Origin of the sequence: Bradyrhizobium tropiciagri (assembly GCF_001189845.1) — a bacterium.
GTDB lineage: Bacteria > Pseudomonadota > Alphaproteobacteria > Rhizobiales > Xanthobacteraceae > Bradyrhizobium > Bradyrhizobium tropiciagri.
In genome coordinates this window covers 1-55055 of the sequence record NZ_LFLZ01000035.1, presented here as the reverse complement: position 1 = coordinate 55055, position 55055 = coordinate 1, and the positions used below count along the sequence as shown (strand labels likewise).

Genomic DNA, 55055 nt, shown 5'->3' with positions numbered 1-55055 from the left:
TTCTTGCGGTGATTGATGATCGGAAACACGCCGTAGTGGGCGACCGGGCTTTCCTCGGCGATCAGATCCGCTCCCGGCACCCGGTCAACCGCGCGCTCGGCTAGCTTGAAGTTCAGCCAGAGGTCGTTGGTGATGTGCATCACCAGGGTGCGGGCCTGGATGCGGCCGAGATAGGGATTAATATTGTAGGTTTCACCGACGCGGTTGCGCCAGACCAGATCGACGGCATCATAGAGCTTGGCGCGATTGGTGACGTTCAACCCTGCTTTCTCGTTCGGCGGGTCCCAGTAGAATACTTCCGGCTGGACTGACGCGAAGCTCTGCGTCGTGCGGTACGCGAAATCGTAGCCGGTCAAGCCGAGCACCGACCAGCCGAACGCAAGCCCCGGCACCGGGTGCTTCTCCTTGGGGAGACTGTAGTAGTCACCCTTGGTTGATTGCCACACCGGATCGGCCTGGATGGCCGCCGTCATCAACTGGAACGTCCAGTTGCCAACCGGATCCTCGGCGTCCGACTGCGTCGTGCCGCCGATCGGCATGAGGGCACCGATGTATTCTGGGTGCATGACGCCCCAGACATAGGTCTGCGTGCCGCCCATCGAGACGCCGGTGACGAGTGCCACGCGGGCGACCTTCAGGTTGTCGCGCAGCATGCGGTAGTTCGCCTGCACCATGTCAAAATAGCTGTATTGCGGAAACTTGATCCCGAGGCCATCGGATGGCTTGCTGGCGCCCCAGGTGCCGAGCGGATCGACCATGATCACTTAATAGCGGTCGGTGTCGATCGGTCGCCCCGGGCCAATGATCGGGACACTGCCGGACAGGGCAGCACCCTTGACCCATTGCTCATACATGTCGGTAGAGTCGCCGGAGTAGTAGGAATTGATGACGACCGCATTGATGATCTCGCCTGCGGCGTTGCGCCGCGGATTGCCGATCGCGATATAGGCTGTGTGCAATTTGCCGGCGCCGAGCGATTCAAGAGTGACGCCGCCCTCGCCGCCATTCTCCCATTTCGAGGGATCAGAGAGATCATACTTGCCGCCAATGCGGAAGTTCGCGATCTCAACGGTCTTCTTCAGCCCATCATGCTGCATCTGCGACGAGCGGCGCGTGAACGGTTGTGCGACGGCGAGGCTGGTACCAACCAGCAGGACGATCAGGCTGACGACGCAATGCTCGATGGCGTTTTTGCCGATCATGGCGGTTTCCCTCCTGCTGGTATTGCCGGAAGGCTAGGCAGGCCAACTCGAGGGACTTTGATCTAGCTCAAGGTGTTCGGGTTGCGGACGTCGAGGATCGCGGCAGCTCAACCGTTCGCCCGCCGGGTTGCCGCAATGCCCTTCCTCGCTCACGGCTCATATCGGATCCGCTATGAGCTCGACGGGCCCGCCGACGCTCCCGCCTATGTGCTCGTCAACGGATTGACGCAATATGCCGAGCTGTGGAGCGTCTACCGGGACACACTGACTGCGCGACGCTTTCGTGTCGCTACATTCGACCTGCTTGGCCAGGGCGCTTCGGACAAGCCCGCGCTCTTCATCAGCCAGGACGACCAGGTCGCGGCGCTGGGCCTGCTCATCGACAAGCTCGGCGATGGACCGATCTTCCTGAGCGGGATCAGCTTCGGTGGCTTGATCGCGCTACGCTACGCGATCGCCCACAGCGGGCGGCTCGCTGGCCTCGTACCGATTAGCTGCTTTGCCGAGCTCTCTCCCCAGCTTCTTCTGCTCGGCAACGCCATGCGAACGGGCCTGGTCCTGGGCGGTACCAGCTATCTGCAGGATTTGCTCCTGCCCATGAACCTTTCCGATGCGTGGCTCGAGCCGCTGCTCGAAAAGCTCGACCAGGTGAAACGGCAGGGATGGCTCGTCAACGACCTCTATGCCCTGCAGAACCTGATGGAATCCTTCCTCGACTTTCGCCCGCTGACACCACATCTGGGCGCGATCAAGGTTCCGACGATGATCCTGAACGGCGAGTTCGACTTCTTGACGCCGCGCGCCCTGCACGAAACGCTCCGCGTCCAGATCCCGAATAGTTCGCTGGTCATCATTCCCAGGGGCTATCACGCGTTCACCCTTGAGAAATCCGCCCTCACGGCGGACCTGCTCGCGTGTTTTGCGGAGGACGTGCTGGCAGGCCGTTGGCACGGCAACCAGTCAGTCTGGATCGCGCCCGAAGAACCGGGCGGCGCGCTGACGGCGTTTCCTCACGGATACGATCATTTGCGTGCCATCCCCACCCCGAGAGTGGCACCATGAGCGAATTCCTCGGACCACTTACGTCCGACGGCCGCGTGCCGCCGCAGCAGCAGACGCGCGTGGCCGCATTCCTGATCTCGGCCCATGGAGCCCTGGCACGGCAGTATGCGCTGGCATTGCCGATCAGGCTGGAGGCCGCCTGGCAAACCGAGCTGAACGCGCAGCTTTATCGGGAGGCCGAATTCGTATCGCTGCTGCAGCGCACCACGTCATGGGTACCGGATGCCGCGCTGGGTTACCTGACCGCGCTTTGGGAAATGGCCTGGCTCCCGGCGGCTGTCGACGGGATCACGGATCGGTCGCTGGCACTGCCGGCAGACCTTGCCACTCTCGCACATGCCGTGCACGCCGGCGTGCGGCCCGCGGCCCTGCTTCCAGTCGAGGCAAACGCTCATGATGCCTTCGTCACGGCCCTTCGCCGCGTCGAATTTGAAAGCGGCCGGCTTCTGCAGGCCCAAATCGTCTTTCTGAAGGGACCGCAACTGGCACCGTTCCGTCCGGCAATCAGCTCGGCTCTCGAGAGGCGCCACGCCGATGTTCGCAGACTGTGGGCTGAAACACTCGAAGGCATAGGCATCGCCAGCCCGCACGCGGGATGACCGGACGCTTTGACGCAGATCAAGAGTCGGCGGCAAACCGGAGTCAATGGTTGATCGGCCTGCACTACGTCGTTCGGAGTGTCCATCATGAATCCAGTTTCCGTCGAGGAAGCCGTTGCGATGATCCCGTCCGGGGCCAGCATCATGGTCGGCGGCTTCATGGGCGTAGGCACCCCGGAACGTCTGCTCGACGAAGTGGTCCGCCAGCAGAAGACCGGCCTGACATTGATCAGCAATGACGCGGCCACGCCGGGCAAGGGAGTCGGCAAGTTGTTCGACGCTGCGCTTGTCTCGCGCCTGACCGCCACGCATATCGGCCTCAATCCGAAAGCTCAGCAGCAAATGCTGGCCAACCAGATCACCGTCGATCTCATTCCGCAGGGCACCTTCGTCGAGCGCATACGCGCCGGCGGTTGCGGTCTGGGCGGCGTGCTCACGCCGACCGGCGTCGGCACACTGGTCGCAGACGGCAAACGGTTGATCGAAGTGGATGGAAAATCATTCCTGCTGGAAACCGCACTGCGGGCGCAATTCGCACTGGTCCATGCCTTCCTCGCCGACTATCTCGGCAATCTGACCTACGCGCTGACCGCCCGCAATTTCAACCCGGTCATGGCCATGGCGGCCGAGACGGTCATTGTGACAGCCGAGCATATCGTGCCTGTCGGAGTCATCGCACCCGACCACGTCGTGACGCCGGCGCCCCTTGTCGACTACCTCATTGCGAACGGGTGAACCATGGATCCGCAGATCATCATCGCCCGGCGCGTCGCGCGAGAGCTTCACAGCGGCGACCTTGTCAATCTGGGTATCGGCATTCCGACGCTGGTCGCCAACTATGTTCCGGCCGATCTCAAGGTGTTCTTTCAGTCGGAGAATGGATTGATCGGCACCGGCCCGATCCCCGAGCAAGGCATGGCGCATCCCCTGCTGACCGATGCTGGCGGACGTCCGATCAGTGCGCTGCCGGGCGCCGCGACCTTCGACAGCGCAATGTCATTTGGGCTGATCCGCGGCGGCCATGTCGATGTGACGGTGCTCGGTGGCCTGCAGGTCGATGCGGACGGACATCTCGCCAACTGGATGATCCCTGGCAAGATGGTGCCCGGCATGGGCGGAGCGATGGACCTCGTGAGCGGCGCCAGGCGGGTCATCGTCGCCATGCAGCATGCCGCCAAGGGCAAATCGAAGATCGTCGCCAAATGCTCGCTGCCACTGACGTCGACGCGTCCGGTCGACCTCGTCGTAACTGATTTGGCGGTGATTGGCTTCGCCGGCGGCAAGGCGACCCTGATGGAGACCGCTCCGGGCGTCAGCGTTGCCGAAGTCATGGCGGTCACCGAGGCAGATCTGACAATTCCGGGTACCGTCCCCGAAATGAAGCTTTGATCAGGACAGAGCCATGCGGATATTCAGCGACTTCGATGACATCAAATCTGCTATCGGGACTGAGATCGGCGTCAGCGACTGGATCGAGGTGACGCAAGATCGCATCAACCGGTTTGCCGACGCGACATGCGACGAACAGTGGATCCACGTCGATCAGGAGCGCGCCAAGGCAGAGCTTCCCGGAGGAAGAACCATCGCGCATGGCCTGCTCTCCCTCAGCCTCGCGCCGATGTTCATCCGATCCGTGATCGGGCTCAAGGGCCTACGAAACACCCTCAATTACGGCGCCGACCGAATTCGGTACTTGGCGCCGGTGCCGGCCGGATCAAGGCTCCGCGGGCGCGTCACCGTCGCGGAAGCAGAGGATATGCCGCCGGACGGCCTGCGCGTGAACTACCATCTCGTCATCGAGATCGAAGGCGGCACGCGCCCCGCCTGCGTGGCGGAGTTGATTGCGCTGCACTACCGCTGACGCCGGCCGGTCGCCACGACCGTCAATCGATGATGTGATAGCCGCCGTCGATATACAAGACGCTCCCCGTGATCAGCTTGGCGCCATCCAGCGCCAGGAACGCCGTCGCGTTCCCAACGTCATCGATGCTGACAAGGCTGCGCACCGGCGCCTTGGACTGGGCCCTGTCCATGAGCTCATCGAATTCGGGGATGCCCGACGCCGCCCGCGTTGCGAGCGGTCCCGGCGAGATCGCGTGAACGCGGATGCCTTTCGGTCCCAGTTCCGCGGCGATATAGCGGACGGCGCCCTCAAGCGCAGCTTTGGCCACCCCCATCACATTGTAATTCTCGACCACCATCTGGCTGCCGTAGTAAGTCATGGTGAACATCGTTCCGCCGTTCTTCATCAGCGGCTCGGCCAGATGCGCCATGCGCATGAACGACCAGCACGAGACCTCCATCGTCTTCAAAAAGCCCTCGCGGCCGACGTCGACGACACGTCCGTGCAAGGCCTCCTTCGGCGCGAACGCGATCGAATGGAGGAGGAAGTCGAGCTGACCCCACTCCTTCGAGATCCGCTCGAAAACCTGTTCCATCTGCCCTTCCACCATGACGTCCAGCGGCATGAAGATCGGGGCCTCCAGCGCCTGCGCGAGTGGCTCGACATGCTTTCTGGCGCGGTCGTTCAGATAGGTCACGGCCAGATCCGCGCCGAGCGCGCGAAACGCCCTCGCGCAGCCCCAGGCAATCGACTGATCATTGGCGATGCCCACGATCAGGCCCTTCTTGCCCTTCAATGCGACCTTGGTTTCCGGAAACTGGGGGATCATGATGCCCTCTCGCGGTTTGGACTGGACGGTTGACCATTCATCAGCAGCACCACGGTGTGCTGAGCAATCATCAATTCCTCGTCGGTCGGCACGACAAAGACGGGAATGCGGCTGCCAGGGCGCGATATCAATCTGGCATGGCGAGCGTTCTCGGCTGCATCGAGCTCAACGCCGAGCCACGACAGCTTCTCCCCGATCCGCGCACGAATGCCGGCCGAGTTCTCGCCAATGCCGGCTGTGAACACGAAGGCGTCAATGCCCTGAAGCGCCGCCGCGAGCATGCCGGCGTGCAGGCCGATCCGATGGACGAAATATTCGATCGCCAGGATCGCATGCGGATCCTCGCTCGCCAGCAACTCCCGCATGTCATTGCTGATGCCGGACATCCCCTTCAGTCCGCAATCGCGATAGAGAAAAGTCTGCACGTCAGCGGCCGACATACCCTTTCCCGCGATGAGGTACAGCACAACGCCTGGATCGATCTGTCCGGGCCGCGTGCCCATCGGAAGGCCGTCGAGCGCCGTAAACCCCATCGTGCTTTCGACGCTGCGCCCGTCCTTTATCGCACACATCGAGGCGCCGTTGCCGAGATGTGCAACGATGACGCGGCCATTCGCAACCTCGGGGGCCACCTGCCTCAAGGTTTTGGCAATGTACTCATACGAGAGCCCGTGAAATCCGTAACGCCGCACGCCCTCGGCATAGAGCTGGAACGGGACCGCGTAGTGGTCCGCCAACGCACCGTGCGTACGGTGGAATGCGGTATCGAAGCAGGCCACTTGCGGAAGATCCGGACGATTTGCCAACAGTGATCGGATCGGAGCCAGATTGTAGGGCTGGTGGAGCGGCGCCAATGGCACAAATTTCTCGAGGCGCGCCACGATGCCATGATCGATCCGCACCGGGCGGTCGTACTCGGGACCGCCATGAACGACGCGATGTCCGACCGCGATCGGATTGATGCGAAGCTCGTCCTTCAGCCAGATACCCGCAACTTCGAGAGCTGCCGTCACGTCCGGAACGCGCTCGATCGGATAGGCTCGGTCCGCCAGCGGATCCCCATTGGTCGCGGCGGCTCGCAGCCGCGGACGGCTGCCGATCCCATCCATCTGGCCCTTGATCTGGCGTTGCAGCCTGGCCTCCCCGTCGACTGCAAAGATTTGAAATTTTACGCTCGATGAACCAGCATTGACGACGAGGATCGTGTCCATGGCGATCACGCGACGGCTGGAGCACGCCGGCGGCGCGCGTCGGCATAGAGCGCCGCGACCGCGCACGACGCCATCCTGGCCCTCGGTGAATCGGCGCGCGACGTCAGCACGATCGGAACCCGGGCCCCGAGCACGATGCCGGCGCTATCGGCCTTGGCGAAGTAAGCCAGATTCTTCGCCAGCATATTGCCGGCCTCGAGGTCGGGAACGACCAGGATCTGCGCCCTTCCCGCGACCTCGGACTTTATGCCCTTGATCCGCGCCGCTTCCACGTCGATGGCATTGTCGAACGCGAGCGGACCATCGAGCACACCGCCGGTGATCTGACCGCGGTCGGCCATTTTGCAGAGAGCGGCCGCCTCGATGGTCGATGGAATCTTGGACGTCACGGTCTCAACCGCGGACAGGATTGCGACCCGTGGCAGCGTTCCAAAACCGGCTTGGGTGTAGAGATCGATGGCGTTCTGGATGATGTCGCGCTTGCCATCCAGATCGGGGAAAATGTTGATGGCGGCATCTGTGATGAACAGGGTATCGGCATAGGCCGGCACGTCCATCACGAAAACGTGGCTGATGCGTCGATCGGTTCGAAGCCCAACCGATTTTGCCGTGACGCTCCGCATCAGTTCGTCGGTGTGCAGACTGCCCTTCATCAACATCTCGCCCCGGGCGGCATGGATCAACTCGACACCCTTGGCAGCCGCGGCCTCGCTGTGCGGCTCGTCGACGATCTCAAAGCCGGCGATGTCGAGGCCATGCTTGCTCGCGGTCGCCTTGATCTTCGCTTCAGGCCCGACCAAGAGCGGCTTGATGATATCGGCCTGCGCACTATCCACGACGCCGCGCAACGACGTCTCGTCGCAGGGGTGAACCACAATGGTAGGCACCGGGGGAACAGCCTTGGCTGCGGCGATCAGTCGGTCGTACTTGGTGTGAGCCGTACCGCTCGACTCGGATGACATGACATTCATAGTGCCACCACTCCGGATACTCTCAGATCGGGTCACGACGCCTTTGCCTTGGGGTCGAAAGGGGCGACATTCGACGCTTTCTCCACGGCCTCTCTCTCATCCAGACCGAACAGCTCGGCGATCCGGTTCAATCGGCTAGCCACCTCACCCGAAATCGCGGCGCTGGCTGACAGCACATCGCGTATCGCGGCGAAGGCCGTCCGCCGGTCGTTCATATTGTCTGGAAGCAGTGTCGGGATCGCGGCCAGCGCGGCTTCGCGATCCAGGAGAAGCATGAAGAATTGCTCGCGAACCAGCATTTTGAATTCGGCAAGCGTCAGAGGCTTGCCGGGTACGTTGCGACGGACCTGGCGCAACGCTTCCAGGCTGCGCTCGTCCACCATGCCGCGCGCCGAACCGACATAGAGAAGCGCGCGGATCGCCGCCTCGCGAAGCCCCCCTCACCGACCCGCGACGTCAGCTCCGCGGTCCTCGCCTGCAGCCGTCCTCGATGTTCGGCTGACATCTCCTGTCTTCGCGACGGCGTCGATTGCGGATCGACACCGACCGCGGCCTGCAAGGTAGGCGAGCCATAGACGGCAAGGAAGACCGCCTCGCTGAGCGCTTCCTGAGAATCGCGCCAGCTGTCGAGCGCGTGGACGATCTGCTTCGAGATGCTCTCCTGGAACGCAAGGAACGGATTGTCCGAACTGACGGGCTTGCGCTGTTCCTTTACGTGCTCGGCGGCCGCCTTGACCGCAGTCATGAACGGATTCTGGCTGCTGAATGCCTCGTACTGCGCCCGTAGCGGATGGACATTCCGCATCCAGTCAGCCAGTTCAGGCGTCACCATGCGCTTGATCAGGGGCTGCACGAACTTGCGGTAGGCGGCAAGATTGATCTCGGAGACCCGCTTTGCAGCTTCGAACCGCCGCTCATCGTCCGGCGAGTTGCCTCCCATCGCCCTGATGTCATCAAGGGTGCGTGCCTCGCAGCGCATCACCCATTGCCCCGAAGCGAGGTCTGCATTTGCCGTCCCGGCGTCCTTGGCCTCAAACGTCGCTTCATAGAGGCCGGGTGGCAGCACGTCGATCAGGTCGATATTGCTGGAAAATTCGGCATGTTCCTTCCTGGCCACGCCGCCAGACACGAAGATGCCGAGGTGGCCGACAGTTTCGTGAACCGTATAGACGATCGTCTGTCCGTAGGCTCTGATCTCGTCGACATCGGCATAGAGGTCGAGGATCCAGTCCAGCGCCTGCTGCGGCGGAGTGATGTTGTCGCCCTTGGAACAGAAGACACGATTGGCGATCTGATGTTGCGCAGATCAACCGTTTCACCGTCCGACATCTTGATGCGACCGGCGGCGAGATTGTTACCGATGAACAGCTCGTCGACGATGAACTGGATCTCCTCCGCGTTGAGGTTGACGTGGCCTCCCCACCAACGCTCGAACTCGAGGTACCGGCTCGCTTCCGTATCGACCTTGGAGAAGACATTGTATTGCTTGGACCATAGCGTATTGGACGGATTCTGACTCTCGAAGTTCTGCACGAGCCAGGCTCCATCGAATTTGCCACCGCCGAGATCGCTGGCGAGCGCCGTCAGCCAGCTCCCACCCAGCAGACCGCCCGAATATCGCATCGGGTATTTGCCGTGCACGCCAGCCCAATAGGCCAGCGGCGCTCCCGCCACAATCACGGGACCAAACAGCTCGGGCCGCAATGACGCGAGGATCATCACCGCCCAACCGGCCTGACAGTTTCCGATGACACAGGGTTTGCCATTTGCATCCGGATGAAGGCCAATGACCTTTTCGAGGAATAGCGCTTCTGCCCGTGCAATGCGCTCGATGGTCTGGCCCGCCACTGGCTCCGGCAAGAAGCCGATGAAGTAGCAGGGATGACCGGCCTTCATGGCGACGCCGATCTCACTATCCGCCTTGAAGCCGCCGATACCGGGACCGTGGCCGGCGCGCGGATCGACGACGACGAACGGTCGTCGCTTCAGATCGATCTCGACGCCCTTGGGAGGGATAATCCGCACCAGCGCGTAGTTGACGGGATCATCGAGCTTGCGGCCGTCCATGATCAGTTCGGCAGCATAACTCAGGACGTGCGGAGCAGTTTGCGCCACATGCTCACGATATTGGTCGCCGCGCTGGCGTAGAATGTCGAGAAACAGCACGCTCCGCTGGCCGGCATCCGTCATGTATTCCACGGCGGACGCCACCAGTCCCGATACCGGATCGCCCGACAGCGTTGTCCTGTCCATCGCCATGCTCCGATTTCCGCGTCGGGAGCCATTGAATGTGCACCGCGAGAACGGGCTTTGATCTAAGTCAAGCGCTGATGATCAATGGCAACGCGACATGACGCTGATCAGCCAACACGAGAAACGCTGCGCATGCCAAATGCCGCCCACTACGCTGAAACGGAACCGCTCCGCGACGGTACAGTCGTGAACATCCGGGCGCTTCGGCCAGAAGATGAGGCCGACATGCTGGCCGCGGTCGAGCGCACCAGCCTGGAGTCGCGGTATCGACGATTTTTTGTGGCAAAGCGGGACTTTTCCGAGAAAGAGCGCACGTTCTTCATGAACGTCGACTTCAAGCAACATGTCGCGCTTGTCGCGGTAGTGACGGAGCATAGTCGCCCCGTGATCGTCGGCGGCGGGCGCTATGTCGTCTTTGAAGCGGGACGCGCCGAAATGGCATTCGTCGTGGTTGATGCATGGCAAGGTCGCGGCATCGGCTCTTTATTGATGGGCCACCTGGCCAGGATCGCACGGCAGGCCGGCCTCGAGGAACTCGTTGCGGACGTTCTGCCGGAGAACGCGGCGATGCTGAAGGTCTTCAGCAAGGCCGGCTTCGTGCCCATCACGCGGCACGACCCGCAAACCGTTCGTTTGGCGCTAAAGTTGGCGAGACCAAACGCCTAGCTCCCTTTCGCGCGGCTCAACAACGTGGTCGGTTCCGCTGACGCGGCTTGACCTATGTCAAGGGCTTGCGCAAAGGCAAGGCGACTGTTTGACTGGTTGAGCGCCAATCCCCCGCTCTCCGAAGGCATTCCCGGCGACAATCGATTTCGCAACCGCTGTCGCTTCGCTTTCGATGTGGATCGGCCATGGTCTTCCTGCTGTTCGCCGTAGCCATTGCCGCCCTGTTTTTCGTCGGCGCGCTCCTTGCGCTCCGGTTAGGACGACACCTCGGCTCGCGCTATCGCAAGCAAAACGGCGTTGACGACGTGGGAGGATTGGCAACCGTAGAAGGCGCGATATTCGGCCTGATGGGTTTGCTGTTGGCTTTCACCATCTCCGGAGCGTTACAGCGGTTCGACGACCGGCGACAACTGGTCATTCAGGAAGCGACGGCGGCCACCACGGCATATGACAGGCTTGCCCTTTTCGGCGGCGACGATGCGCGCAACCTGCAGAGCCTTCTCAAGGAGTATCTTCGTGCCCGCATCGATCTCTATCGAATGCCGCATGATTTCCTGCTGCTGCAACGAGCCGAGGATTTTTCCGACCAGCAGGAAAGCAGGCTCGTCGAACTCAAGAACCAGCTATGGAACGCGGCGGTGGCGGCCTGCCCGCAACCGAACTACCGTCCCGCATGCGGGTTGTCGCTTCCCGCGCTGAACAGCCTCTTCGAGGTCGCCCGTCAGCGCGCCGGCGCAGCGGAAAAGCATCCGCCGCAGATCATCTTCTTCATGTTGTTTGGGCTTGGTCTGGCCTGTTCCCTCCTCGCAGGTTTTGGGATGGCAGCGGGCGCGGGGCGCAGCTGGATTCACATGACGATTTTCGCCGGCACGCTGGCCGTCGCACTCTACACTGTCACCGATATGGAATATCCCCGGCTGGGTCTCATCCGAATCGAGAGTTTCGACCACTTTCTCGGCGACGCCTACGAGCAAATGCGCCCGGTTCCGGCCGAGAGCACGGGCGATCAATAATTGCGCGTCGTTGGTTTGACCGAGCAAACCGACGAGGCCGAGGACCGATCGCCTATGGCCATGCGGGCTCCGAGGATAGACGCGCTCCGCTAGTGGACCCACAGCGCCACGAGGGCGCCGGCGAGGCCCACCGCAAGCACGGCCTCGGCTGTCACCGTGACCAAGTCAATCGTCCACAGGTGGCTGCTTCCGCCGCTAAGATCGAAATGTCTGGAGTGGCTTTTGTCCCGATAGGTGTGGCCCACACCGAGAAAGAGCGGCGGATCGGAGAGCGGGCGACTGTAACGACGGTCCACCGGTCCGCTCGCCGCCCGCGTCAATACGGATACTGCTGCGGGCAGACCCGATAGCCGTTGGCGTCTCGATAGCAGCCGCTGTTGTAGTAGCCGCCATAGTAGCCGTAGGCTCCGGCTGCCGCCGCGCCATAGGCTGCTCCGCGGTAAACCCCTCTGCGGACTGCCGCACGCGCTACCGGGCGACCCGGTATGGGACGATATCCATAACCGCGGCCAGCGACGCCATATCGGCCTCCGGCAACGCGATATCCGCCACCGTGCACGTGGGCGGCGCGCATGCCGCCGCCGTGGAAACCTCCGGCGCGCATGCCCCCGCCGTGAAATCCGCCGCCGCCACGGAATCCTCCACCACCGCCGCGGCGAGCGAAGGCGTCATCGGGAATGAAGCTCACAGTGATAAGAACGAGCGCTGCCAGAGCAGCGAGAACGCATCGAAGCATGGCGTTCCTCCTGAGTTAGGGTGTCCGTGCATTGGTTAGGCGATGCCGCACCAATAGACGGGCCACCCGACCGAAGCCTTGGCCTCTGCGCGAGTTCGGATTTGACCTAAATCAAAGGTTCATGACTGCGGCTGGTCTAACGACGCATCGCCTGTCTCCAGCCACGCCAGCGCCTCGTTCCTCTGATCGGAGGGAAACTGCCGAATCTGTGGTGACACGAAGCCCTTCGACACCTCCGTCATGGCTTTCAGCGCCTCGCTATCGGTCACCGCAGCAATGCGGTCAATCTTGCGGTGATGATCCCGGATGAACTCAACATGCGATATCATTGCGCGGAAGCTGTCCCAACCGGGAAAGCCTTCCACGCAGACCATCAGGCCGGTCAGTTTTCCATTCGAGGCAATGAACGGATCGACCTCTTGAGCGAGCTTCGCAAAGCCGGCTTCCGCAAGCGGCCCATTGGGGGACACAATGAGGATGGCTCGGTCCCGCAGCAATTCAAGCTCGATCAGATTGCCTCCAAGCGACGTGGGTCATTACCTTCGACCCAGTTCCATCAGGGAATGCCCGGTGGGACACCTGATGCCTCACCGTGTGCCGGAAGTGAGGATGAAGCGCCGATCGAGCTTTTGAACCGGACGAGCATTCATCGGGTAGAGCTTGGCGAAGCGGGCAATATCAGCCTCCGCCGCCTCGACACAGTTCCACTTCCATCAACCAAGCGAACACCGGCACGGCAATGATGTGTACAGTCTGGGGCGGCCGGATTGGGCAATCGCTGGCCGCTGCATATAACCGCGCTCGGTATGCGACCGAGATGCGCGAGGCACTTCAACGCTGGGTACGGCACGTTGAGGCCCTGCCGGCCCAAAAGCTGGGAAAGGTTGCAGCGTGATAGCGGGCTCCCGCCTTTCTCTTACTGGGGTCCTCGCGGGCTGTCGGGGTCCACTCCTAGTTCAAGGAGCTAGCCTGCAAGCGGCGGGGGTTCGTGTCAGGAGACCGCTACAGCGCGAAACCCACTTTCGATAGTAGTGGGTCACGCTTGCTAGCGGGGGAGCGAATCGAACCCCCGAAAATGTTTTTTGTCGTCACTATAGTCCGCAGAATTTTTCGCCGTAGGCTGGCCCCGAGCGCTACTCCTACGTGCACAAATTGATCCTCTGCCAGGCGCTTATCGACGCTATCGCGCAAAATCGTAGTCTGGCGCACAAAAGCGTAGTTTTGGTGCCCAGGGAGGGAAACATACGCAACCACCGACACGAGGAACCGCTGTTTGTCCTTAGTATGGTAGCGTGATTGCGTGGCATGGTGGTGGAGGTACGCTACACCGTTGTTGCAGGAGCCCTGTTTTCCTACCGGAGAGGGCAGCCTAACTGGCGAGGCCGAGCCGGGCTTTTGGCCGACTATCACGCAAACGACGTTTAAGCGGCCCCTTTGGGACAGGCGTTTCGCTTCCGGACTGTGTGGTTGGCCGAAAGATTATTTCGCGGCTGGCCGCATGGGATGACTGTTGCCCTCCGAAGGCAAAGGTCACACGTTCGAATCGTGTCGGGTGCGCCATCTCTCTTTGTGTCGCAAGGCGATGGCCGCATCCAGACGAGACCACCAGTCCGTTTGGTTTGCGCGAGTAAGCAATCTGGATCAAAAACCTGTCACCGCGCACTGATGCCTTGGCGGCGAACCGCATTGGAGTGAGAGCATAGTTGGCCTGCCAACCGAGGCACAAAGTTGGAGGCGTCTGGTTTGGATCCCTCGATCCTGATCAAGCATCGTGACGCTGCAATTTTTGCATCCGCTTTGACATGTTGGTTCGCTTGGCGGTCGTTCGTCGCCTTCATTTTGGCTGAGTCACAGCGCTCAACTTGTCCGACGAGTGGGTCCAACCAGGCGTTTCAAGTTCAGTCGAACGGAGGCCACGATGACATGTCAGGACCCGGTGCGACGCACCCTGTTGCTGACGGCTCTGGTCGCTGGAACAAGTCTGGTTGCCAAGTCCGTTGACGCTCAGGAAGATCAACCGGGCAGTGACGAGCGACCACAAAAGGGTGATTTTCTCGTCCACTCCGAAGGAGAACATGCGGACGAAATCATCAAACCGAGTGATCTCACGCTCGGCGGGCGACCCGTGCACGCGTGGCCGAAGGACCCGAAATCGTCGGTGATCCGCAAGGGCTCGCGGCTCAATGAGATCGTCCTGTTAAAACTTGATCCGGGCGAGCTTGACGAAGGGACTCGAACGCGTTCGGCCGACGGCATTGTCGCGTATTCGCTGGTTTGCACTCACGCCGGATGTCCCGTCTCCGAGTGGGTGAAGGCAGCAGAAGGCGACAAGAACATTCTGAAATGTCCATGTCACAACTCCGAATTCAATCCCCGAGAAAGCGCGCAGGTCGTGTTCGGACCGGCACCCCGCCGCTTGGCGGCGCTTCCGCTCGCGATCATCGATGGTTCGCTTACAGTGGCCGGCACGTTCGTCGGAAAGGTAGGCGGTCAGCAGGCAGGATGACGATCACCTCTCGGTTTGTTTCGCCAAGGTGGTTCGTGCCAACAACCTCGTTTTCAGCTCCGCGCGAGCTACTATTTCCTTCGCGTCGTCCCACGCAGGGAGCTGAAGCACGAAGCTCGCAAGCATGCCCGGATGAGAGAAAGTAACCCTTACCCCGGCGGATCAGAGGCAATCCGATCCAAGCGCAACCGGTGCCGATGATCGGTAAGCAGTCGCCCGCCTCCCATGACGGCGGCCAACGTGCCCAATCCCGTTCCGCCCGCGATCAGGAACATGATCAAGAGCTGATATTTCACGGCGTCGATCGGTTCGACGCCGGCAAGGATTTGGCCGGTCATCATTCCTGGCAAAGAAACGAGACCAATCGCCGCCATGCCATTAATCGTCGGCATGAACCCGCTTCGCAACGCATCTCGCAGGACCGGTAGTAGCGCCTGATACCGAGTACCTCCCAACGCAAGGCAGGCCTCCACCGCGGCCCGCTCCCGCACCAGACCGTTGGTGAGCACGTCCAGGCCCAGGCTTATCCCTGTCATGGTGTTGCCCAGGATCATACCCAACAGGGGCAGCGCATAGCGCGGATGATACCATGGCTCGGGGTGCAGCTGCGTTAGAAGCGAAAACATGGTGACGGTACCAGCAGCCAGCAAGGTGCATCCCGCGCCCAAGCCGTAAGTCCAAAGGCCCCGCAGCCGCCGCTTCTGACGGACCATGATTTCCCGCGATGCGAAGATCACCATGATGAAGGCTGCGAGGGCCGTCCAGAACGGCGAAACGGCAGCAAACAGAAATGTCAGCACGTATCCGACCAACACCAGCTGAACCACCATTCGCACCGTCGCGATGGCGAGTTGTCGCTCAAGCTTGAGGTGAAGCACGAGCGACAGAGCACCATCCATGACAACAAGGCACGCAGGCAGGATAAGGTCGCTGTAAGCCAGTTGGATGTAGGTCAAAGCTGATGTTCCTCGATGCAACCGCCGGCGTCCATCACAAACAGCCGCGATCCGACGCGCTGAGCCTGGGCGCTATCGTGAGTACTCCATATGACGCCTGTCCCGTTCGAGATGCGCTCCGCGACGATCGACTCGACGATCGCGGTAGACGTCGCGTCCAGCGCCGCCGTTGGCTCGTCCAGCAAAAGCACACGCGACTGGAGCATCAGCGCCCGCGCAAGGCCGAGCCGTTGCTTCTCCCCGGTGGAGAGTCTTTGGATCTGCCAGGTTCCGCAGTCGGGCGACAATCCCAATCGCGCCACTAGCGGGATGGCATCATTCCAGCCGGCAAAATGCTCCTGGACCGTGTCAGCCCACCAACCCGGTTCAGCGGCAACGTAGGTCACCTGCTTCCGCCAAAGCGGCGCCGGCACGGCCTCCCTGAGTGTTCCATCCAGTTTGATTGCTCCCTCGTTCGGGTCGAGATCAGCGATCGCGCGAAGTAGCAGGCTTTTGCCCGCACCGGACGGTCCCTGCAGGGCGATGCATTCGCCGTCGTTCAGTTCGAACGAAACGGAAATGTGCAAGCGTGTCAGCGCGCCGACCGTAAGCATGACCGGGTGCAACCTTTCAGAACAGGCGCCGCCTTGCGGTAGAGAAGGCCGCGCACTAGCTTAACCGCACGGGGGCGCGCCGTCTCCCCGTCAGACGGGTGTTCCGTCCAAGCACTGGCCACTCCTCGATCTATCGGGATGGTTGCGCATGGACAGCACCAAGCTTTCCCCCGTCTTTGAACCCATTCGACGATCATGGCCGGCCGCCACCCGTCAGATCGCATCCGATCCGCCGACAATCACTGCGGTTGCCGTCTATTTCTCCCGGGCAGGCGCGCCGATGTATGCCCACGAGAAGGTCACGCTGTCCGCGGTCGCCGAAAGCATCGCTCGGCTTAGCGGCTATCGATATGCCGGCATCTTCGATGCTAACAAACATTCGACCGGAGATATCTTCTTCGTCCCGGACGACACGCTCCTGCTCGATGAGGCACGGAGCCTCGGCATCCAGTCTCCCTGCCAGCTATACGGCGCGGTGGTGCCTTATCCATTCGCGAAAACGAAAGCCATCACGCACTGGCTGATAAGCGCGCACGCAGCACAACCGCGCGGCTGGTCAGCGACGTTCGCGGAAAACGTGAGCAACGCGGTCCTGCCGGGCTACACCACATTCAGTGCTGATGACGCACTGACGGCTGCCACGCGCTTGCTGTCATATGGGGCAATCCGCGTAAAGGAGCCGCTCGGAGATGGCGGCCATGGGCAAACTGTTGTGAGCACGATTGCTGAGCTCAGCGCTTTTCTCGAGACTTGTCCGAGCGAGAAGATCGTGTGCCATGGCCTGGTGCTCGAAGCGAACTTGCGCCCTGTGACGACGCGAAGCGTTGGTTGCACAATGGTTGGCGATCGAGCAATCGCCTACCACGGCACGCAACGGTCGGTTACGAACAATCACGGACTTTCGGTCTATGGCGGCTCGCATTTGGTTTGCGTGCGCGGCGGCTGGGCAGAACTGGAAGATCTGCCGATGGATCCGCAGACACGTCTCGCCGTGGCGCAGGCTCGCACTTATGACCGCAGTAGCGTACATTTTCCCGGCTTCCTCGCGTCACGCCGCAACTATGACGTAGGCCAAGGGCTCGATACGCGCGGGCAATGGCGGTCAGGGGTATTAGAGGCTTCCTGGCGCTCGGGCGGTGCAAGCACTGCCGAACTGGCGGCACTGACTGCCTTCGCCCAGGATTCCGCCTTGCAAGTTGTCGAAGCCACTTCCGTGAAACGCTTTGGCAGGCTGTGCAAACCGCCGCCCGGCGCGGTGATCCATTTCGAAGGTGATGATCCGGAGGAAGGGCCATTGCTCAGATACACGATGGTCACGCGCGCGCTGCGCCACGTCGCATAAGTGTGGACAGCTCGCGCTTGCCTGGGACCAATGCCCGCCTGCAACACCCCGCAGGTTACGGGGACCCGCATTTTCCCGGCCGGACGAGCTTTCGTCCAAGCGCGGATACCGCGGATACTTTCCTGGCGAACCATGAAAGACGCGGACTGAGGGCCTCCAAAAATGTACCCGGACTACTTCGGCGATCTGCTCGGGCCAGGCGTGACCCCCTACCCTGAATTATCTTACTCTCCTCTCCCGTCATCGACTTCGTCAGCCTCTGAGAGGCGAAATCGTGAATTCGACCACTCTTCTAGTTGAGCCGTTCCGAAGCAGTCGAAAACCTCTTTCCTTGCAGCAGAACGATCGTGGCTTCCGGACGGTCATCTTTCAGCTCTGGCATGGCGCTTACGACAACCACGTCCCCAGCCTCTCCCTTCGCCTGCCCTTTCGCCCTGGTCGCAGCATCCGCCAGCTTGGCCTTTGCCCTGTCCATCGCCGCATTTTGCGATTTGGCGTGGGTGAGATCTTCGCCCTCGGTGATCGGCTCGACCTTGGTGATATTTCCGGTCATGTGATCGACGATGACTTCGAAGAACTTTCCTTCTTTGGTCGTGTAAATTGAAAGCTGGAGTTTGCCCTCATCCATTTCGAATTTTCCGGAAATCGGTTGGCCTTCCTGCTCGCTGGCCGTAAAGCCCTGCTGCAGACTGACCTTCACGCCACTCAACGCGTTCGCGAGGTCGGCCTGTTCCTGGTCCGGGCCAGTCGCAAGAGCCGATCGATGACCCACAAAGGATGCTGCCAAAGCAATGAGTACGAAGCTGCGGGCCGACGTCAGCAACATTTGTCGTCTGGTCATGACTTACGTTCCCATTGATCGAGCTGCCAAGCCGTCAAGGCTTCTCTTGCGCTGCCACCAAGCCACTCGCGGCATTGCGGCCTGAACTCAATTTGATCGTCTTTCAGCACTGCCACCACTGAAGAGTTCCTGAAATCCCTGTCAGGAACGCTGCGGCAGGCAGGAACCGGCCTATAATGTTGGCGCGAGAGCCGCTCTCAAGGTGGAACACATCGTGCGCATTTTGATCATTGAGGACGAAAAGAAGGTCGCGAACGCCCTCCGCGAGGGCCTTGAATCAGAACACTACGAGGTCACGATCGCTGCGACCGGGGAAGAGGGCTTTTTCCTCGCAAGCCAACGTTCTTTCGATCTTCTTCTGCTCGATCTCATGCTGCCGCGCCGGGACGGTATCGATGTCCTCGCGACGCTGCGCAAATGTGGCAATCAGACACCGATATTGGTCGTCACGGCGAAGGACACGGTCGAGGACAGGGTGATTGGCCTCGACCAAGGCGCCGACGACTACCTCACAAAACCGTTTGCATTTTCCGAGCTGCTCGCGCGCATCCGGGCACTGCTCCGTCGCGGACGCATGGACCAGATCCTCAAGCTACAGCACGAAGATCTTGAGATGGATCTCGTCACGCACAAGGTGTCCAGGGGAGCGCATGCTCTCGAGCTGACCGCGAAGGAATTCGAATTGCTGGAATACCTCCTGCGCCACAGCGGCAGTGTGGTGTCACGAGAGATGCTGGCGCGCGATGTATGGCACGCAACGGCAAGAGCTACGCCACTCGACAACGTCATCGACGTTACAATCGCGCGGCTGCGTCGCAAGATCGACGAGCCCTACGAAAGAAAGCTCCTGCACACAGTGCGCGGCCTTGGATACCTTCTAAGCGGGAGGCAAGAATGAAATTTCACCCGCCGACCGTGCGCGCGCGACTTGCGCTCTGGCACGCAGCTGTGCTGACGCTGATCGTGTGTATATTTTCGGCAGGCATCCTGCTTTTTGTCGAGGCCCGCCTCTACGCCGCGTTGGACGCGCAACTCGGCCTGCAGATCGCGACCATTGGTAAGGTCTATCGCGAGGAGCCGGACGAACTGAAGGATTTGGCCTCCGAGTGGGGCATTACATTGTTCCGGGTGGACGATGCCGGCGGCATCCGTGAGCAAACTGAAGCATGGGAGCGAGAAGGACTATCACGTGCGCTGCAATCAGGCGACCCAGCATCGCCGCTGTCTTGGACAGCTTCGAACGGCCGTCGCTATCGCGTCCATAGCTTTACTGGATCCTCCTACCGCGTGGCCGCCGCGCTTGACGAAAGCTCCCTGCGCGAAACCCTTTGGACGCTCGCCGTCATACTCGCGTTGGGTATTCCCTTTGCTGCCGGGCTGGCGGTGGCGGGAGGTTACTTCCTTGCCGGCCGCGTACTCTCCCCGGTCGGCGCCATGGCGCAAAGGGCACGAGAGATTACGGCGGAATCGCTCGCTAAACGGCTGCCGGTCGATAATGCCCAGGACGAGTTCGGGCGGCTTGCGACGGTGTTCAACGACACGCTATCCCGCCTGCAAGACGCGTTCGAACGACTGCGCCGTTTCACCGCCGATGCTTCGCACGAGCTGCGCACCCCACTCACCGCGATGCGCAGCGTTGGGGAGGTGGCGCTGCAGAATACACTCGATACCGTTGCGTACCGCGACGTCATCGGCAGCATGCTGGAGGAGGTCGACAGGCTCACGCGCCTTGTCGAGAGCCTCCTGATCCTCACGCGCGCCGACTCGGGAAAAGTCCACTTGGTGGCGGAGGATCTGGACCTTGGGGTGTTGGCAGGAACTGTCATCGATCAGCTTCATGTGCTCGCCGACGAAAAGCAGCAGGAACTCATGCTCCAGGCTCCGATCCGGGTCCCCGTCACGGGAGACGCCGCGCTTATCCGGCATGCGCTCATGAATCTGATACACAATGCAATAAAATACACCCCAACTGGCGGCAAGATTACCGTCGAAGTGAGTGCGACGGGCGGGCGGGCCATGATCGAGGTCCGAGACAACGGCCCGGGGATTCCCGCCGCGCACCGGGATCGCATTTTCGATCGTTTCTATCGCGTCGACACCAGCCGTTCCAGGGAAGAGGGCGGGGTCGGACTGGGGCTCGCAATCGCTCGCTGGGCGGTAGAGGCGAACGACGGACACATCGAACTTGCAAACGATGAGACCGAGGGAAGCTTGTTCCGGGTTATTCTACCGGCTCGGGATGATTTGTCCGCAGGCGGTGGGGATCAACGGTCGTCCTATGAACTGCGCAGGCGAGAAGCTGCGTCATCATCGTGAAACACGTTGCGATGGCCTGCGCTGCACTCAAGACCAGCAGACAAATTGGAACGGTTGGGAGGCTCCCGCCCTCTAAAGCGACCGGATGGAGCCCCTGACTATCGGTGCCACCCGGGTCGCTACGGCCAGCGCCGCTAGTTCATCTGCCTCCAAGGCAATCTTCTGCGCAAGCATGATGTCGCCTGGGACGAGATAGCCCTCGGGGGCAAAGCACAAGATACTTCCGGATTTTCCTTCGAAATCGATTTCCTGCACGTTCGCAACGGACCCGTATTGCACTCGGTACCGCCTGCGAGTCGCGCCACCGACGACATCGAAGAAACCCTGCTCCACGAACTGTCTCCTCTGTGCTGGCGTCAACCATTCCCGTAGAAGCGCTCGCCCTTTCGCTTCGGCTGAATTTTCTCTGACAAAGCTGTGATACAGCCGCCGCAGCGCACGAAATCGCGAAATTTGAGCTGCACATCTGCCGATGATCGACATGAACGAAACGCCTTCTATCCACCTCTTAGGCGCCGGAAGAACAGCGTTTCCTTTGCGGTTGGATCAAACGCAAACACTCGCGATGATTCACCCTCCACAGTTCGTACTGCTGCCACATACCCTTCGCTAGTCAACTCTCTGAAACGTCTCTCCGCCTCGGCGAGCGCTTCAATATCGTGGGCGTCGAATTCATGGCGGGAGTGGCCGGTATGATCCATTACATTCTGGATAACCATCGACCGCGCCTGGATTGCAAGTGCGACACTTCGCATTGTCATGGGGTACTCCTCACATTGGCCTGGCGCCCCAAGTTCTATTTTGACGAACCCACAATTTCACCAACACCCACGGCGCCTGCGGCAGCGGATAGTCGGCCCTGCGTCTGCTGTTGCCGCGATCAGCGCCGGGTGTGCTTACTTCCAGCGAAACGGACATAGCCAATGCGCAGCGCGCGCGCTGTCATGCTGTTGTGCTTGAGCTTTATCGTCGTTGTCACATCGAACTCCTTGAAGAGTCAGCCTGAACCGGTCGCTGGCAAAACGGCTTGGCTGATGCTGGTCGGAAGCGGTCGTGGACGTTCGATCCTTGCCACAAGCGGCAGAACCAGGAAGAAATGGACGAAATAGTACACAGCTCCGATCCGGCTCATGATCAACCAGGTGCCTTCAGGCGGCTCTCCACCGGCGTAGGTCAGTAACACGCAATCTGCGACCAGCAGCCAATAGAACACCTTGAACATGGGTCTGAATCGCCCTGAGCGAACCGGGCTGGTGTCAAGCCATGGCAACGCGAATAGGACAAGGATCGAGGTTAGCATGGCGGTAACGCCGGCGAGCTTGTTCGGGATGGCCCGCAGGATGGCGTAGTACGGGAGCAGGTACCACTCGGGCACAATGTGGGCCGGTGTAACCGCCGGATTTGCGCGGATGTAATTGTCCGGATTGAGAAGTGCATTGGGCTCGTAGAACAGGAACCAGCTGAAGAACAGGAAAAGGACGGCCAACCCGAACAGATCCTTCACCGTGTAATAGGGATGGAATGGGATTGTGTCGCCCACGTCCTTCGTGTCGACGCCGGTCGGATTGTTGGAGCCAAAACGATGCAGCGCGACGAGATGCAGGCCGACCACTGCAACGATTACGAACGGCAAGAGGTGGTGCAAGGAATGGAACCGATTGAGCGTCTGATCCCCCACCGTGAATCCACCCCACAACCAGGTCACGATGCTGTCACCAACTCCAGGAATAGCGGAGAACAAATTCGTAATGACGGTGGCGCCCCAGAAACTCATCTGCCCCCATGGCAAGGTGTAGCCGAAGAAGGCGGTCGCCATCATCAATAAAAGTATGACAATGCCGAGCCATCAAAGCAGCTCGCGCGGCGGCTTATAGGATCCGTAATAAAGACCGCGAAAAATGTGGATGTAGACCACGGCAAAGAAGATCGATGCGCCCGTCGTGTGGACGTATCGGATCAGCCACCCGTAGTTCACATCGCGCATGATGTGCTCGACTGACCGGAATGCCCCGTCACCCGCCGGAACGTAGTGCATTGCCAGCACGATCCCGGTCACCATCATGATTACAAGCACGATGCCTGCCAGCGACCCGAAATTCCAGAGATAGTTCAGGTTTCGCGGCGTTGGATACGAGTTCAGCTCGTGATCTAGGAACGTGAAGACAGGAAGCCGATAGTCGATCCAGCGAACGACAGGGTTTGAGAACTGCGACTTCGATTGGGATCCTCTTTCGATGCTCTGCGATGACATCTTTCGCCTCCTACTTCGAATCAGGAGCTATGCCAGTGCACAATGCTTTCTGCTCGGCGCGAGTACCTGCAGGAGTGCGGCAAATCGGCCAATGATGGTTGCCGGCCGTCCTTTCCAGGAATGCCTTGCGCGATTCAAGTCGGTCATTTGACCATCACCCATGCAGGCTGCAGCCACGGGTAGGCGATGAGGCCGACGACCGCCGTTGCGGCGATGAGCATGGGATTGCTAACCTTCCAGCGGAACAGAACCGCCAGCGACACGACCGCGACAGCAATCGTGAGCCAGTCACCGATGGCGATCTTCCCAAGAAGAATGCAGGCACCCAAGATCGTGCCGATCGCCGCGGCGTAGGCCCCCTTGACGAACCCCTGAACGTTCGGATTTCCGCGGTGCCGCGCCAACAGCGGTGCCACGATCAGCACCAGCAAGAACGACGGCAGGAAAATTCCGACGGTTGAGACAAGCGAACCCCAGAAGCCAGCGACCAGATAGCCAACAAAGGTCGCGGTGATCACGACTGGCCCCGGACTGATCATGCCGATCGCAACGGCGATCAGGAACTCCCTCTGATTGAGCCAGCCGTATTGCTGGACCAGCCCCTGCTCCAGGAACGGGACGATCACGAGCCGCTGCCGAAGGTCATCGAGCCGGCCTTGAGGAAGAACAGCATGAGCTTGCCGAGCGTGGAGCCCGTCGCGGCCGGAGCGACGGCCGGCGCGGCCGCGGGAATGAGGGCGATCTGCATCGCCGTCGACGAGCGCTTGAAGATGCTTCCGTAGTAGAGGATTCCGACAATGCCGGCGCCGATGAACAGCAGCGCCACTTCGGCTTGCAAGACCACGGTAATGACGAGGCAAACGCCGGCAATGGCCCATTGCAGCCAATCCTCCATGCCGAGCTTCGCCAGGCGATAACAGGAGTGCAGGATGAGCGCGATCACCGCTGGGCTGACGCCATAGAAGATTGCCGTCACTGGCTGCAGGTCGCCGAGGTAGACATACAGCGCTCCGAGCGCTGCCACGATGACGAAATTGGGCAGGATGAAGCACCAACCGCCGATCCAGGCACCCCAGAAGCCGCAGCGAAGCCAGGCCACATAGATGCCGACCTGAATGGCGAGCGGCCCCGGGAGGGATTGGCAGATCGCAATCGATTCCCGCATCTGCTCCTTGGTCAGCCATTTCTTGTCGTTGACCAGTTCCCGCTCCATTTGACCCACGAGGGCCACGGGGCCGCCGAAGCCGAGAAAGCCGAGACGCAGGAAATAGCGCGCCAGTTCGGTCTTGCCGTGGCGTTCAGCTTGGGTCGTGGTCATCTGACAAGCTTCCTTTCAATTGCCGGCAATCCTGGATAACAATCCAGAAAGCGGCCATCATTCCTCATGCGTGCCTGATTTCACGTCGACGATCAGCAAGTCGTCCGCATTCGCCGACATCGCGTCCAGCGCGATTCGAAAGCCGTCACTGACGATCTGTGCATCGCCAATGAAGACAAGGGTGGAGCTCGCACCTGCCTTGGTGACAGGGGACGATCGATCTTTCGTCATCGAGTCTTTTCGTTTCTTCATGACCATTCTCCTCCGGTCATCACGTTTCGATCAGCAGGACGTCAACGAGCTATTTGGGATCGGATATCGGCTCGATGACGCCCTCGATGACCAAGCCATTGCCCATAGGCGTCATCACGACCCGCCGCCCCGAAGCAGTTACTTCGAAACAGCCATCGTCTGGCGCCGGCAGTACCAGACAAAGTTCATCGCCGCGGATGGACCACTTCCCGGTGCTCTTGCGGCCCATCGAATAGCCCCTGAACCTGCCGTCGCGCTCGTAGACGTCGCGCCAATGAACCTCGTCGGTGAATTGCTTTCCCGCGAGTTTAGCCCGGATCTGCGCGCCCGAAAGCCTTTGAAGATTGTCGGCAAAGGCGGGCCGGCCGTCGACCGCCAGCAACACCGCGATGCTGGCGGCGATCGTCCCGACCGAGAGGATCTGGCGCGGCACGCTCCTGCCAGCTCCTACTTCTTTGCTTTGCACGACTTCAGGCACATCTGATACTCGGTCTTGCAGGCAGGCCCGGCGTAGTTCTTCATGCAGGCCTGACGTTGCTCGCTGCAAACCTTGCACGAGGTTTGCGCTTCCGCCGCCCGATCGACGGCAAGGAGCCCCGCTAACATCGACAGTCCGAGGATAAGCTTCCTCATCGATAGTCCCCCTCTGTTTGCATTGCCTCAATCCATCTTGGATTTGCTAACTCTTGGTGCTGGCGGTCTTGTCGAGCGCCGCGCGGAGTCCTTTCGCCAGCTTAATGGCGTCGTCATTGGCCCAGAAATGCATGAAGAACAGGCGCGGCTGCTCATCCAGCATGTGGCTGTGCAGCGCGGTAACATCGATGCCGTTCTCTTTCAGGGCCTTGATCACGGGATTGACCTCGTCGCCCGTCAGCACGAAGTCGCCGGTGATCGCCGCCTTGCCGCCACCCGTCGGCTGGAAGTTGATGGCCTGCGCCACACCCATTGGGCCAACCGGTGCGAGTTGCATCCCACCTTGGTTGACCGGATCGCGCCGCGGAACCGCGAAGGCGTAGACGCCGCCATTGTTCTGCCCCTTGACGCCTATGATCTGGTCAAGCTGCGCGGTGTCGAGGTCGATAGCCGGCGGTGCCGCCGCAGCCAATGGCGTCAGCGGTGTCTTGCTCGTTGCCAGTGCGTCGCGGATGGTGGATGCCATTTTCACGGGATCGCCGTGACCGCCGACATGCATGTAGAACGTCGCAGGGCTTGCCCGCAGCAGGTGGTTGTGAACCGCGGTGATCTCGAGCCCGCCCGCGACGAGCTTCGCCATCACCGGATTGATCTCGGTTTCCAGCAAAACGAGATCTCCCATTACCATCGCCTCGCCATGCATCGGCATGAACGCAATCCAGCCGCCGAGCGCCAACGACGGCTTGATGGTCACGCCATCCAGCGTGACGGTCAGGTCGCTGCGCGGAAACCCATAACGATGCACCTCGCCGGAGACCGCCGGTTTTCGGCCGAAGACCTCATCGATCTTTTGCCACTCGATTGCCTGTGCGTGGGCACTGGAGATGAATGGCTCGGTGAAGATACTCCAGTCGATGGGCTGCGCATTCGCGCTCGAAGCGGACGCCGCCGCCACGATTGAAGCAGCCAGCCAGTTTTTCAGACGCATTGTGAACCTCCTTGATTGGGTCAAACAGGCCCCCACCTTTCGATCCCGCTTCCGAATTCGCTCAGTTGCCGTGATGTCTGGCAATAATCGCGTCAAACGTCTCCTGATCCTTGTTGACGCGCATTCTGACGTTCGTTTCGGACATCCACACCTCGTTACATTCGAGCTCCGTACTGCTGGGCAACGACAAACAAAGCTTGTTGCCCTGGATCTTCCAGCGTCCGGTCCACGAACTTCCGGACTCAGCGCTGATCAGCTTGCCGTCCTGCCGGAAATACATTGACCAGTGGGGACCATCGGTGATGTCGTTGCCGACGATGCGGGCCCGGATCTGGCTGGCGTCGAGGATTTTGAACTGCTCTGCAGCGTATCCTGTAGAATCCGATGCCAAGACGATCGCGCCGGCGGTCCACACGATGCGGTGCAGCAGCGACAGCATCATTTTGAGAGCCCCGCGTAAGACCGGTCGACAGCCGGCCAATTGATTGCCGACATGAAGACGCCGACATAGTCGGCAGCCTTGGCGCCGTAGTCGATGTGATAGGAATGCTCGTACATGTCCAGCGCCAGGATCGGCGTGGCGCCTGCCAGCGTGTGGCAGTGATCGGATGCCCATTGATTGACGAGCTTGCGGTCACGCGGCGACCACGTCAACAGCACCCAGCCGGAACCGCCGCCGAGCGCCTTGCCCATGGCGATGAATTCGGCGCCAGCGATCATAGGACCCGAAGTCACGTGCAAGCGCCTCTTTCAGGGCGGCGCCGGGCTCGCTCTCGTCACCGAGCCCGTCGAAGAACACTTCGTGCAGGATCATCGAATTGCTGGCGATCAGCTGTTCGCGCTTCAAGCCGTTGAGCAGGAAGTTCGGCGCCGTCGCGTAGTCGAGCTCGGCGAGCTTCTCCTCGATCAGATTCAGCCGCTTCACCGCGCCGCCGTAGTTGTTCTCGTAGTGACTGATGATCATGCGCTCGGACATGCCGCGCACGCGGGCTGGATCGCAGGAAAGAGGTTTGATGGCGTAGCTCATGGCAGCCTCCTGACAGATGGCCCGGCAAGCCACCGGGCGCTGGGAACGCCGGCAGCTAAAGGCACAATCTGATCAGAGAGCTTGCGGGATAGAACCCGGGTAACGGCAGACATGGTGCGCCCTTGGTGAAAACCGGACGCGATTCTTGGGCATGTCGCCTCGCGGGGAGATCGCTTCCCCGTACCTGCAAGTAAGGCGCGAGCGACGAACTTGTCAATGCCGTCGACGCTTCCAATCCCTGTGAACGCTGCGATCTCGTGCTGAGAGCCAGGCCCACAGATATCGCGCGCCAACGAAGCGTTGCTCCGCGGCTCCTCGCCCGCCTAGACTTGGCTCGTCTAGTTCAAGCCGAACATCTATTCTCTACTCAATCATCGTCATCATCATCGGCGGCGCGCAACCGACCGGTCTGTGCGTCGACCGCAACCTTGGCGGTCTGCCCGTTCTTCGAACCCATCGCTTCGAAATACCGTCCATCACGAACGATCTGGACATTCGACCAGCCGTCGGACTGCAGTTTTTGCCGCACCTGATCCTCGGAGACCGGCTGATCACCGGCTATGAAGGCCGGGCCCTTGCTCGGCTCGGCCGTGACCACGGCGACGCCGGTTATCGCCAACAGCAGCAGGCCACCACCTGCCAAGATCCACCTTCGATCCATCGCAGTTCTCCCGTCGTGAGGGCATCAGCAAGACCGAGTCTCACAACTCTCAATCGATTGTTCGGTGAGCACGCTCCGCGACGTCACCCGCGTTTGCACCGCGCGGCTCAATCGCGCTGATCTTGCGCCTTTCGCAGAGCGCCACCACTGAAGAGTTTCTGAAATTATTGTCAGGAAGCTGCAGCAGCAAAGGACCGGGCTATGATTGAGAGCGTGTCAGCGGAACGCTGTCACCCCTGCAACTGGCCCCAGCTTCACATCGAACTGGGGCCCATTTTGCGACCGTTCAATCTTTGCGACCAAGGGTCGGGCAGAGCCAACGCCCCCACCCTCTCAGTTGCCGGTGCTGACCGTGTAGTCGGAGAAGTACATGTGACTGTCGGCTTTCGACCACAGGCCTATCCGCCCCGAAATCGGCTGGGCGAGCGTGTGCTGCATGTAGAGCTTGCCGTCGAGATAGCCCTCGACCTTCGTCCCGCTGACCCGCACTTTCAGGTCGTGCCACCGGTGCGTCGCGGTCGGCGTGTTGCGGACCCAGTTGACCGAGGACCGCTTACCTTTCTCGACTTTCCAGAGCACGAGATTGTTCTCCAGACAATTGGCGCGAACGGTCAGGTAATCACCATTCGGCTTGAGATCGAACAGGATGCCGGCGCCCTGGTCGATGCGACCAGACAATCCCTGGAATCGAACGGTAATTTCGCCGTCCGTGAAGTTCTCAACGTTAGGCGCGACCACATAGGGAAAGTAGGCGTAGGCCTGAACGCGATCGAGGAACTCGGCATAACGTTCGCCGTAGAGCGCGCGAGCCTTGTCAGCAATGCCGGCCGAGGATTGCCCCTCCTTCCACTGGCGGCCATCGACCACGAGCACCTTCTTTCCGTTGGCGTCTTCGACCCGCCAAAAGCCAACGACCGGCACGAACGCTTTCGGTTCGGCGCCGACGGTTTCACCGGCCAGATCGATGGTCGCTGGCGGGGCGGCAAGACCGGGGAGAGCCAGCCCCGCAAAGCCGATCGCGCACACAACGCTCACCTTAATTGTTTTACTGATGCTCATGGTTGGCCTCCTTCAAATGCGAGGGATTTGACGGTGGGTGGTTTTCGGCTCCGCCACCAGGCAAGTGCTATCAGGAGCGGCAGGCAGCAGAAAAACCAGAGCAGGGTCGCGTCCGCGTTCGCAACCAGCGGATAGCCGGGATACTCTGCACCCGGCATAGCCGCCGGCGGCTGCGCGCCCGCCAATGCATACAGCAACGGCAGCACTTCGCGTGGACTGGTCGAGCGACTCATATCGGATCGGCCGCCGTAGACATATTCAATCTGGCCGTAGGTGTCCGAAGCGCCTCCAACATCCTGCCGGCTGCCGGCCAGGACAATCGACACATTCGGCATCGCACGCTCGAGCTTGCCGAGCACATTGCGCCGCAGGTCGATGTATCGGGGGTCCTCGGGTGCGAGGTTCACAGTAATGACCAGCGGCAAGCGAAGCGTTGCGAGCAGTTCCTGATCTGCAGGAGCGAAGGAGTTCCGGCGATCTTCGGTGACATCCAGCGACGTCCTGACCTGCGTCGCAAGGCCGAGCGCCGCGAATGTCAGCAGCGCACAGAGAAGGGAGCGCGCGAACTTGGCCCGCATTGGGATGCCCGGCGGCAGCCATACGCTGGAAAGCGCGGCAAAACCGCCAACTACGGCCAAGATGCCGAGCACGAGCCCGGCGGAGAGCAAGCCCTGCTCAAAGCTGCGCAAGGTCTGGGTCAGCGACAATTGTGCGATCCACGCCGACAGACCTGAACGGCCGGCCAGCGTGAAATCGAGCACCCACGATCCAATGGTTGCCGCGAGCGCGACGATGGCGGCGGTCGCTGAGCTGTCGGAGATCGTCGCTGCAAACAGCGCAATCGACCCGACCAGGAGACCGTAAAGCGAATGACCTAACAAGAGATTGGCGGTCTCCGGCGCCGCGAGATGGCCGCCCAAGATGACCCAGACCGCAAGTGCGGAAAGCGCCGGTATGCTTGCCACCGCCCAGGCCGCAAGCACAGCTGCCAGCTTAACCAGGATCAGTGTGGACGACCGATACGGTAATTGAAGCAGAAGCCGCAACGCGCCGGATTCCTTTTCCTGGCCAAGCACGCGAATGGCCACGAAGGGAAATAACAGCGTGACCGCAACGTAAAACGAACCGAATGTCGGGACCAGAATGCCGTCGAGTGGCGACAGGGTCGCCGCTGCCGCGGGCGACTGCAGTGCCGCGACACTGGCCTCGCTGTAGAGCGATACCGCCTGAACGAAGCTATATCCGATCAAGGGACAGACCAGCAGCAACATGGTCCACAGCGCCCGGCCGCTCGCAATCTCCGCCAGTTCTTTTGCGAGTAGCGGACGCAGGGAGGTTGTAGACGCGAAGCCTGATTTAGGTGAGCGCAAGGAAGATCTCCTCCAGCGATCCTTGGGGGATACCCGTCTGTTTACGGAGTTCGCGTAGTGAGCCGATTCCTCGGATCTGTCCGCCCGCTAAAAGAAGGAAGCGATCGCAAACGCGCTCCGCGTCGGTGAGCTGATGAACGGCCAGAATGAAGGTGCGCCCGTCTCCGGCTGATTTGCGCAATACTTCGATGATGCTTCGGGTCTGGCGAAGATCGAAGCCGTCGAATGGCTCGTCCATCAGCAACACAGGCTGAGGCGCCAGCAGGCCGATCGCCAATAGCAGCCGACGATTGTAGCCTTTGGAAAGCGCACTCACACGCTTTCGTAGCACCGGCTGTAGTTCGAGAGCGGCGACGGCTCTTGCGATCTCCGCAGTCGACCGTCTGTAAACGTTCGCAAAGAACTTCAAAACCTGGATGGTGAAGCGATCCTGATAAGGTCTGATCCCATCCGGGAGGTAAAACATCGCTGCTTTTCTGCGCGACGGCGGCAAAGCAACGCCAAGCCAGAAAACACCGCCCGAATCCGCCGCAATCAAACCGGCCAGGGTCTCCAGCAATGTGGTCTTGCCAGCCCCGTTTGGACCGACGATACCGAGCACTTCTCCCGCCGCTGCCTCGAATGTGACGCCCGCTATAGCGGCGTCCTCCCCATAACGCTTTGTGAGATCGGCGGCCCGTAGAAGCTCCATCGAGATCCCACTAGGCATCGAATTGGTAGCCGTCATGGTTTACCCCGCGTGTTCGCGATTGCGCGGCCTAAGAAGCGTAAGACTGACATTCTCCGGCCTGCGGTCATTGTCACTCGGATGCCTTCAGCCCCCTGGCCGACCTTGAGGGTCAAAACGCGAATAGTCGGCCGTAATCGAGGAAATCTCGACTTGATTGAACCGCGTGAGATCGTCTCGCTCGGTCCAGATTCCAAACTGACCGGCAACCAACTTGCTGTCGTCAAACACGGTCAATACCCATGCACCGTCCAGGCTAATTGTGAATGCATTGTCATTGGCAGTGACCTCCAGGGTCTGCCAATGGTTCCGCGCGATGTCGGCATCCACACCCGCGATTTCCTCGGATACCCCGCGAGCAACGCGCAGTAGCGAAATGCGCTGGTTATCCTCACCGACGCGCACAAGATAGTAATCGTCCGGACCAGTGACCCGTAAAGCAATGCCGGCGCTCGGCGTCGATCCATTGATCAGCTTGAAGTGCGTCCGTACTCTTGCATTGGTCATCGACACCGGGGCGTAGATTGCAAGTGCGGCTTGATCGGTGCGATCCGGGTCGGATCGTTGGATGGCCGTACCGCCGGAAGCCCCCGAATCGTCGACGATCGCCCAATGGCCGACATCGACTTGTCTCCCGCGCCAAAACTCAAATTGCTCGGGCGGCGCACCAACATTCTGTTGGGAGAGATCGATGGCGCTCGATTCCGCAGGGGAGACAGGCCCGATGCTCATCCCCATGATCACGGCCAGGAAGGCGATTGCAGCGCGAAGTGCGACCTCGGTGGCCGGTAAGTTAAGCGCAGGTCGCCCCCACCCGCAGATCAAGCGAGCGCGTTCAATAGCCGACGGTGGGATCAGAGCAAACATGCAGCGTCCTTTCAAAAAACGGACGCGATTCTTGGGCATGTCGCCTCACGGGGAGATCGCTTCCCCGAACGCGCAAATAATGTGCGACTGACAGATTTGTCAACGGCGTCCATGTCACCGATACTTCACAATAAAGGAGGCTCATCGACTCAATCGTCGTCATCGTCGTCGACAGCCCTGAGCCGACCGGTTTGCGAATTAACGGCGACTTTAGCGGTCTGCCCATCCTTCGACCCAATAGTCTCAAAATACTGCCCATCGCGCACGATCTGCACATTCGACCAGCCATCCGACTGGAGCTTTTGGCGTACCTGATCCTCGGTGACCGGTTGATCTCCCGCTATGAAGGCTGGGCCCTTGCCTGGCTCCGCGGTCACCACGGCTACGCTGGCTAGGCCCAACAACAACAGGCCACCACCGGCCAGTATCCATCTTCGATCCATCGCAATTCTCCTCTTCGCGGTTTCGATTGCTCGAGCTCCCCGCCGACGATGATCAGTCGTGGCGCCGGTGGCTCTTCCCGGAACCTCTTGCGAATTTCTGAATCGCCTTGACTAAGTTGATCTTGCCCCTCTCTCAGCGCCTCACCACTGAAGAGTTGCTGAAATTCCTGTCAGGAAGCTGGTGCAGCAACGAACAGCGCCATGGCGCAAGATCGCCTTTTTTGCAGCGCCGTCGGCGCTCGCAGGTCGCATCAAACCCTCTCGAACGGAGTGATCTCAACGTTTCTCCTCGGGATGCGCTCGCCAATCACGGCCGACCGTCTGATGGTCCTCGTCCACCTTGTCCGCGCGCCCTGTGCGATTGGTATCGTTCTCCTGGGCCTTCCAGTCACGGCCTATTTTTACGTCCTCGCCGCGCGCGCGCTCTTGGGCGCGCGATTGCTCCGCTTGTTGAGGGGTCTGGTCCGGTTGCACTGGAACAGCTTGGGCTTGGTTGGTTTTTCCCGACTCCTCAGCGTTGGCGGGACCGAGACCACAGGACAGCAGTATTGCCGTAATGATTGCGAGACTACGCATGCGTTCCTCCTCCATTGGGACAAACGCTAACGATTTGCTTCAGCTTCGGTTCGGAGATGTCGCGTTCCTTGCGGGTATGTAGTCAGCGACCACAAGCGGGCTTGTCATCCTTCCGACGGGCGGCACGACCCGATCTGAAAAGAAGAGCCATCGGGCAACTGACGAAACACTGCGTAGGTGTCCCTATCGATGGTGCGCAAAACGCCGTCTTCGTGCCACCTGAGGGAGTGGCTAGTCACTTCCGCGGATACCACCCTCTTCCAGAGTTGATGGTTCTGTTCGTCAAGTCTACTTCGAAAGGCACGGATGCCTCTTGCCCTCCAATCGAGCACTTGAGCACGAGCGTCTCAGCATTTGCATCCGCGACCGCCAGCGCCTCGGCGCACAGCGCTGCCGCGGCAGCAATCGTCACAGTCCATGCATCCATCGGTTACTCCGTCTTAAGCACCCAAAACCGGGCCAGCCGCTCAAACCAGGAGCGCGCTCAGCTACCCAGTTCACGTCGTATCCCGTTATTTTCAGTCAGACGGCTTCCCGCCTGAGCGGGCGCCCCCTCGATCGGTCTGAGCGGCCGGCGTGGGCCGGCTTCCGATCACCGGGCTGAGACGCAGCTTTTTGAGCTGCCGCAAATCTGTCGCCGCTTCCGCCAGCAGCCAATCCCGAAACGTCGCAATCTTCGGCAGCGTCGCAGTCGCCTTCGGGCAGACGATCCAGTACGTCTTTGATACGGGAAGGGATTCCGGGAAGGCCATCACGAGCCGGCCATTGATCAGATCCCAAGCCGCCAATGTGGTGCGCGCAAGCGCAATGCCCTGCCCATTGATCGCGGCGTCGATCACCATGCTGGCCCGATTGAGCACCGGACCGTGTGTGACGCCGGCGTCATCTATGCCAACGCCGCGCAGCCACTTCTCCCAGTCGGAACGGCTATCGAGATGGATCAGGGGAAACTTCAAAATATCCGCTGCTCCGCCAAGGCGCCGACGACCGGACAAGAGTTTTGGGCTGCACACGGCAAAGAGCCGTTCTGCGCCAAGCCTGACAGCATCGAGACCCGGCCAATTGCCGTCGCCATGACGCACAGCGAGATCAACTTCCTCGCGCGCGAAATCGACGTGATGCAGGGTTGCGGAGACGCGAAGGTCAATTCCGGCATGAGCTTCCGCAAAATGGCCCAGCCGATGGACCAGCCATTTTGCTGCAAAATCCGGAGAGGTACTGACCGTGAGAACGCCTGCGCTTTGCCGCTGCAGCAGCCGCTCCGTACCTGCGGCAATCCGATCGAACGCATCGCGCACGACGGCGAGATAGTCGCGCCCTGCCTCAGTGATGATCAGCCTTTGGCGTTCGCGGTTGAACAGCTTGACCGCCAGTTCCGCTTCCAGCGCCTTCACCTGATGGCTCACGGCCCCCTGGGTCACGCACAGCTCCTCCGCCGCGCGCGTAAAACTTTCATGCCGGGCGGCCGCCTCGAAGGCCTTCAATGCATTCAATGGCGGCAAGCGCGGGCGCATTGCTGTGCCTCCAGAAGTTCATGAGAAGAATTGGGGCAGGCCTGAGAAACGATGCTTTGCGGACCTGGTCCGGCCGGCCGTATGGAGGCTGCGACAGTTGGAAATCATGGATTTGGGAGCGGTTCGATGTCAACGCTTTTTACCAACATTGAGCATTTTCCCCGGCTTTGGCGCAGCACGACCTCCAAGGGTCATCAAACCAATTCATGGCTGGCTCTGCTCGACCGATGGCTCGCTTGCAGCGAGCGAATGCACCAGCGCGCCGGTCTGCGGGTCATCGCAGAAGACCCACACCTGCTTGCCGACCTCGGGCTCACCCGCGAAGAGGCCCTCAAGCAGGCCGATATGCCGTTCTGGCGATGACGCGGCCGACCCGGCTGAATTGATCGATTTTGAATTGGAGATAGTCTGATGAAATCCGTCTCGCGCCGCGAGGTCGTGGCCCTTGCGGCACAACTAACAGCCGTTGCTGTAGCCGGCACGCTGAGCCCGGCCTATTCCGCGCCGGCTGACGCGGCCGCCGAGATTGCCAAGTTCACAGCCGGCGTCGTCCCCGACGCCGGCAGGATCGCAATCGATCTGCCGGAGATCGCGGAAAACGGCAATGCGGTCCCCCTCACAATCGATATTGACCATCCGATGCTGCCCGAAAGCCATGTTGTGGAAGTGCTCGTGGTCGCCGAGGCCAATCCCTGGCCGCGGGTTGCCAGGTTTCATTTCACGCCGATGAGCGGACGAGCAATGGTCGCGACCCGGATACGGCTTGCGGGCACGCAGACCATTCACGTCCTGGCCAAGACCAGCGAGAACCGCATCTTGATGGCCCAAAGGCAGGTCAAGGTCACCATCGGCGGCTGCGGCGGCTGACCTATTTCAGGAGGTGTATGTGATCAACAAGCCACGCGTCAAGATTCCCGATCAGATCCGCAAGGGCGAGATCATCCAGATAAAAACTCTGGTCGCCCATGAGATGGAGAATGGGTTGCGCCGCGATCAGGCGGGCAAAGTCATTCCACGCAAGATCATCAATCGGTTCACCTGCAGCTTCAACGGAAAGCCCGTATTCGCCTGCGACCTCGAACCGGCCTTAGCTGCCAATCCGTATCTCGTGTTTTCGGTGCGGGTCGACGAGAGCGGCGTGTTCAATTTCACCTGGACCGACGACGACGGCACCGTAATCACTGCGGAAGAGAAGGCTATTACCCTATGATGCGCGTTCACGCCTCGCTGGCGACTTGCCAGGGAGTGCTGCCATTATGATCCTTGCGCGAAGCTGGATAGTGGTCGGCGCAACAATTGCCGTGTTCGCGGCATCTGTCCTCATTTCGGTCGGGCTCGCGCCTGCCGCCCCGGCAGAGCGCGCTGCTCCGCTCGCAATCGATGGTCCTGCCGCCGCGCGGCCGTGGATACGATATGGCGGCTGGCCAAACCGCGACACATCGAAGTTCAACTCCCTGAGCGCGATCGTATCGCCGCCTCCGCCCAAGGCGCCCCGCAAGATCGCCACACCTTTGGGCGGCGATCTGCCAGGTAATGTCGGCCCCGACCTTTCCGAGATCGGAAAGGCCGGCCGCGATGACGAATGGCTCTTCAACTACATCTATGATGCACGGGTCTATAATCCCGAAACCGTCATGCCCCCCTGGGGCACCCATGGGCTCCTGAGCGACTCCGAGATCGGGGATATCGTCGCGTTCCTCAAAACCCTCGCCAAGCCCGCTCCGTTCAAATCCGCGCTCGATGATCCGACCCGACGCCCACCTCCGAGCGAGCAGCGCGACAACCTCGACCCGATGATCAATCCGGCGATGTGGGCGATCGAGGAGCGTGCGCCCGCATTATGGAACGCGGCAGGCCCCGCAGGCGCCGCCTGCGTGTCCTGTCATGCGACTCCTGAACAAGCGTTCAAGACCTGGGCCGCCACGATGCCCAGATGGGAGCCGCGGCTTGGCAAGGTGCTTGGCGTCGAAGAGTTCGTCGCGCGTCACGCGAAAGCGACGACGGGACAGGACTGGCTGATGGAGAGCGAAGAGAATATCGCGCTATCGACGTATCTTCGCTATGTCGCCAACGGCGCGCCGATCATCGTCGATCTCGATAGCGCGCCAGCCAAGGCCGCCTATGAACGAGGCGAGGCATTAAGTTCGCGCAAGATCGGCGCGCTGAATTTCTCCTGCGCCGACTGCCATAGCGCTGACAAAGGCGCGCAGAAATGGATTCGCGGACAATGGCTTGGCGAACTGCGCGGGCAGCTTGATCATTTCCCGACCTGGCGAACCAGCCAGCAATCGACCTGGGACATCCGCAAGCGCTTTCAGTGGTGTCAGGTGGCGATCTGGGCCGATGACCTGCCGCCCGATGCCAGTGAGTATGGCGATCTCGAACTCTACCTGGCCGCGCAGAACGCGGGGCAAAAGCTGAGCGTCCCCGGCATTCGGCACTAAAGCAGTCCCTCGGTCGATAGACCGCATTGCAATCTCAAGAACCGGTTCATGACAACACGTCGCGAAATCCTTCAGATCGGAGTGGCCGCCGCTGCGATCACGGCTGCGCAGGGCCTCGGGACTTTGGGGCGCGCTGCCGCCCAGCAGCGCATCACCGAGGCCGAGTTGCTTCACTTCGAACCCTTCGGCAACATCACTCTGTTGCACCTCGCTGATTTGCACGGCCAGTTGAAACCGGTGTACCTGCGGGAGCCGACCTTGAACGCCAGCGCCGCGGCCGTTCTGGGACTGCCGCGCGCGACGGGAAGGGGCTTGCTGGCGCACTTCGGCGTTCCACACGGCTCTCCGATCGCTCATGCGCTGACATCAGATGATTTCGAGGCGTTGGCACAAAGTTATGGTCGTATCGGAGGCCTGGACCGCGCGGCCACGGTGATCAAGGCTGTACGCACGGAACGTGGAACGGAGCGTGTGCTGCTGCTCGATGGCGGCGACACCTGGCAGGGGTCGTTGACGTCCTACCGGACCCGCGGGCAGGACATGGTGGATTGCATGAAGCTGTTGCAGCCGGATGCCATGACCGGCCATTGGGAGTTCACGCAGGGCGAAGCTCGCGTCAAGGATCTCATCGATGCCCTCGGCTGCCCCTTCCTCGCGCAAAATGTACGCGACACGGAATGGGAGGAGCCGGTCTTCGAAGCCTACCGCATGTTCGAGAAAGGCGGCGTCAAGGTTGCCGTTATCGGCCAAGCGTTTCCGTTCACCGGACTCAGCACCCCTCGCCACATGATCCCGAGGTGGAGCTTCGCCCTGCGGGAGGACGATATCCGGGCGAATGTCGCGAAGGCCCGGCGGGAGGGTGCGGCACTCGTCATACTGCTTTCTCACAATGGTTTTGCAATCGACCGCAAGCTGGCGGGACGCGTGGATGGGATCGACGTCATCCTGACCTCGCACACCCATGACCCTCTTCCCGAGGTCGCGACCGTCGGCAAGACGCTGCTGGTAGCCGGCGGTAGCCACGGCAAGTTCATTTCGCGCCTTGATCTTGATGTCCGTAGCAGCGGAATAAGCGGCTTCCGCTTCAAGCTCATTCCGCTCTTTGCCGACATCATTCGCCCCGATCCCGAGATGGAGGCGATGATCGCAAAGGTGCGCGCGCCATTCGCGGCCGAACTGTCCCGCATCGTGGGTCGCACAGACACGCTTCTCTACCGGCGTGGCCGCCTCGACTGCAGCGTCGACGATTTGATCTGTTCCGCGCTGATCGAACAACGTGACGTCGAAATTGCCCTGTCGCCCGGCTTCTGGTGGGGAACCAGCCTGCTGCCGGGATCGCCGATCAGGGTGGAGGACATCCATAACATGACGTCGATCGCTTATGCCGAAGTCTGCCGCGCAGCGACGAGCGGCCAGCGCCTGAAAGACATTTTGGAGGATGCCGCGGACAGTCTGTTCAATTCGGACCCATACTACCAGCAGGGCGGCGATATGATCCGCTGCGGGGGCCTGAGTTATACGATCGATCCGGCCAAGCCGATCGGGGAACGCATCTCTGAGATGACACTCTTGCGCAGCGGCCGAGCGATCGAACCAGACAAGGAGTATGTGACGGCGAGTTGGTCTTGCGCGAGCGATACGGTGGAGGGTCCCCCTGTATGGGATCTCTGCGAAGCCTACGTTGCGCGGAGAGCGATCATCGGCGCCACGCGCGCTTCGATGGTGAACGTGGTTGGACGGTGATCCAGGCCGGCTGCGCTTGCACGGCGCATCCAGCGCGATTAAACTGATCAAAGGGGAAACGCCAGGCTCCCCATCAGACGGAAACGTCCAAGCTCTGCGCAATGCTCGCTGTTTCGAGGAGATTGCGCATGGACGGTCCGACCGAACGCGTTGTTATAGCACTCCTTCCGATCGCAAAGCGCAAAGGCATGAGGTTGCCATGCCGCTGAAGTCGGTTGGGACGATCACAATTCCGAACGCCGAAGGCAGCTCCTTCGATCACGGCGCCTTCGATCCCAAGACTCGACGCGTCTTCATTGCCCATACGCAACGGGACAGTGTTGAAGTCATCGATCACGGCACGCAGCGGCACATCGCAACGGTACCGGGCTTTCCCGGTGTGGCCGGTGCCGTGGTTGACGACGGCGAGGTGCTGCTCACCAACCGCGGCTCCGCATCCATCGCCTGGATGAGTGCCGAGTCCTTCAAGACAGAAGCGGTTTTTGAGACTGGCCCCCGGCCAAACGGCGCTGCCATCGTGAAGCGTTTGGCACTCGGGATCGCGGCCTGCATTGGCAGCGACACTGAGACGCCGACACTCCAAAGCTTCCATCTCAGGAACGGCAGAGTGGCCAAGCTCGAGCTACCCGGCCGACCGCTAGGGCATGCACACATCTTTTCCGATCGAAAAACCGACTCTTAATCAAGGACTTGGATGTGGGGCGATGACCAAAGTTCGCGAGCGCAGCTTAGCTAAACGTCGTCATTTCTCTGCGTTCTTCAGCCAAGTCCTTGAGAAGACTCCAGAAGATGTGTGCATGCACTAGGGCCGACCGAGGTGGTGCGTTGCGGATGCAACTGCCGACCGGCTATTCCTGTGCATCCGCGAACCTTCCATGGTTCTGGTGGCGAGCCTGCCCGGCCTAAAGCCGATTGCTGAGTGGAGGCTCCCCTCGGGCGGCGCCCATGGACTCGACATCGACCATTCGCGCGGCCGGCTCTACGCAGCGTGCGACGACGGCGCACTCGTCGAAATCGACAGCGAGTCAGGCAACATCACCAACGTGTGGCCGATCCCTCCGTCACCGGATGTCACGTTCTTCAACCCATCCAGCGGCCTTGTTCATGTTGCGATCGGCGAACCCGGCGTCGTCGAAACAATCGATCCGCGATCCGGCACGATCGATCGTACCGTGACGGGTCCAGGTGCCCACACCACGGTCCTGGTTCCGCCTGACCTGCTCTACGTGATTTCGCCCGCACACGGCGGCGTCCTCGTTCTGGGCAATGCGTGACTTCAAGACAACCAAGCTGAAGGAGAGCAACATGAAATGGATCACACGAGAGCACGTCAAAGTCGATCGGGTCGCCTGCCCGTGGTTGATCAAGAAGTTTGTCGATAAGGACGCCGAGTTTCTGTTTGTACCGGCTGACAGGGTGATGGACGAAGCCAAGAGCCAGAATGCCATTCCGTACGATGTCAAAGACGTCGAGCTGGGGCATCACGGCAAGGAATGCTCTTTCGAGGCGATCCTGAAGAAGTACAAGCTTACAGGCGATCCCGCCCTGATGTTGCTCGGCCGCATCGTGAACGGCGCCGACACCGACAACACGCTCTACCATCAAGCTGAGGGACCCGGCCTGCAGGCGCTCGCCGAGGGTTTTCGCCATCTCGGCTACAAGGACGACCACGAGCTCAATGCCGCCGAATGGATCGTCTATGATGCGCTGTACGCTTACGCGAAAGAGATGGTCAAGCGAGGGAAGCCGGTCGGCCAATTTGCACATTGATCGGGCGCATCGTCGATACCGCGCGATCGTGGGTTCGACGCAAGTTCCTGCGACACGAACCCACGTGATCGGGCCTTCGCACGGCTATTTACTGTCGCTCTTTGACTTGGCCACTGCTATCGACAGTGAGCGATACATCCTTGCCGTTCTTCGTTGCTTTCACCGCAACACCCTCGGTCGTCGATTTGACGTCACGAATGTTCGTGTAGCCGGCCGATTGCAGCCTGGCTGTGAGTTCCTCCTGGGTGAGCGCATGAGCGGGTGTGAAGAAGGCGAATGCCACACAGCAGACTAGAACCTGAGAAAGAGTTCGCGCCGGCATGATCTTTTCTCCGATGTTTCACAGGTGACTGACTATCAGTCTGATCGCAACGCCCATCGGCTGGAGCAGTTCCGTTGTCAAAGGTAGGCCGCGATGCATTCTTGGGCGCCTTAAGTGGTCGGCTACATCGGTCGACAAGCCGTGCTTAGATTGGATCTCTCCGAGTTCGGCCAGATCACGGTGAATGATTGGCGGCGCGCGTCGACGCGCCAATTGAGTTCTTTCGGCGTTCGGGCTAGTGTCTTTTTGGGGACGTAGCAGCTCCCCGTGAAATGGGTCATCCCATGCAAGAGCTGTTCGCTTTGTTGTTGGAGCGAACACATGGATGGGATATCTCTCGAGCTTCCGCTGTTCATTGTTGCGACCTTTGCCGGTGCGCTCGTCGCGGGTCTCTCCGGTTTTGCCTTCGGCCTGGTCGCCGCCTCGATCTGGCTCTACATCCTAACTCCCCTGCAAAGCGCCAGCTTGATCATTGCCTTTGGGCTGATCGTGCAAGGTTACTCCGTTTGGAAACTGCGTGGCGCGTTGGATTGGGGACGGCTCTGGCCGTTCGTCCTTGGCGCGGCGCTCGGCGTGCCGGTTGGTGTAACCATATTGACCTGGGCCGATCCTGGCCACGTCCGCGCAGGCGCCGGTGTGCTTCTCGTTCTCTACAGCCTTTATGCACTGTTTCGTCCCGCGATCATCCCCTTGAAATCACCGGGCGCTGCATCCGATGCCATTGTCGGATTCCTTAACGGCGCGTTGGGCGGCATTACAGGGCTCGCCGGAATCCTGGTCACGATCTGGTGCGGCCTGCGCGGGTGGCCCAAGGATGTGCAGCGTGCGGTGTTTCAACCGGTCGCCGTGGCGACGTTCGTGGTGAGTGCATTGTGGATCGGCGCCAAAGGCGCACTCAGCGTGGATACGATCAAGCTTTTTCTGATCGGCCTGCCAGCCCTGTTCGCCGGTACCTGGCTTGGTCTCAAGTTGTTCGGCCGTCTCGACGAGGCTGCATTCCGCAAGGTCGTACTGGTGCTGCTTCTGGCTTCGGGGACGGTGCTGATCGTCTAGCGTTCCGATGGAGCGCCCTGGCCTGCTGGACACATGACGAACACGCAGTCATCGACCAATGAATTCGGAGCCATTTTCCATGTCTAAGCCCACAGATCGCCTCGGCCGCGTCGCTATCCTCTGGCGGGGCGATGAAGAAGCGCGCCGCAATGCTGCGCCAGAGACCAGCCGGTTCAAGGACGTGTTCGCAGCGCTCGCCGATATCGGCGTCGATGCCGAACCGGTCGTCTATGAGGACGACGTCCGCGACGCCGTGAGCGCACAGCTCGCCACGTTCGATGGAGTGCTCGTCTGGGTCAATCCGATTCACGAGGGGCGCAACCGCGCCAATCTTGACGCGCTGCTGCGCGAGGTCGCGGCGTGCGGCGTGTGGGTGAGCGCCCATCCCGATGTGATCCTCAAAATGGGCACCAAGGAGGTGCTCCATCGTACTCGCACGATGAGCTGGGGCTGCGGCACGGCCCTTTATCAAACGGCCGCGGCGATGCGCGCGGAATTGCCGTCACGGCTCGCCGCCGGGCCACGCGTCATCAAGCGTAACCGCGGCAATGGCGGTCAAGGCGTTTGGAAAGTCGAGCTGCTGACCAATCAAGGCACCCGATCGATCGTACGCGTGCTGGACGCCACGAAGGACGCATCGGAGGACGTGGCACTTGACGATTTTCTCGACCGGTGCATCGAGTATTTCGAAGATGGCAGCGTGATCGATCAGCCGTTCCAGGCGCGCCTGAGCGAAGGTGTGGTGCGCTGCTATATGGCGGGCGATCGCTGCGCCGGCTTCGGCCACCACAAAGTCAAGGCCCTGGTCGAGGCACCGGCCGCGTGCGCCGAAGCCGGTCCGCGGCTCTACACCTCCAAGTCCGATCCGCGCTTCCAGCGCCTGCGCCGGTTGATGGAAGACGAGTGGACGCCGCAGCTTATGTCCTTGCTCGATATCCCGAGGGGCGATCTTCCGATGATCTGGGATGCGGATTTCATGCTCGGCTCACCTGGCGCCGACGGAAGCGACAGTTATGTGCTCGGCGAGATTAACGTGAGTTCAGTCTTCCCGATGCCCGATGAGGCGCCGGCCGAGATCGCCCGCCGGGTTGCTGACCGGCTGCGGTAGAAGAGCTGACAAATCCAGATCTGCACCGGAGGTTCGCGCACAACCAGCTACCACCGAGAGTGCAACATCGTAGAAAATCGTAGTTTGGAGGGCAAAATCGTGCCGCATGGTAGTGGGGTCCGCTACAACGGGAAAACCACTATTTTCGAAGCACATGTTTTCCTGCCGAAGCGCAAGCACTTCGCCAAGCGCAGCGTTGATAATCCGCCATGCGCGATCCAACCACGCTTCGAAAACTACCGAGCAAGTCCAAGTCCTGAGCTGGATTTGAACGCAGTGAACTTGGCGAGCCTCAGGGAGAAATCCGCGGGCGCCTTTCGGGCCGATTATCTAGCGAACCCAATCGTACAAAATCGTGCTCCAGCGTAGAAAAGCGCAGTTTTGGTGCCCAGGGGCGGGATCGAACCACCGACACTGCGATTTTCAGTCGCATGCTCTACCAACTGAGCTACCTGGGCATACCCGCAGGACCGAAAAGGCCGAAGCGAGCGGGCGGTTTATAGAGAGGTCGGAGCGCTGTGTCCACCCGCCTTCGCCAAAGGCTTCGGCGTCGCAGGCCCGCCTACCGGTATTTCCCCAACTTGTTGGGAAATATTGGCTATTCCGGGTCCTCCTCGTCATCCTCGCGGCCGGGAACGACATAGCGGCCGGTCAGCCAGCGGTTGAGGTCGACGTCGCGGCAGCGCGGCGAACAGAACGGGCGGAAGGCCTGCTCGACCGGCTTGCCGCAGATCGGGCAGGCGCGCGGGGTGGCCGGGGGCGTTCGGGGCTGGTCGGTCATGGCTCGGACGTAGCTTACATCAATCGAGATGCAAGGGCGTTGAGGGTGCGAGGTTCCTCGGGCGTCACACCGCGACGGCGTTGAGCCAGCCATGGCGGATCGGAAAGCCTTCGCCGCCGAGCAGGGTCACGGTCTCGTAGAGCGGCAGGCCGACAACGTTGGTATAGGAGCCGACCATCTTGACCACGAAGGATCCGGCGATGCCCTGCACGGCGTAGCCGCCGGCTTTGCCGCGCCATTCGCCGGAGCCGATATAGGCCTGGATGTCGTCCTCGCTGAGCCGCTTGAAGCGCACGCGGGTCTCGACCAGGCGCTGGCGGAACGCCTCGCGCGGCGTCACCACGCAGATCGCGGTGTAGACGCGGTGGTTGCGGCCCGACAGCAGCCGCAGGCATTGCGCGGCCTCGTCGACCAGATTGGCCTTGGGCAGGATGCGGCGGCCGACCGCGACCACGGTGTCGGCGGAAATGATGAAGGAGCCGCGCAGATCGTCGTCGAGCTGCACCGACTTCAGCGCAGCGTCCGCCTTCGCGCGCGCCAGGCGATTGGCGCAGGCGCGCGGCAACTCGCCCCGCCGCGGGGTCTCGTCGACATCGGCCGGGCGCAGCGCGTCGGGCTCGATGCCGGCCTGGTTGAGCAGGGCCAGCCGCCGCGGCGAACCGGAAGCAAGAACGAATTTGGGACGGCCTAGCATGCGGGCTTTTGGGCTGAATCGGGGGGACGGACGCGGGCGGAACCTATCGGATGGGGCATGGATGCACAACCTTGGAACCGGCCGCGAATCGCGCTCCCGCTTGGAGACAAGGCCCCATAAGCACAGCTGTTTGTCAGTCTGGCGACAAGGGGCGATTCCGCGAATCGGAACACGCGCGTTCCTTCACCTCAAGGCTCTTCACAGGTTCGCCGCGGCCTTGGCAAAGCGGCGGCGGATCCGCATCAGGAGGCCGTCGCAGACCTCGCGATAGGCGGCGAGCTTCTGCTCGCGATTGCCGCTGGTGCCGGTCGGGTCGTGCGTCGGCCAGTATTCGACATCGGCGGCGAGCGTCCGGGTCAGGTCCAGCGCCTTGTGGTGCGCCTCGGGCGACAGCGTGATGATGAGGTCGAAGTTCAGCCCCTCCCAGTCCTCGAGTTCCTCGAAGGTTTGCGGCTTGTGGCCGGAAATGTCCTGGCCGAACTCGGCCATGACTGAGACCGCGAACGGATCGAGCTCGCCCTTCCTGACGCCGGCGGAGCGAACATAGAGGCCTTGCGGAAACATGTGCTGCAGCAGGCTTTCGGCCATCGGCGAGCGCACGGCATTGTGGGCGCATGCGAACAGCACGGCCTGCGGGGTGCGCGCGCTTGGCGCTGCCATGCGATCAGGCTTTTTTCGACCGGGGCACGCCCCCGTCAGTAAACGCTTCACTGATCATGCGCCCTCGCCTTTCCAATGAAGGACGGTGATCAGCGTGAACAGCCGCCGCGCGGTCTCGAAGTCGACGCGCACCTTGCCCTTGAGCCGCTCCTGCAGCGTGCGCGAGCCTTCGTCATGGATGCCGCGGCGGCCCATGTCGATCGCCTCGATCTTGTCCGGCGTCGCGGTACGGATCGCCTGATAGTAGCTGTCGCAGATCATGAAGTAGTCCTTCACGACGCGGCGGAACGGGGTCAGCGACAGCAGATGCGCCACCACCGGCGCGCCGTCCTCCTTGCGGATATCGAACATCAGGCGGTTGCCGGTGATCGCGATATGCAGGGTGTAGGGCCCGGTCTCGGCGCCCTCGGGCGCGAAAAGGTTCTGCTCGACCAGGTCGTAGATGGCGATCGCCCGCTCATGCTCGATGTCGGGCCCGGAACGGCCGATCGATTCCTCGTCGAGCGTCACCGCGACGATGCGATTGTTGGAATCCTCGTCGTCTGGTGGCTTGTTCATGAGAGGTTGAGGCGCAATCCGACGGAACGTGAATGGGCATCGAGACCCTCGGCCTGACCGAGCGTCATCGCGGCGGGTCCGAGCGCACGAAGTTGATCCGGCCCGCACCTCAGGATCGAGGTTCGCTTCATGAAGTCAAGCACCCCGAGGCCCGAGGAGAACCGGGCCGAGCGCGCGGTGGGCAGCACGTGGTTGGAGCCGCCGACATAGTCGCCGATCGCCTCCGGGGTATGGGCCCCGAGGAAGATCGCGCCGGCGTTGCGGACCTTGTTCGACAGGCCCTCGGCGTCCGCGGTCATGATCTCCAGATGCTCGGCCGCGATCGCATTGGCGAGCTCGATCGCGTCGTCGAGCTTCGCCACCTGGATGATGGCGCCGAAATCGTCCCACGAGGCGCGCGCAATCGCCGCACGCGGCAGCGTCGCAAGCTGCGCCTCGACCGCGCGTTCGACATCGGCGGCGAGCCGCGCGCTATCGGTGATCAGGATCGATTGCGCGCTGACGTCGTGCTCGGCCTGCGCCAGGAGGTCGGCCGCGATCCAGTCGGCATTGCCGGTGTCGTCGGCGATAACGAGCACCTCGGAGGGGCCGGCGATCATGTCGATGCCGACCTTGCCGAACACCAGCCGCTTGGCCGCGGCGACATAGGCATTGCCCGGCCCGACGATCTTGGCGACCGGCGCGATCGTCGCGGTGCCATAGGCCAGCGCCGCCACCGCCTGGGCGCCGCCGACGCGGTAGATTTCCGAGACACCGCCGAGATGGGCGGCCGCGAGCACCAGCGGGTTGAGCTTGCCGTCCGGGGCCGGCACCACCATGACGACCCGCGGCACACCGGCGACCTTGGCCGGCACGGCATTCATCAGCACCGAGGACGGATAGGCCGCGGTGCCGCCGGGCACATAGAGCCCGACCGCATCGACCGCACTCCAGCGCCAGCCGAGCTCGACGCCTTGGGCATCGGTGAAGCGCTCGTCCTTGGGCAGCTGGCGGCGATGGAAGGTCTCGATCCGGTCGCGCGCGAATTTCAGCGCCTCGACGGTCTTGGGGTCGCAGGCCGCGACCGCCGCGTCGATCTCGGCTGTGGTGATGCGCAGGCCGGCAGCGTCGATATCGAGCCGGTCGAACTTCTTGGTCGCCTCGAGCAGCGCCGCATCGCCGCGGGCCGCCACGTCGTCGACAATGGCGCGGGTGGCGCGCTCGACGTCCGCCGATACCTCGCGCTTGGCCGCCAGGAAGTCGCGGAAACGCTGGTCGAAATCGGCGCTCTGTCGGTCCAGGCGAACGGGCATGGCGGCTTTCTGAAGAGGACTCTGGGTCCCTGCTCAATGGCGCGGCGGATAATGGCCGTCAACCCTTGGCTCCCGTCGTCCCGGCGAAAGCCGGGACGACTACCCCGTCGCCACCCCGAGATCATCCTCCCCGAGATCGGTCAATTCGCATTCCAGGCACTCGACATCGAGCCGCAGCGCCCCGCCATGGCCGAACATCAGCAGCGCGCTGCCGCCCGGCGGGTCGGAGGCATAGAACTCGATCCCGAGCAGTTCCAGGGCCGCTTCCGGGGTCTCCAGGTCGATATTGCGCGACTTGCATGCCAGCACCCGGTCGAACCTGAGCGCGGCGATCAGCCGGCGCGAGCAGGTGCCGCCGGACAGGGTCTGTTCCCAGTCGAGCCGGTTCAGGCCGACCACGAGGCGTTTCTCGTCCTGGCGCCAGATGATGTCGGCGGGCTGGACGCGGGCGTCCTGCACATGGGCGGAGATCACCGCGAGGTCGTCGGCGTCGAGGGCGATCAGTTTCAGCGGCGCGGGTGGGGACATGACGGTGGTTATAACGCGTTCGGCAGCCAGAGGTACCAGGTGGCCGCGAGGAAATACCGCTCGGGGGAACCGGCAGCGCACGAGCAAAATATCGAAAACAACCCCATGCAAGGGAGCTGGAAGCTGCGCGGCATGACCTGATCGAACGTATGCGCATTGGCTCTTCGTCAGGTGGGCACGCTCGTCAGGCTCCCTCCTCCCTTGCGGGGGAGGGTTGGGGAGAGGGGTAAGCCCCGGGGCGAGATGCGGGACGAAGCGGTTAGTCCCACAATCCCGGCTCGATAATCAGAGGGCAATTTCGAGAGAGCGCGCCGAGTGGCCACCCCTCTCCCTAACCCTCCCCCGCAAGGGGGAGGGAACCCTACCGCCTGTGGCCCCCTCACATTGCAGTCGCTAGGCCCGCGCTTAGTCAGCGTTCCTCGGCGAGCGCAGCGCGCCTCACCCCTTGATGAACGCCAGCAGATCCGCGTTGATGGTCTCGGCCTCCGTCGTCGGCATGCCGTGCGGAAAACCCTTGTAGGTCTTCAGCGTGCCGTTCTTCAAAAGCTTGGCCGAGAGCGGGCCGGAATCGGCATAGGGCACGATCTGATCGTCGTCGCCATGCATCACCAGCACGGGCACGTTGATCTTCTTCAGGTCCTCGGTGAAGTCGGTCTGCGAGAACGCGACGATGCCGTCGTAATGCGCTTTCGCGCCGCCCATCATGCCCTGCCGCCACCAGTTCTGGATCACGGCTTCCGACGGTTTCGCGCCGGGCCGGTTGTAGCCATAGAACGGGCCGGCCGGCAGATCGCGGTAGAATTGCGAGCGGTTGGCCGCGACCTGGGCCTGCAGGCCGTCGAACACCGATTTCGGCAGGCCGCCGGGATTGGCGGGCGTCTGCACCATCAAAGGCGGCACGGCCGCGATGATCGCCGCCTTCGCCACCCGGCTCTCGCCGTGGCGGGCAATGTAGTGCACGACCTCGCCGCCGCCGGTGGAATGGCCGACATGAACGGCATTCCTGAGGTCGAGATGCGCGGTAACGGCCGCGAGGTCGTCGGCGTAATGGTCCATGTCATGGCCGTCGGCGACCTGGGCTGAGCGGCCATGGCCGCGGCGGTCATGGGCGATGACGCGGAAGCCGTGACCCACGAAGAACAGCATCTGCGCGTCCCAGTCGTCCGACGACAGCGGCCAGCCATGGCTGAACACGATCGGCTGACCCGAACCCCAATCCTTGTAGAAGATATCGACGCCGTCTTTGGTGGTGATGGTGGGCATTTGAATGCTCCTCTTGTTGCTGATTCTTTGGTCCGCCCACGACGGGGCGTGAACGGACCTCCGGCGACAGCGTGTCGCCGACACGCCGCCGCCCATCATCTTCTATGCTGTGCGTCGTCTCGAATTGATGTCATCCGCCTCGGATCAGGCGAAATTGACCGGCCTGAAGCGGCGCCAGGCGCCGATGATCATCACGACGAAGAACACCAGCACGATGCCCTGCACCGCCCCAAACACGGGCCCGGACGGCGGGTTCGGCGGCACGGCCGGCGCCAGCGCCTGCAATGCGGGTATCTTGAGGAAACTCTGGATGACCAGCACGAAGACATTGAGATAAAGCGAGACCATCGCGGTCACGACATAGATCGGGCGCCATGCGCCCTTGAGCTGCATCGCATAAAGCGCGATGCAGGCGATCGCGAGCAGCACCAGCGAGAGCCCGCCGATGATCTGGGACGGCAGCACCTTCTCGGTGATCAGTGGCGGGATCACGAAGCCGGTGGCGCTGGTCAGGATCGTGAGAACGAGGAAGATCGCGGTCAGTCCGGGCATCGCGCGCGAGCCGAGCAGGCCGAACATCACGATCACACCGGCGACGATCGCAATCAGGCTGATAATGACGTGCACAAGCACCAACGTCGTCATGTAGCGCACTCCCCCGTTGAGAACCCGCGCTACGTTACGATGCGTCTTTGAAAATTGCTACATGGTTCGATGGGAGGTCGAGCGACATCTCATGAGAATTCGCCGGCGCCAATTGTGATTGACCCGTCATCCTGAGGTGCGAGCGGAGCGAGCCTCGAAGGATGCACGGCCAGCAGCCGGGCCGTACATCCTTCGAGACGCGCTACGCGCTCCTCAGGATGACGGTGATAGTGCCTGCGCCCATCGGATGCGCGTACTCGTGCGCCTCGTAAGACATTGAATCAATAATAGCGCGGGATCGGCCCGTCATGCGGCGTCTTGCGCTTGGACAGGTCGAATAGCACCTCGTCGACATAGCACCAGCCCCAGCCTTCCGGCGGATCGTAGCCCTCGATCACGGGATGGCCGGTGGCATGAAAATGCGCCGTCGCATGCCGGTTCGGCGAATCGTCGCAGCAGCCGACATGGCCGCAGGTCCGGCAGATCCGCAGATGCAGCCAGCGGCTGCCGCTCTTCAGGCACTCCTCGCAGCCGCGCGCGCTCGGCGTGACGTCCTGGATGCCGGCGATATGGGTGCAGCCTTTTGTCATTTGCGGGCCTCGTGTTCAGAACGACTTCAAGTACCCGTCATCCTGAGGAGGCCGCAACGCGGCCGTCTCGAAGGATGGACGGCCCGGCTGGTGGCCGATTCATCCTTCGAGACGCGCGTTCCGCGCTCCTCAGGATGACGGGGATAGAGCGACCCGGATGGATCATCCCTACAGCGTCGGGCTGCCGGCATCGGCGAGGTAGCCGTGCAGGGCGGCGACGACCTGCGCGCCTTCGCCGATCGCGCCGCCGACGCGCTTGACCGATCCGGAGCGGACGTCGCCGACCGCGAACACGCCGGGCACCGTGGTCTCGAGCAGCGGCACGGCGGGCGCGCCCTCGCCGTTCTGCACGCCGGTCTTGACGAAGCCGCCGCGGTCGACCTGCACCCCGCAGCCCTCGAGCCAGCCGGTGGCCGGATCGGCGCCGACGAACAGGAACAGATTGCGGATATCCATCGTGAACTCGTCGGGTGCGAGCCGGCTGCGCCAGCGCACACGTTCCAGTGTCTCCGCACCTTCGAGCCCGATCACCTCGGTATTGAACATCAATTCGATGTTCGGCGTCGCCTCGATGCGCTCGATCAGATAGCGCGACATGCTGGCGCCGAGCCCGCCGCCGCGGATCATCATATTGACCCTGCGGGCATGCGCCGACAGGAACACCGCCGCCTGGCCAGCGGAATTGCCGCCGCCGACCAGCACGACGTCCTGCTGGGCGCAGAGCCGCGCCTCGATCGGCGAGGCCCAGTACCAGACGCCGCGCCCCTCATAATTCTCGAGATTGTCGATCACCGGCCGGCGATAACGCGCACCGCTCGCGACCACGACCGACCTGGCGCGCAGCGTATGCCCGCATGCGGTGTCGAGCGCGAACGCGCCGGAGGCCTTCGAGCAATCGAGCGATTTGATCGAGACCGGGATCAGCATCTCGGCGCCGAATTTCTGCGCCTGGTTGAAGGCCCGTCCGGCGAGCGCCTGGCCGGAGATGCCGGTCGGAAAGCCCAGATAGTTTTCGATCCGCATGCTGGCGCCGGCCTGGCCGCCGAAGGCGCGCGAATCGAATACCGCGACCGACAGGCCTTCCGAGGCCGCATAGACCGCAGTGGCGAGCCCGGCCGGGCCGCTGCCGACCACCGCGACATCGTAAAGCTTGTTCTCCGCGCTGTTGCCGATCATGCCGAGCGCCATCGCAAGCGCGGTCTCTGAGGGATTGCGCAGCACCGTGCCGTTTGGGCAGACCACCAGCGGCAATTCGGCGCGCGTCGGCGAATAGCGCGCGACGAGGTCGGCGGCATCGGTGTCGGCCTCGGGATCGAGGACGTGATGCGGCTGGCCGTTGCGCGCCAGGAAATTCTGCAACGGCGCCATGTTGCCGACCGAGGCGGGGCCGATCAGTACCGGCCCGCCGGCGCCGCCCTGGATCAGGCTGACGCGGCGCAGGATCAGCGCCCGCATGATGCGCTCGCCGAGATCGGCCTCGGCGACCAAGAGCGCGCGCAACCGGTCCGGCGGCAGCAGCAATGTCTCGACGACGCCGTCCGCATGGCCGTCGACCAGCGCGGCGCGGCCGGAGAGCTGGCCGATCTCGGCGAGAAACTGACCGGGCCCCTGGTCGATGATCGGCGTGACACGGCCGAGGCCGTCGCGCTGGGTGATCGCGACGCTGCCCGACAGCACCACGAACATGCCGGGACCGGGCGTGCCGGTCTCGAACAACGCCTCGCCGTCCTTGTACGAGCGCGGCTCGCCGAAGCGGCGCATCCGCTCGATCTCATGCACCGTTAGGGTCGGAAAGGTCTGTTCATGGCGCGGGAAGGCGGCGGCGGTTGCGTTCAGGCGATTGATTGTTGTCTCATCGATTGCAGCCATGTCGGCGACCCGTTTCTTCTTTGCACACACACCCGAGCCGGGTTAGCGGCCCGGCTCGTTTCCGCCGGCGTCATCCGGCGAGGGGTGATCTAGCGGGCCGTCGGCCGGTTCGGAAGCCACATCCTCGCGACCGCGCGCCTGGGATTTTCGCCGTTTCAGGTTTTCGCGCAGCGCCAGCTTGAGGCGATCCTGCCGCGAATCCTTCAGGCGGGCTCCGGCCTGCCCGCCGCCTCTGTCCTGATCACCCGTCATTGCTGAACTCTCGAACCGCCGACGCCCTTTCGCGCGCCGTGAGCATAGACAATCGCTGCCGCCCGCGCACCCTGCCCGGTCGGCCAGTTGCGCACGGCGACATGATTCGGCCGCAGGTGGACGGTCGCATTCCCGTGCGGTCGGGAACCCAATCGGGCCGAAATCGGCCGAATTGGTCGGAATCACCGACACGGAACGTGATTTCTGCCGATTTGCCCGGCAGGATGGGCGCTGTTTCGCTTGCGCGAAAGGGAGGCCTGTGGCAAGAACCGCCCGCTTGGACGGGCCCATAGGGCCGATTCAATTTTTCCCGGGCATGCTGCCGTAGCTCAGTGGTAGAGCACTCCATTGGTAATGGAGAGGTCGACAGTTCAATCCTGTCTGGCAGCACCAGGATCTTCGTCGCATAGCGACTGAACCAAGCACCAGACATCCTCATCCGATCCGGAAGATCGCCGGCTGGCGCGAAGCGTGCGAGCCAGGGACGACCGTGGAGCGCCCTCGACTGGTGTGGTGCCCTTGACCGTCCGGAGCTCCTGGCCCCTCACGCGACGGCCGCCGCATCTGCCCGTCTCGTCATCGCCCCGGACCGAGGCTCCCCGGATCGCAAAATCTACTTTTGGTTGATTTTCGGCCAGAGCCATACTTCTATGGAGCTGTAGTTACTCGGCGAATTTTCAAAGCTCCGCAAGACCACATTGAATTGGGAGATATACGTGCGCATCAAGATTTTGCTGCCGACGGCTCTTGCGCTGTTGGCATCGTCGTCCGCATTTGGCTTTGAGTTGGGAGATGTCGAGCGTGCCTCGGGCTCGCGGCCGGTCATAAGACCCTTCGACGGTCCCAGGGACGTTTTCCAGTACGATCTCAAGGTCCGCAATCTCTGCGACGATCCGCAGAGCCTGAACAATGTGGCGTCGAGTTGGGTCGGGGCGAAGCGAACCGGCAACATGTTTCAGGATGGCTTCAATATTCGCGATCGGTCTGTCGCCCTCGCGGCCGTGGTGACCTTCCCGAATGCCAAGGGCAACGAGACCAAGCAGGTCAAGGTGCCGATCATTGCCAAGGCCAACTTTGGCGACACCCAAATTCAGAACTGCGAAGGCACCATCATCACCGACGTTCCGGCCAACGCGAAAATAAGGATGCACTTCGAGTACAAGCAGTCGGACACCATTCGATTCAATGACCCGACGAAGTTTGTGAGCGGCATTACGACAGTCGGCGCAAGTGCCGTCGCATTGGGATCGCTCGCCACGGGCACCGGGGGTATTGGAGCGACGATCGTCCCTGTCGTCTCCTACCTGCAGAAAAACAGCAACGCCATCACCACGCTCAATAGCGGCGTGAACTCGATCATGGAGTCGTTTGCCGAAACCAAATCGCCGGACCCCACGCAGTACGAGATCAGATCGACCACCAGCAACATCAGCTACCGGAGCGGCCGAACCACTGTCATCTCGATCGACAAGATCGTGCACGGGAGCGGGTTGGATCTTGATGGCCTGAACGGCTGGTCGGGGGTCGACGGAGCTTTTACCGAGCGGTACGGCGAGCTTCAGAACCAGTTCAACAATGCCCAGAATGCGGTCGATGCTCCCTGGTCGGCCAACCTGCCCAAGTTCTGCGCGAAGCTGAGGGCCTATGTGGATGGAGCGACCAAGGGCGACCGTTTCGCCTCGGCTATTGGTATCGGTTTTCACGCCTTCTACAATTCGACGGAATATGGCGGGAAAACTTGCCTGAATTCCTGGGACATCGCGGCTCTGAAGGCGCACCGTTTTGCTCCGCCGTTCCCCGATGCCTGGCCGACGAATGCGACACCATCCGCAGCTATGGTGGCAGCACGGTCGACGCCGAAGCCGACCGGCAAGTCGGCCCGGTTGGCCGGCGCTCTCGCCTCACGCTGACGGCCTGAATCCATCCTGTCGGCGCCGAACGCAGGCGCCGGCAGGATATCGCCGCCGGCTCTCGGGGATCGTCAAGAAAGCACGATCCGGCTCCAGCAGCCGTGGCCGGCCTGCGCGACGATGGGACCCGCCACCACGGTCGCCGTCCGCCTTCGCCTCCCCCTCTTCGCCGAATCAATGCGCGAGCAGCAGGCCAACGCCGCCGATCATCAGCGCGACGTAGACCACGAACACACTGCCGACCCATTTCCAATCGATCTGTGCGCGTTCGGGGCTCAGGCTTTCGATGATGCCGTGCATGATGATTTCCTTTGAGAAGCGTTTTCGAGCGAAGTGGGTACCGGTTCGCGTGAAGAAAACGCGTCAAAAACAAGAATCCAGAGCCCCGTTCCGATTCAATCGGAACGGAAAAGGCTCTAGAAGTCGCATGCGCGGCGTATAGACCTCGCCTCGAGCACGTCATGTGACTCACTTCACATTTGCCACCGCGGAGCGGACCCAAGAGTGACCGGCCCAGAACTCAGAAAATTGCGCGAACATCTCGGCGAGGCGCTCGGCCGCAAGCTGACGGCGGCAGACATGGCGAAGCTGTGCGGGTTGCCGGGTGCCGGCGGCGCCGAAAAGCTCCGCAAGTGGGAAGTCACCGGCCCGACCCCGAAGGTCGCGGGTTTGCTGCGCGTGCTGGCGATGGCCAGCGAGCACTATCCGATCCTGGAGAAGTTCGACGTGTTCGATCGCCACGACGTTCCGGTCAAGGAACGCGCCGCGCGCCGCCAGGCGTTCCGCGAGCAGATCCGCGACGACGTGCGCAAGCGGCTCGACTAAAGCCGGATGAGTTTTGGTTGAATAGGCTTGGCACGGTCTTGCTTCACCTCTCCCCGGTGGGGAGAGGTCGGATTGCGCAGCAATCCGGGTGAGGGCTCTTGCTCTCTCGATAGACCGTAACCC

The 55055-nt window shown here is 61.6% G+C and carries 63 protein-coding genes, 2 tRNA genes and 5 pseudogenes (1 of these 70 running past the window's edge); 24 read left to right on the top strand and 46 right to left on the bottom strand.

Annotation, left to right across the window (positions count from 1 at the left end):
* Positions 1-1202 (bottom strand): annotated as a pseudogene (locus tag AKN84_RS25550) (alpha/beta hydrolase) (it extends 1306 nt beyond the left edge of the window).
* 135 nt (positions 1203-1337) lie between these two features.
* Between AKN84_RS25550 and AKN84_RS25545 the strand changes: the two are divergent.
* The 5 genes from AKN84_RS25545 to AKN84_RS25525 all read left to right on the top strand — a co-directional run bounded on the left by AKN84_RS25545 (position 1338) and on the right by AKN84_RS25525 (position 4724).
* Positions 1338-2264, top strand: coding sequence for an alpha/beta fold hydrolase (locus AKN84_RS25545; protein ID WP_050423343.1), 927 nt, complete (start codon positions 1338-1340; stop codon positions 2262-2264).
* Positions 2261-2863: a hypothetical protein gene (locus tag AKN84_RS25540; protein WP_050423342.1), complete on the top strand. Its 603-nt coding sequence runs from the start codon at positions 2261-2263 to the stop codon at positions 2861-2863. The genes AKN84_RS25545 and AKN84_RS25540 overlap by 4 nt, the downstream gene beginning before the upstream one ends.
* Before the next feature lie 87 nt (positions 2864-2950).
* Positions 2951-3598, top strand: a complete 648-nt coding sequence (locus tag AKN84_RS25535) for a CoA transferase subunit A (protein WP_050423341.1) — start codon at positions 2951-2953, stop codon at positions 3596-3598.
* Positions 3599-3601: 3 nt separating this feature from the next.
* Positions 3602-4252, top strand: a complete 651-nt coding sequence (locus AKN84_RS25530; RefSeq protein WP_050423340.1) for a 3-oxoacid CoA-transferase subunit B — start codon at positions 3602-3604, stop codon at positions 4250-4252.
* Positions 4253-4265: 13 nt separating this feature from the next.
* Entirely contained in the window at positions 4266-4724 is a 459-nt protein-coding gene (locus AKN84_RS25525; protein ID WP_050423339.1) for a MaoC family dehydratase, read from the top strand.
* 22 nt (positions 4725-4746) lie between these two features.
* Here AKN84_RS25525 and fabI read toward each other — a convergent pair whose 3' ends face one another.
* From fabI to AKN84_RS25505, 4 genes and pseudogenes are all read right to left on the bottom strand, one after another.
* Positions 4747-5535 (bottom strand): enoyl-ACP reductase FabI, encoded by a 789-nt coding sequence (fabI, locus tag AKN84_RS25520; protein ID WP_050423338.1) that lies wholly within the window; start codon positions 5533-5535, stop codon positions 4747-4749.
* Positions 5532-6746 (bottom strand): acetate/propionate family kinase, encoded by a 1215-nt coding sequence (locus AKN84_RS25515; RefSeq protein ID WP_050423337.1) that lies wholly within the window; start codon positions 6744-6746, stop codon positions 5532-5534. The genes fabI and AKN84_RS25515 overlap by 4 nt, the downstream gene beginning before the upstream one ends.
* Positions 6747-6751: 5 nt before the next feature.
* Positions 6752-7708 carry a phosphate acetyltransferase gene (locus AKN84_RS25510; RefSeq protein ID WP_050423380.1) on the bottom strand — a complete coding sequence of 319 codons (957 nt, stop codon included), beginning with the start codon at positions 7706-7708 and terminating at the stop codon, positions 6752-6754.
* 41 nt (positions 7709-7749) lie between these two features.
* Positions 7750-9976 (bottom strand): annotated as a pseudogene (locus tag AKN84_RS25505) (DUF3141 domain-containing protein).
* A 126-nt stretch (positions 9977-10102) separates the two neighbouring features.
* On the opposite strand from AKN84_RS25505, the gene AKN84_RS25500 reads away from it, so the two are divergent.
* Positions 10103-10636: a GNAT family N-acetyltransferase gene (locus AKN84_RS25500; RefSeq protein ID WP_050423336.1), complete on the top strand. Its 534-nt coding sequence runs from the start codon at positions 10103-10105 to the stop codon at positions 10634-10636.
* 185 nt (positions 10637-10821) lie between these two features.
* Positions 10822-11649 carry a bestrophin-like domain gene (locus tag AKN84_RS25495; RefSeq protein ID WP_050423335.1) on the top strand — a complete coding sequence of 276 codons (828 nt, stop codon included), beginning with the start codon at positions 10822-10824 and terminating at the stop codon, positions 11647-11649.
* A gap of 89 nt (positions 11650-11738) precedes the next feature.
* Here the strand turns inward: AKN84_RS25495 and AKN84_RS46005 are convergent, their stop codons facing one another.
* The 4 genes and pseudogenes from AKN84_RS46005 to AKN84_RS49295 all read right to left on the bottom strand — a co-directional run.
* On the bottom strand, positions 11739-11945 hold the full coding sequence (locus AKN84_RS46005; protein ID WP_128971144.1) for a hypothetical protein: 207 nt from the start codon (positions 11943-11945) through the stop codon (positions 11739-11741).
* 20 nt (positions 11946-11965) lie between these two features.
* The gene (locus tag AKN84_RS46000) at positions 11966-12385 is read right to left on the bottom strand and encodes a hypothetical protein (protein ID WP_128971143.1); all 420 of its coding nucleotides are present in this window, start codon (positions 12383-12385) and stop codon (positions 11966-11968) included.
* 119 nt (positions 12386-12504) lie between these two features.
* Complete coding sequence (locus AKN84_RS25485; RefSeq protein WP_050423333.1) at positions 12505-12882, bottom strand: SpoIIAA family protein; 378 nt, start codon at positions 12880-12882, stop codon at positions 12505-12507.
* Between the two features lie 90 nt (positions 12883-12972).
* Positions 12973-13083, bottom strand: a pseudogene (locus AKN84_RS49295) (carbonate dehydratase); the annotation flags it as partial.
* A gap of 1220 nt (positions 13084-14303) precedes the next feature.
* Here AKN84_RS49295 and AKN84_RS25475 point away from each other — a divergent pair.
* Positions 14304-14891: a QcrA and Rieske domain-containing protein gene (locus tag AKN84_RS25475; RefSeq protein ID WP_050423379.1), complete on the top strand. Its 588-nt coding sequence runs from the start codon at positions 14304-14306 to the stop codon at positions 14889-14891.
* 149 nt (positions 14892-15040) lie between these two features.
* Here the strand turns inward: AKN84_RS25475 and AKN84_RS25470 are convergent, their stop codons facing one another.
* Entirely contained in the window at positions 15041-15847 is an 807-nt protein-coding gene (locus tag AKN84_RS25470) for an ABC transporter permease (RefSeq protein ID WP_050423332.1), read from the bottom strand.
* A complete protein-coding gene (locus AKN84_RS25465; RefSeq protein WP_050423331.1) occupies positions 15844-16440 on the bottom strand; it encodes an ABC transporter ATP-binding protein in 597 nt (198 codons plus the stop codon). The genes AKN84_RS25470 and AKN84_RS25465 overlap by 4 nt, the downstream gene beginning before the upstream one ends.
* Positions 16441-16588: 148 nt before the next feature.
* Here AKN84_RS25465 and AKN84_RS25460 point away from each other — a divergent pair, with 148 nt between their 5' ends.
* Positions 16589-17782 carry a DUF3182 family protein gene (locus AKN84_RS25460; RefSeq protein WP_050423330.1) on the top strand — a complete coding sequence of 398 codons (1194 nt, stop codon included), beginning with the start codon at positions 16589-16591 and terminating at the stop codon, positions 17780-17782.
* 292 nt (positions 17783-18074) lie between these two features.
* Here the strand turns inward: AKN84_RS25460 and AKN84_RS25455 are convergent, their stop codons facing one another.
* Entirely contained in the window at positions 18075-18623 is a 549-nt protein-coding gene (locus AKN84_RS25455) for a PepSY domain-containing protein (RefSeq protein ID WP_128971140.1), read from the bottom strand.
* Positions 18624-18837: 214 nt separating this feature from the next.
* Here AKN84_RS25455 and AKN84_RS25450 point away from each other — a divergent pair, with 214 nt between their 5' ends.
* Both AKN84_RS25450 and AKN84_RS25445 read left to right on the top strand, forming a co-directional pair.
* Positions 18838-19521 carry a response regulator gene (locus tag AKN84_RS25450; RefSeq protein WP_050423378.1) on the top strand — a complete coding sequence of 228 codons (684 nt, stop codon included), beginning with the start codon at positions 18838-18840 and terminating at the stop codon, positions 19519-19521.
* Positions 19518-20939, top strand: coding sequence for a sensor histidine kinase (locus AKN84_RS25445; protein WP_050423328.1), 1422 nt, complete (start codon positions 19518-19520; stop codon positions 20937-20939). The genes AKN84_RS25450 and AKN84_RS25445 overlap by 4 nt, the downstream gene beginning before the upstream one ends.
* Positions 20940-21011: 72 nt before the next feature.
* On the opposite strand, the gene AKN84_RS25440 is transcribed toward AKN84_RS25445, so the two are convergent.
* The 20 genes and pseudogenes from AKN84_RS25440 to AKN84_RS25355 form a co-directional block, all read right to left on the bottom strand.
* On the bottom strand, positions 21012-21422 hold the full coding sequence (locus tag AKN84_RS25440) for a hypothetical protein (protein WP_050423327.1): 411 nt from the start codon (positions 21420-21422) through the stop codon (positions 21012-21014).
* Between the two features lie 14 nt (positions 21423-21436).
* Positions 21437-21658 carry a hypothetical protein gene (locus tag AKN84_RS45985; protein WP_128971152.1) on the bottom strand — a complete coding sequence of 74 codons (222 nt, stop codon included), beginning with the start codon at positions 21656-21658 and terminating at the stop codon, positions 21437-21439.
* 278 nt (positions 21659-21936) lie between these two features.
* Positions 21937-22350, bottom strand: coding sequence for a hypothetical protein (locus AKN84_RS50770; protein ID WP_430649931.1), 414 nt, complete (start codon positions 22348-22350; stop codon positions 21937-21939).
* A gap of 21 nt (positions 22351-22371) precedes the next feature.
* Positions 22372-23190 (bottom strand): annotated as a pseudogene (locus tag AKN84_RS25435) (cytochrome b); the annotation flags it as partial.
* 143 nt (positions 23191-23333) lie between these two features.
* Positions 23334-23816, bottom strand: coding sequence for a chromate transporter (locus tag AKN84_RS25430; RefSeq protein WP_050423326.1), 483 nt, complete (start codon positions 23814-23816; stop codon positions 23334-23336).
* Complete coding sequence (locus AKN84_RS25425) at positions 23813-24508, bottom strand: chromate transporter (RefSeq protein ID WP_050423325.1); 696 nt, start codon at positions 24506-24508, stop codon at positions 23813-23815. Before AKN84_RS25425 ends, AKN84_RS25430 begins: the two co-directional genes overlap by 4 nt.
* A gap of 57 nt (positions 24509-24565) precedes the next feature.
* Positions 24566-24760 carry a hypothetical protein gene (locus AKN84_RS25420; RefSeq protein ID WP_128971138.1) on the bottom strand — a complete coding sequence of 65 codons (195 nt, stop codon included), beginning with the start codon at positions 24758-24760 and terminating at the stop codon, positions 24566-24568.
* Between the two features lie 49 nt (positions 24761-24809).
* Positions 24810-25193: a hypothetical protein gene (locus tag AKN84_RS25415; protein WP_050423323.1), complete on the bottom strand. Its 384-nt coding sequence runs from the start codon at positions 25191-25193 to the stop codon at positions 24810-24812.
* Between the two features lie 14 nt (positions 25194-25207).
* Positions 25208-25393: a hypothetical protein gene (locus AKN84_RS25410; protein ID WP_050423322.1), complete on the bottom strand. Its 186-nt coding sequence runs from the start codon at positions 25391-25393 to the stop codon at positions 25208-25210.
* Between the two features lie 46 nt (positions 25394-25439).
* Positions 25440-26381 (bottom strand): DUF1259 domain-containing protein, encoded by a 942-nt coding sequence (locus tag AKN84_RS25405; protein ID WP_128971137.1) that lies wholly within the window; start codon positions 26379-26381, stop codon positions 25440-25442.
* 61 nt (positions 26382-26442) lie between these two features.
* Positions 26443-26823 carry a hypothetical protein gene (locus AKN84_RS25400; protein ID WP_050423321.1) on the bottom strand — a complete coding sequence of 127 codons (381 nt, stop codon included), beginning with the start codon at positions 26821-26823 and terminating at the stop codon, positions 26443-26445.
* Positions 26820-27408: pseudogene (locus AKN84_RS25395) on the bottom strand (superoxide dismutase). Before AKN84_RS25395 ends, AKN84_RS25400 begins: the two are co-directional and overlap by 4 nt.
* Before the next feature lie 367 nt (positions 27409-27775).
* Entirely contained in the window at positions 27776-28069 is a 294-nt protein-coding gene (locus AKN84_RS25390) for a hypothetical protein (protein WP_128971136.1), read from the bottom strand.
* A gap of 333 nt (positions 28070-28402) precedes the next feature.
* On the bottom strand, positions 28403-29128 hold the full coding sequence (locus AKN84_RS25385) for a LamG domain-containing protein (protein WP_050423319.1): 726 nt from the start codon (positions 29126-29128) through the stop codon (positions 28403-28405).
* The gene (locus AKN84_RS25380; protein WP_050423318.1) at positions 29125-30498 is read right to left on the bottom strand and encodes an ABC transporter permease subunit; all 1374 of its coding nucleotides are present in this window, start codon (positions 30496-30498) and stop codon (positions 29125-29127) included. The genes AKN84_RS25385 and AKN84_RS25380 overlap by 4 nt, the downstream gene beginning before the upstream one ends.
* Positions 30485-31225 carry an ABC transporter ATP-binding protein gene (locus AKN84_RS25375; protein WP_244485486.1) on the bottom strand — a complete coding sequence of 247 codons (741 nt, stop codon included), beginning with the start codon at positions 31223-31225 and terminating at the stop codon, positions 30485-30487. Before AKN84_RS25375 ends, AKN84_RS25380 begins: the two co-directional genes overlap by 14 nt.
* Positions 31226-31312: 87 nt before the next feature.
* A complete protein-coding gene (locus AKN84_RS25370) occupies positions 31313-32131 on the bottom strand; it encodes a hypothetical protein (RefSeq protein WP_050423317.1) in 819 nt (272 codons plus the stop codon).
* Between the two features lie 110 nt (positions 32132-32241).
* A complete protein-coding gene (locus tag AKN84_RS25365; RefSeq protein ID WP_050423316.1) occupies positions 32242-32535 on the bottom strand; it encodes a hypothetical protein in 294 nt (97 codons plus the stop codon).
* Between the two features lie 276 nt (positions 32536-32811).
* A complete protein-coding gene (locus AKN84_RS45980; protein WP_128971135.1) occupies positions 32812-33111 on the bottom strand; it encodes a hypothetical protein in 300 nt (99 codons plus the stop codon).
* A gap of 518 nt (positions 33112-33629) precedes the next feature.
* Positions 33630-34625: a transcriptional regulator GcvA gene (locus AKN84_RS25355; RefSeq protein ID WP_244485485.1), complete on the bottom strand. Its 996-nt coding sequence runs from the start codon at positions 34623-34625 to the stop codon at positions 33630-33632.
* Between the two features lie 126 nt (positions 34626-34751).
* Here AKN84_RS25355 and AKN84_RS25350 point away from each other — a divergent pair, with 126 nt between their 5' ends.
* The 8 genes from AKN84_RS25350 (at position 34752) to AKN84_RS25315 (ending at position 40582) form a co-directional block, all read left to right on the top strand.
* The gene (locus tag AKN84_RS25350) at positions 34752-34988 is read left to right on the top strand and encodes a DUF1127 domain-containing protein (protein ID WP_050423314.1); all 237 of its coding nucleotides are present in this window, start codon (positions 34752-34754) and stop codon (positions 34986-34988) included.
* Between the two features lie 48 nt (positions 34989-35036).
* Entirely contained in the window at positions 35037-35492 is a 456-nt protein-coding gene (gene soxY, locus AKN84_RS25345; RefSeq protein WP_050423313.1) for a thiosulfate oxidation carrier protein SoxY, read from the top strand.
* Positions 35493-35511: 19 nt separating this feature from the next.
* Positions 35512-35835 (top strand): thiosulfate oxidation carrier complex protein SoxZ, encoded by a 324-nt coding sequence (gene soxZ, locus AKN84_RS25340; protein WP_050423375.1) that lies wholly within the window; start codon positions 35512-35514, stop codon positions 35833-35835.
* Positions 35836-36136: 301 nt separating this feature from the next.
* Positions 36137-37069 (top strand): sulfur oxidation c-type cytochrome SoxA, encoded by a 933-nt coding sequence (gene soxA, locus AKN84_RS25335; RefSeq protein ID WP_244485484.1) that lies wholly within the window; start codon positions 36137-36139, stop codon positions 37067-37069.
* A gap of 48 nt (positions 37070-37117) precedes the next feature.
* Positions 37118-38812 carry a thiosulfohydrolase SoxB gene (gene soxB, locus AKN84_RS25330; protein ID WP_050423311.1) on the top strand — a complete coding sequence of 565 codons (1695 nt, stop codon included), beginning with the start codon at positions 37118-37120 and terminating at the stop codon, positions 38810-38812.
* A gap of 199 nt (positions 38813-39011) precedes the next feature.
* Positions 39012-39494, top strand: coding sequence for a YncE family protein (locus tag AKN84_RS25325; RefSeq protein ID WP_050423310.1), 483 nt, complete (start codon positions 39012-39014; stop codon positions 39492-39494).
* Between the two features lie 193 nt (positions 39495-39687).
* Positions 39688-40086, top strand: coding sequence for a YncE family protein (locus AKN84_RS25320; protein ID WP_050423309.1), 399 nt, complete (start codon positions 39688-39690; stop codon positions 40084-40086).
* Positions 40087-40117: 31 nt separating this feature from the next.
* Entirely contained in the window at positions 40118-40582 is a 465-nt protein-coding gene (locus tag AKN84_RS25315; protein ID WP_050423374.1) for a chromate resistance protein ChrB domain-containing protein, read from the top strand.
* A gap of 88 nt (positions 40583-40670) precedes the next feature.
* Here the strand turns inward: AKN84_RS25315 and AKN84_RS25310 are convergent, their stop codons facing one another.
* Complete coding sequence (locus AKN84_RS25310) at positions 40671-40904, bottom strand: hypothetical protein (protein ID WP_050423308.1); 234 nt, start codon at positions 40902-40904, stop codon at positions 40671-40673.
* A 321-nt stretch (positions 40905-41225) separates the two neighbouring features.
* Between AKN84_RS25310 and AKN84_RS25305 the strand changes: the two genes are divergently transcribed.
* Complete coding sequence (locus AKN84_RS25305) at positions 41226-41957, top strand: sulfite exporter TauE/SafE family protein (protein ID WP_050423307.1); 732 nt, start codon at positions 41226-41228, stop codon at positions 41955-41957.
* A 79-nt stretch (positions 41958-42036) separates the two neighbouring features.
* Complete coding sequence (locus AKN84_RS25300) at positions 42037-43065, top strand: Cj0069 family protein (RefSeq protein ID WP_244485483.1); 1029 nt, start codon at positions 42037-42039, stop codon at positions 43063-43065.
* A 382-nt stretch (positions 43066-43447) separates the two neighbouring features.
* On the opposite strand, the gene AKN84_RS25295 is transcribed toward AKN84_RS25300, so the two are convergent.
* The 12 genes from AKN84_RS25295 to AKN84_RS48165 form a co-directional block, all read right to left on the bottom strand.
* A tRNA-Phe gene (locus tag AKN84_RS25295) sits at positions 43448-43523 on the bottom strand.
* Between the two features lie 140 nt (positions 43524-43663).
* A complete protein-coding gene (gene yacG, locus AKN84_RS25290; RefSeq protein WP_050423305.1) occupies positions 43664-43846 on the bottom strand; it encodes a DNA gyrase inhibitor YacG in 183 nt (60 codons plus the stop codon).
* A gap of 64 nt (positions 43847-43910) precedes the next feature.
* Positions 43911-44540 carry a Maf-like protein gene (locus tag AKN84_RS25285; RefSeq protein ID WP_050423304.1) on the bottom strand — a complete coding sequence of 210 codons (630 nt, stop codon included), beginning with the start codon at positions 44538-44540 and terminating at the stop codon, positions 43911-43913.
* 198 nt (positions 44541-44738) lie between these two features.
* Positions 44739-45200 (bottom strand): arsenate-mycothiol transferase ArsC, encoded by a 462-nt coding sequence (locus AKN84_RS25280; protein WP_050423303.1) that lies wholly within the window; start codon positions 45198-45200, stop codon positions 44739-44741.
* A 54-nt stretch (positions 45201-45254) separates the two neighbouring features.
* Entirely contained in the window at positions 45255-45758 is a 504-nt protein-coding gene (locus tag AKN84_RS25275; RefSeq protein ID WP_050423302.1) for a UPF0262 family protein, read from the bottom strand.
* Positions 45755-47050 (bottom strand): histidinol dehydrogenase, encoded by a 1296-nt coding sequence (gene hisD, locus AKN84_RS25270; protein ID WP_050423301.1) that lies wholly within the window; start codon positions 47048-47050, stop codon positions 45755-45757. The genes AKN84_RS25275 and hisD overlap by 4 nt, the downstream gene beginning before the upstream one ends.
* Before the next feature lie 99 nt (positions 47051-47149).
* Positions 47150-47578: a DUF2948 family protein gene (locus tag AKN84_RS25265; protein ID WP_050423300.1), complete on the bottom strand. Its 429-nt coding sequence runs from the start codon at positions 47576-47578 to the stop codon at positions 47150-47152.
* Positions 47579-48016: 438 nt separating this feature from the next.
* Positions 48017-48841 (bottom strand): alpha/beta fold hydrolase, encoded by an 825-nt coding sequence (locus AKN84_RS25260; protein WP_050423299.1) that lies wholly within the window; start codon positions 48839-48841, stop codon positions 48017-48019.
* A 144-nt stretch (positions 48842-48985) separates the two neighbouring features.
* Positions 48986-49486 carry a hypothetical protein gene (locus AKN84_RS25255; RefSeq protein ID WP_050423373.1) on the bottom strand — a complete coding sequence of 167 codons (501 nt, stop codon included), beginning with the start codon at positions 49484-49486 and terminating at the stop codon, positions 48986-48988.
* A 281-nt stretch (positions 49487-49767) separates the two neighbouring features.
* Complete coding sequence (locus AKN84_RS25250) at positions 49768-50076, bottom strand: UBP-type zinc finger domain-containing protein (RefSeq protein WP_050423298.1); 309 nt, start codon at positions 50074-50076, stop codon at positions 49768-49770.
* 168 nt (positions 50077-50244) lie between these two features.
* Positions 50245-51945: an FAD-dependent oxidoreductase gene (locus AKN84_RS25245; protein ID WP_050423297.1), complete on the bottom strand. Its 1701-nt coding sequence runs from the start codon at positions 51943-51945 to the stop codon at positions 50245-50247.
* Positions 51946-51987: 42 nt separating this feature from the next.
* On the bottom strand, positions 51988-52197 hold the full coding sequence (locus AKN84_RS48165; protein ID WP_167351876.1) for a hypothetical protein: 210 nt from the start codon (positions 52195-52197) through the stop codon (positions 51988-51990).
* Positions 52198-52515: 318 nt separating this feature from the next.
* On the opposite strand from AKN84_RS48165, the gene AKN84_RS25235 reads away from it, so the two are divergent.
* Both AKN84_RS25235 and AKN84_RS25230 read left to right on the top strand, forming a co-directional pair.
* Positions 52516-52590 (top strand) — tRNA-Thr (locus tag AKN84_RS25235).
* A 323-nt stretch (positions 52591-52913) separates the two neighbouring features.
* Entirely contained in the window at positions 52914-54107 is a 1194-nt protein-coding gene (locus tag AKN84_RS25230; RefSeq protein WP_050423296.1) for a hypothetical protein, read from the top strand.
* Positions 54108-54281: 174 nt separating this feature from the next.
* Here AKN84_RS25230 and AKN84_RS50045 read toward each other — a convergent pair whose 3' ends face one another.
* Entirely contained in the window at positions 54282-54407 is a 126-nt protein-coding gene (locus AKN84_RS50045; protein WP_283805541.1) for a hypothetical protein, read from the bottom strand.
* A gap of 204 nt (positions 54408-54611) precedes the next feature.
* Between AKN84_RS50045 and AKN84_RS25220 the strand changes: the two genes are divergently transcribed.
* Entirely contained in the window at positions 54612-54932 is a 321-nt protein-coding gene (locus AKN84_RS25220; protein ID WP_050423295.1) for a hypothetical protein, read from the top strand.
* Positions 54933-55055: the final 123 nt, after the last annotated feature.

Excerpts from the sequence above, each read along its gene's own strand:
- AKN84_RS25545 (WP_050423343.1), top strand. The coding sequence starts at position 1,338 with ATGCCCTTCCTCGCTCACGGCTCATATCGGATCCGCTATGAGCTCGAC.
- AKN84_RS25540 (WP_050423342.1), top strand. The coding sequence starts at position 2,261 with ATGAGCGAATTCCTCGGACCACTTACGTCCGACGGCCGCGTGCCGCCG.
- AKN84_RS25535 (WP_050423341.1), top strand. The coding sequence starts at position 2,951 with ATGAATCCAGTTTCCGTCGAGGAAGCCGTTGCGATGATCCCGTCCGGG.
- AKN84_RS25530 (WP_050423340.1), top strand. The coding sequence starts at position 3,602 with ATGGATCCGCAGATCATCATCGCCCGGCGCGTCGCGCGAGAGCTTCAC.
- AKN84_RS25525 (WP_050423339.1), top strand. The coding sequence starts at position 4,266 with ATGCGGATATTCAGCGACTTCGATGACATCAAATCTGCTATCGGGACT.
- fabI (WP_050423338.1), bottom strand. The coding sequence starts at position 5,535 with ATGATCCCCCAGTTTCCGGAAACCAAGGTCGCATTGAAGGGCAAGAAG.
- AKN84_RS25515 (WP_050423337.1), bottom strand. The coding sequence starts at position 6,746 with ATGGACACGATCCTCGTCGTCAATGCTGGTTCATCGAGCGTAAAATTT.
- AKN84_RS25510 (WP_050423380.1), bottom strand. The coding sequence starts at position 7,708 with ATGTCATCCGAGTCGAGCGGTACGGCTCACACCAAGTACGACCGACTG.
- AKN84_RS25500 (WP_050423336.1), top strand. The coding sequence starts at position 10,103 with ATGCCAAATGCCGCCCACTACGCTGAAACGGAACCGCTCCGCGACGGT.
- AKN84_RS25495 (WP_050423335.1), top strand. The coding sequence starts at position 10,822 with ATGGTCTTCCTGCTGTTCGCCGTAGCCATTGCCGCCCTGTTTTTCGTC.
- AKN84_RS46000 (WP_128971143.1), bottom strand. The coding sequence starts at position 12,385 with ATGCTTCGATGCGTTCTCGCTGCTCTGGCAGCGCTCGTTCTTATCACT.
- AKN84_RS25475 (WP_050423379.1), top strand. The coding sequence starts at position 14,304 with ATGACATGTCAGGACCCGGTGCGACGCACCCTGTTGCTGACGGCTCTG.
- AKN84_RS25465 (WP_050423331.1), bottom strand. The coding sequence starts at position 16,440 with ATGCTTACGGTCGGCGCGCTGACACGCTTGCACATTTCCGTTTCGTTC.
- AKN84_RS25460 (WP_050423330.1), top strand. The coding sequence starts at position 16,589 with ATGGACAGCACCAAGCTTTCCCCCGTCTTTGAACCCATTCGACGATCA.
- AKN84_RS25455 (WP_128971140.1), bottom strand. The coding sequence starts at position 18,623 with ATGACCAGACGACAAATGTTGCTGACGTCGGCCCGCAGCTTCGTACTC.
- AKN84_RS25445 (WP_050423328.1), top strand. The coding sequence starts at position 19,518 with ATGAAATTTCACCCGCCGACCGTGCGCGCGCGACTTGCGCTCTGGCAC.
- AKN84_RS25440 (WP_050423327.1), bottom strand. The coding sequence starts at position 21,422 with ATGTCGATCATCGGCAGATGTGCAGCTCAAATTTCGCGATTTCGTGCG.
- AKN84_RS45985 (WP_128971152.1), bottom strand. The coding sequence starts at position 21,658 with ATGGTTATCCAGAATGTAATGGATCATACCGGCCACTCCCGCCATGAA.
- AKN84_RS25425 (WP_050423325.1), bottom strand. The coding sequence starts at position 24,508 with ATGACCACGACCCAAGCTGAACGCCACGGCAAGACCGAACTGGCGCGC.
- AKN84_RS25420 (WP_128971138.1), bottom strand. The coding sequence starts at position 24,760 with ATGAAGAAACGAAAAGACTCGATGACGAAAGATCGATCGTCCCCTGTC.
- AKN84_RS25410 (WP_050423322.1), bottom strand. The coding sequence starts at position 25,393 with ATGAGGAAGCTTATCCTCGGACTGTCGATGTTAGCGGGGCTCCTTGCC.
- AKN84_RS25405 (WP_128971137.1), bottom strand. The coding sequence starts at position 26,381 with ATGCGTCTGAAAAACTGGCTGGCTGCTTCAATCGTGGCGGCGGCGTCC.
- AKN84_RS25400 (WP_050423321.1), bottom strand. The coding sequence starts at position 26,823 with ATGATGCTGTCGCTGCTGCACCGCATCGTGTGGACCGCCGGCGCGATC.
- AKN84_RS25390 (WP_128971136.1), bottom strand. The coding sequence starts at position 28,069 with ATGGATCGAAGGTGGATCTTGGCAGGTGGTGGCCTGCTGCTGTTGGCG.
- AKN84_RS25385 (WP_050423319.1), bottom strand. The coding sequence starts at position 29,128 with ATGAGCATCAGTAAAACAATTAAGGTGAGCGTTGTGTGCGCGATCGGC.
- AKN84_RS25375 (WP_244485486.1), bottom strand. The coding sequence starts at position 31,225 with ATGACGGCTACCAATTCGATGCCTAGTGGGATCTCGATGGAGCTTCTA.
- AKN84_RS25370 (WP_050423317.1), bottom strand. The coding sequence starts at position 32,131 with ATGCCCAAGAATCGCGTCCGTTTTTTGAAAGGACGCTGCATGTTTGCT.
- AKN84_RS25365 (WP_050423316.1), bottom strand. The coding sequence starts at position 32,535 with ATGGATCGAAGATGGATACTGGCCGGTGGTGGCCTGTTGTTGTTGGGC.
- AKN84_RS45980 (WP_128971135.1), bottom strand. The coding sequence starts at position 33,111 with ATGCGTAGTCTCGCAATCATTACGGCAATACTGCTGTCCTGTGGTCTC.
- AKN84_RS25355 (WP_244485485.1), bottom strand. The coding sequence starts at position 34,625 with ATGCGCCCGCGCTTGCCGCCATTGAATGCATTGAAGGCCTTCGAGGCG.
- AKN84_RS25350 (WP_050423314.1), top strand. The coding sequence starts at position 34,752 with ATGTCAACGCTTTTTACCAACATTGAGCATTTTCCCCGGCTTTGGCGC.
- soxY (WP_050423313.1), top strand. The coding sequence starts at position 35,037 with ATGAAATCCGTCTCGCGCCGCGAGGTCGTGGCCCTTGCGGCACAACTA.
- soxB (WP_050423311.1), top strand. The coding sequence starts at position 37,118 with ATGACAACACGTCGCGAAATCCTTCAGATCGGAGTGGCCGCCGCTGCG.
- AKN84_RS25325 (WP_050423310.1), top strand. The coding sequence starts at position 39,012 with ATGCCGCTGAAGTCGGTTGGGACGATCACAATTCCGAACGCCGAAGGC.
- AKN84_RS25320 (WP_050423309.1), top strand. The coding sequence starts at position 39,688 with ATGGTTCTGGTGGCGAGCCTGCCCGGCCTAAAGCCGATTGCTGAGTGG.
- AKN84_RS25315 (WP_050423374.1), top strand. The coding sequence starts at position 40,118 with ATGAAATGGATCACACGAGAGCACGTCAAAGTCGATCGGGTCGCCTGC.
- AKN84_RS25310 (WP_050423308.1), bottom strand. The coding sequence starts at position 40,904 with ATGCCGGCGCGAACTCTTTCTCAGGTTCTAGTCTGCTGTGTGGCATTC.
- AKN84_RS25305 (WP_050423307.1), top strand. The coding sequence starts at position 41,226 with ATGGATGGGATATCTCTCGAGCTTCCGCTGTTCATTGTTGCGACCTTT.
- AKN84_RS25300 (WP_244485483.1), top strand. The coding sequence starts at position 42,037 with ATGTCTAAGCCCACAGATCGCCTCGGCCGCGTCGCTATCCTCTGGCGG.
- yacG (WP_050423305.1), bottom strand. The coding sequence starts at position 43,846 with ATGACCGACCAGCCCCGAACGCCCCCGGCCACCCCGCGCGCCTGCCCG.
- AKN84_RS25285 (WP_050423304.1), bottom strand. The coding sequence starts at position 44,540 with ATGCTAGGCCGTCCCAAATTCGTTCTTGCTTCCGGTTCGCCGCGGCGG.
- AKN84_RS25280 (WP_050423303.1), bottom strand. The coding sequence starts at position 45,200 with ATGGCAGCGCCAAGCGCGCGCACCCCGCAGGCCGTGCTGTTCGCATGC.
- AKN84_RS25275 (WP_050423302.1), bottom strand. The coding sequence starts at position 45,758 with ATGAACAAGCCACCAGACGACGAGGATTCCAACAATCGCATCGTCGCG.
- hisD (WP_050423301.1), bottom strand. The coding sequence starts at position 47,050 with ATGCCCGTTCGCCTGGACCGACAGAGCGCCGATTTCGACCAGCGTTTC.
- AKN84_RS25265 (WP_050423300.1), bottom strand. The coding sequence starts at position 47,578 with ATGTCCCCACCCGCGCCGCTGAAACTGATCGCCCTCGACGCCGACGAC.
- AKN84_RS25260 (WP_050423299.1), bottom strand. The coding sequence starts at position 48,841 with ATGCCCACCATCACCACCAAAGACGGCGTCGATATCTTCTACAAGGAT.
- AKN84_RS25255 (WP_050423373.1), bottom strand. The coding sequence starts at position 49,486 with ATGACGACGTTGGTGCTTGTGCACGTCATTATCAGCCTGATTGCGATC.
- AKN84_RS25250 (WP_050423298.1), bottom strand. The coding sequence starts at position 50,076 with ATGACAAAAGGCTGCACCCATATCGCCGGCATCCAGGACGTCACGCCG.
- AKN84_RS25245 (WP_050423297.1), bottom strand. The coding sequence starts at position 51,945 with ATGGCTGCAATCGATGAGACAACAATCAATCGCCTGAACGCAACCGCC.
- AKN84_RS48165 (WP_167351876.1), bottom strand. The coding sequence starts at position 52,197 with ATGACGGGTGATCAGGACAGAGGCGGCGGGCAGGCCGGAGCCCGCCTG.
- AKN84_RS50045 (WP_283805541.1), bottom strand. The coding sequence starts at position 54,407 with ATGCACGGCATCATCGAAAGCCTGAGCCCCGAACGCGCACAGATCGAT.